Origin of the sequence: Actinomycetospora sp. NBC_00405 (genome assembly GCF_036044095.1) — a bacterium.
Classification (GTDB): Bacteria; Actinomycetota; Actinomycetes; order Mycobacteriales; family Pseudonocardiaceae; genus Actinomycetospora; species Actinomycetospora callitridis.
This window is the reverse complement of sequence record NZ_CP107938.1, coordinates 1249777-1307447: the sequence shown is the minus strand read 5'-3', so window position 1 is coordinate 1307447 and position 57671 is coordinate 1249777. Positions and strand designations below refer to the sequence as shown.

The following is a 57671-nucleotide window of genomic DNA, read 5'->3' as shown; positions in this document are numbered from 1 at the left end:
CGTCCCCGGTGGCCAGCTGCGTACCGGCCAGGTCGCCGACCGGCATGGACACCGAGGTGGTGACGACGACGACCACGTAGAACAGCGTCGCCATGACCACCGACGTCACGACGAGGACGCCGATCCGACGGGGCGGGACGTCCACCTCCTCGCTCGACTGCGGGATCACGTCGAAGCCGACGAACAGGAAGGGCACGACGACGAGGACGGCGAGGAAGCCCGACGGGCCGCCCGTGACGAGCGGCGCCGCGAACGCCCCCTCTCCGCCGACGAGCGCCCCGACCACCATGAGCGCGGCCACCAGCAGCAGGAAGACGACCACGTAGGTCTGCACCAGGCTCGCCATCCGGATGCCGCGGATGTTGATCCAGGTCAGCACGACCGCCGCGACGACGCCGACCAGCGCCCACGTGAGGTGGACGTCGAAGCCCGCGACGGTCCACAGCCGGATCCGGTTCAGGTCCGGGAACAGGTAGAGCGCCGTGTTGGGGACCGCGACGGCCTCGAAGAGGACGACGGTGATGTACCCGCCGATGATCGCCCACGATCCGACGACCGACAGGCGGGGACCGAGCGCGCGCAGGAGGTAGTGGTGCTCACCGCCCGCCTTCGGCATCGCCGCGACGAGCTCGGCGTAGACCAGGCCGACGAAGCACATGATCACCCCGCCGGCCACGAACGCCAGGACCGCTCCGAGGCTGCCCGCGTCGCTGATCCAGCCGCCGGTCAGCACCACCCAGCCGAAGCCGATCATGGCGCCGAAGGCGAGGAACAGGGCGTCGACATTGCCCAGGATGCGGATGAACCCGGTCGTCGGGTGTTCCTCCGGTGGCGTCATGGCGGCTCCTCGGTGGGTGTCAGCGCTGCTCCTGGGGCCGTCCGTCCTCGGCCCAGAGGGTGTGGAACGTGCCCTCGCGGTCGGTGCGCCGGTAGGTGTGGGCTCCGAAGAAGTCCCGCTGACCCTGGACGAGGGCCGCGGGCAGCCGCTCGGCCCGCAGCGCGTCGTAGTAGGACAGCGCGGTCGAGACCCCGGGCGCCGGGATGCCGAGCTGCGCCGCGACGGCCACCACGCGCCGCCAGGAGTCCTGCGCGCCGGCCAGCGCCTCGCGGAACGAGGTGTCGGTGAGCAGGGTGGGCAACGCCGGATCGCGCCGGTAGGCGGCGGTGATCTCGTCGAGGAAGCGGGCCCGGATGATGCAGCCGCCGCGCCAGATCGACGCGACCGCGCCCAGGTCGATCGACCAGTCGTACTCGGCGGCGCCGGCCTGGATCTGGTTGAAGCCCTGGGCGTAGGCGACGATCTTCGAGGCGTAGAGCGCCTGCTCGATGTCGTCGGCGAAGCCCTCGGCCGCCGCGCCCTCGAGCACCGCCCCGGACGTACCGGGCAGGTCGCGGGCGGCGTCGCGCAGGGTGCGGGCCCCCGAGAGCGAGCGCGCGAACACGGCCTCGGCGATGCCCGTGACGGGAACCCCGAGCTCCAGGGCGCCCTGGACGGTCCAGCGCCCGGTGCCCTTCTGCTCGGCCTCGTCGGCGACGACGTCGACGAACGGCTTGCCGGTGTCGGCGTCGACGTGCGAGAGCACCTCGGAGGTGATCTCCATGAGGTAGGAGTCGAGGCGCCCGGAGTTCCACGACCGGAACGTCTCGGCGATCGCCGCGGGGTCGAGCCCGAGCCCCTTGCGCAGGAGGTCGTAGGCCTCCGCGATGAGCTGCATGTCGGCGTACTCGATGCCGTTGTGGACCATCTTCACGAAGTGGCCCGCGCCGTCGGCCCCGATGTGGGTGCAGCAGGGCTCGCCGTCGACCTTCGCCGCGATGTCCTCGAGCAGCGGGCCCAGCGCGTCGTAGGCCTCCTTGGGGCCGCCCGGCATGATCGACGGGCCGTTGAGGGCGCCCTCCTCGCCGCCCGAGACACCCATGCCGACGAAGTTCAGGCCCTTCTCCGACAGCGCCTTCTCGCGACGGCGGGTGTCGAGGAAGTGGGCGTTGCCGGCGTCGATGATGACGTCGCCCTGCTCGAGCAGCGGGGTGAACTCGTCGATGACGGCGTCGGTGGCGGCACCCGCGGGCACCATCAGCACGATCCGGCGCGGGCGCTCGAGGGAGTCGACGAACTCCTGCGCCGACTCGGCGGCGACGAAGGTGCCCTCGTCGGCGAAGTGTTCGACCAGGTCCTTCGTCTTCTGGTAGGTCCGGTTGTGCAGAGCCACGGCGTGCCCGTGACGGGCGAGGTTGCGGGCGAGGTTGCGCCCCATGGTGGCCAGTCCGCTGACGCCGATCTCGGCTTTCGCACTCACGCCGCACAGTGTGGCCCGTCGCCCCGGCCGCAACACACCCGTTCGGATCACATCCTTTCGGGGCGCCCGCAGTTGGGCGGCCCGGGCCGGCGGCGTGAGGTCGAGCTGGTCCCTCACCGGCGTCCAGGCCGGCTTCGGCCCTGGACCGGGGGCACCGGCCTGCGGACCTCGTCGTTCTCGGTGACGCGCAACGGCGCCTGATCTTCATCTGACGGTCACGACCCCGTCCGCCGGTCCTCCGCGGAGGGGACCGGCCGCCCGGTGGGATGGCCGGGTGACGGAGGCGGACGCCCGGACGCGCTTCCGCAGCGCCTGCGCGGCCGTCGTCGCCGTCCTGCCGCGGCGCCTGCGGGCGGTCGTCGTGCCGAGCATGATCGGGTTCGCCGTCGTCAACGGGGTCACCTTCGCCGTCGACCTGCTGCTGCTCTCCCTGCTGGTCGACGGCCTCGGCCTCCCGCTGGGGGCGGGGGTCACCCTCGCCTACGGCACGGCCTTCGCCCTGGGCTTCGTGCTCAACCGGTGGCTGAACTTCGAGCCGGAGCGTCCCGTCGGCACCCAGATCGGGCGCTACGTCGCGGTCGTCGCCGTGAACTACGCGGTGGTCGTGCTCGGCGTGACCCACGGGCTGGCGGCCGCCGGCGTGCCGTACCAGCTCGCCCGGCTCGCGGCCGGGGCGTGCGAGGCGGTGTACGTGTACGCCGCGATGCGCTGGTTCGTGTTCGCGAGGTGCGCTGCGCGCCGGTGAGCACCCTCGCGTGCCATCACCCGCGACGGTGCTCACCTGCCGCGGGCACCTACCCTGGAGCCGTGCTGTCCCGGATCGACCTGCGTGCCGCCGTCCCCGCTCCCACCGAGCTGCGGGCGCTGCTCCCGCGGGCGGCGGTCGACGTCGACGCCGTCGTCGAGCGGGTCCGCCCGGTGATCGACGCGGTGCGCGACCGCGGCGCCGAGGCGGCCCTCGAGTACGCCGAGCAGTTCGACCGGGTGCGCCCGGAGTCGGTCCGCGTGCCCCACGCCGCCCTGCGCGAGGCGCTCGACGCCACCGACCCCGAGGTCCGCGCCGCCCTCGAGACCTCGATCGAGCGGGCGCGCGCGGTCCACGCCGACCAGCGCCGCGTCGACACCACGACGCAGGTGGTGCCCGACGGCACGGTCACCGAGCGGTGGGTGCCGGTGTCCCGCGTCGGCCTCTACGCGCCCGGCGGGCTCGCGGTCTACCCGTCGAGCGTCGTGATGAACGTGGTGCCGGCCCAGACCGCGGGCGTCGAGGGCCTCGTCGTCTGCTCGCCCCCGCAGGCCGAGTTCGGCGGGCGCCCGCACCCGCTGATCCTCGCCGCGGCCGCACTGCTCGGCGTGGACGAGGTGTGGGCCGTCGGCGGGGCGCAGGCCGTCGCGCTGCTCGCCTACGGCGGCGTCGACACCGACGGGTCGCCGCTCGAGCCGGTCGACATGGTCACCGGCCCGGGCAACATCTACGTCACCGCGGCGAAGCGGGTGCTGCGCGGGCGCATCGGCATCGACTCCGAGGCCGGCACCACCGAGATCGCGATCCTCGCCGACGCCACCGCCGACCCCGTGCACGTCGCCGCCGACCTCGTCAGCCAGGCCGAGCACGACCCCGCCGCCGCGTCGGTACTGGTGACGACGTCGCCCGCGCTCGCCGACGCCGTCGACGCCGAGCTCGACGCCCAGGTGGCCACCACCAAGCACACCGAGCGGATCACCACGGCCCTCGGTGGTCCCCAGTCGGGCACGATCCTGGTCGGCGACGTCGAGGACGGGCTCCGGGTGGTGGACGCCTATGCCGCCGAGCACCTGGAGATCCAGACCGCGGACGCGCGCGACGTGGCCGCCCGGGTGCGCAACGCGGGCGCGGTGTTCGTCGGGCCGCACAGCCCGGTCTCGCTCGGCGACTACTGCGCGGGCTCCAACCACGTGCTCCCCACCGGTGGCTGTGCCCGGCACTCCAGCGGCCTGTCGGTGCAGACGTTCCTGCGCGGCATCCACGTCGTCGACTACTCGGCCGACGCGCTGGCCGAGGTGGCCGACCGCGTCGTGGCCCTCGCCGACGCCGAGGACCTGCCCGCGCACGGCCAAGCCGTCACGGCGCGCTTCGGGCGTCGGAAGGACCGCTGAGATGTCCGACGTGATCGGCGCCGGGGTGACCCTCGACGCCCTGCCGCTGCGCGACGACCTGCGGGGACGCAGCCCCTACGGCGCGCCGCAGCTCGAGGTCCCGGTCGCCCTCAACACCAACGAGAACCCGTTCCCGCCGCCCCCGGCCCTGGTGGAGAGCGTGGCCGTCGCCACCCGCGAGGCCGCCGCGGCCCTGAACCGCTACCCCGACCGCGACCACACGGCCCTGCGCGCGGCGCTGGCCGCCTACCTCACGCGCGCCACGGGCGTCCGGCTCACCACCGAGAACCTCTGGGCGGCCAACGGCTCCAACGAGGTGCTCCAGCAGCTCCTGCAGGCCTTCGGGGGGCCGGGGCGCACGGCCCTGGGCTTCGAGCCGTCGTACTCGATGCACCCGATCCTCGCCGCCGGCACGCGCACCGAGTGGGTGCCCGCGCCCCGGCGTGACGACTTCTCGCTCGACGCGGACCAGGCGGTCGGCGTGATTGCCGAGAAGCAGCCCGACGTGCTCTTCGTGACCACGCCGAACAACCCGACGGGACAGTCGGTCGAGCTCGACGAGCTGCGGGCGATCGCCGAGGCCGCCCCCGGGCTCGTCGTGGTCGACGAGGCGTACGTCGAGTTCTCGTCCGGTCCCTCGGCCGTCGAGCTGCTCGAGCCCCTGGGCCACAAGCTGGTGGTCAGCCGCACGATGTCCAAGGCCTTCGCCTTCGCCGGCGGCCGGCTGGGCTACCTCGCGGCCGCCCCGGCGGTGATCGAGGCGCTGATGCTCGTCCGGCTGCCCTACCACCTCTCGGCCCTGACCCAGGCCGCGGCGCTGGCGGCGCTGGAGCACGCCGACGACACCCTCGCGCTCGTCGCCACCCTGTCCCGCGAGCGCGACCGGATCGCGACGTCGCTCACCGACCTCGGCGCGAGGGTCGTGCCGAGCACCGCGAACTTCCTGCTCTACGGCGGGTTCCCGTCCCGGCACGGCGACGCCCACGCCGCCTGGCAGGCCTACCTCGACGCCGGCGTCCTCGTCCGCGATGTCGGCATCCCGGGGATGCTGCGGGTCACGGTGGGCACGCCGGAGGAGAACGACCGGTTCCTCGAGGTCAGCGCGGACGTGCTGCGCGCCTGAGTCGGGGCTCTCCAGAACGATCTCTCGGGAGTGCACCCAGCGTTCGTGCACTGGCGGCACTGTCGAGAGATCGAATTGGAGAGGTCTCGCCGAGGGGCACGTTCGGCAGGCGCTCGGGCCCGTCGATCATGCGCAACGTGCCTCTCGTGCCCGGCGATCAGCCCGCCGCGCGCTCCCGGGCAGCGTCGCGGGCGGCGCGCAGGCGGGCGAGCACCGGCTCGCGGGGGTGGGGCGGGTCCGGCGCGCCCAGGTGGGTCACGCGCAGCTCGGCCATGAAGTCCTCCCACATCGCCGGGCCGCCGTCCTCGAGCAGCTCGGCGCGCACGGCGAGCTCCTCGGTGGTCTCGCGGTGGCGACGGCCCCAGGAGCCCAGGGCGGCGAACACCGGCACGAGCGCGATCGAGGACTCGGTGAGGCTGTAGGTCGCGCGCCGGCCGCGGCCGGGGTCGTCGCGGGTGAGCATGCCGTCGGCGACCAGGCGCTGGAGCCGGTCGGCCAGGATGTTCGAGGCGATGCCCTCCTCGGAGTTCGAGAGCAGCTCCCGGAAGTGGCGCCGCCCGCCGAAGACGATGTCGCGCAGCACGAGCAGCGTCCACGAGTCGCCGAGCGCCTCGACCGCCCTGTTGATCGGGCAGCCCGATCGGCCGTCCTGTCGCATCCGACCTCCCGGAAGACTGGTTGCAACTTACCACCGGAAGTGATGACCTTCTCTTCACCGATTGTGAACTGCAACCACCATCGAATTCGGGGGGACGCCACGGCCCGCCTGCGTGTCCACGCGTTCACGCTCACGCTCGACGGCTTCGCCGCGGGGACGGACCAGCGGGCGGACGCCCCGTTCGGCGACGGTGTCGACGGGCTCCACGCTTGGATGCCCGCGTCGTTCCGCGGCGACGGTGCGGAGCACCGGGTCGAGGCGCTGGTCCCGGGCGAGAGCGGGAAGGTCCACGCCCGGGTCATGCGCCGGTAACGCTCTACGGGCCCTGGTAGACCCCGGCGCCGTCGTCGAGGGGGCCGCCGAGGATCCGGCGCATGGGCCGCACGTGCCACCCCGAGCCGTTGCAGCGCCGGCACCGCCGATAGACGAACCGGCCCAACGGGAACGGTGCGAAGTCCCGGCCGCTGGCGAGGTAGCAGCGCCGGCACCGCTTGCGGGGCCAGCGGAAGACCGACCAGACGTAGACCACGACGACGACGGCCGCGAGCACGATCAGCCAGGTCGTCGGCGTCACGTGATCTCCCCCTGTCACACCCTGCAACTGCGCGCGTCCGCGTTCCTCGCCCGTGTGATCCGATCCCCCTGCTCACACGACCATGTCAACGCTAGGTGACAGACGGGGCCACCACGATCGGCCGTTCGGGGTGGCAGCGTGCTCCCGACCCGGGTGCGTAGCCTGGACACGTGGGGCGAACGGGACGCGTGGAGCGGGTGACCAAGGAGTCGAGCGTGCTCGTCGAGATCGATCTCGACGGCACGGGTCGGACGGAGGTCGCCACCGGCGTGCCCTTCTTCGACCACATGCTCGACGCGCTGGGCAAGCACGGGGCGCTCGACCTGGTGGTCCGGGCGAGCGGGGACGTCGACATCGACGCCCACCACACCGTCGAGGACGTCTCGATCGTGCTCGGGCAGGCGCTCAAGCAGGCCCTCGGCGACAAGTCCGGCATCCGGCGCTTCGGCGACGCCTGGATCCCGATGGACGAGGCGCTCGCGCAGGCCGTCGTCGACGTCTCCGGCCGGCCCTACTGCGTGCACACCGGCGAGCCCGAGTCCATGGCCGGGTTCGTCGTGGGCGGCAACTACCCGACGGTGCTCAACCGCCACGTCTTCGAGTCGATCGCCTTCCACGCCGGCATCGCCCTGCACGTGCGGGTCACCGGCGGGCGCGACCCCCACCACATCACCGAGGCCGAGTACAAGGCGCTCGCCCGCGCCCTGCGCGCCGCGACCGAGCCCGACCCGCGTCTCGAGGGCCCCGCGTCGACCAAGGGCGTCCTGGAGTCGTGAACTCCAGTGATCTCCTAATCGTCGGGCTGCTGGCGCTCGCCGGGTTCCTCGTCGGCGGCGTGGTCAGCTTCTGGTCGCGCAACAAGTTCGGCGCGGTCGTGTGCGCCGTGCTCGCGGTGCTGGCGCTCGGTGCCGCGGTGCTGCGTCTCGTGCCCGGCGCCTGAGGTGGCCACCGACGTCGAGGATCGGCTCGCGGCCCTCCTCGCGGCGGGCGAGGTCGAGGAGGTCCGGCGCCTCTACGACGAGTGGGCGCCGACCTACGACGGCGAGGAGGTCGCGGCTCTCCTCGGACACGCCGGGCCCGAGCGCGTCGCCGCCCGGGTCGCCGAGCTCGTCGACCCGCGCGCCGACGTCCTCGACGCCGGGTGCGGGACGGGGCTGGTCGGCGTCGCGCTCGCCGCCCGCGGGTTCGGCTCGGTCGACGGCCTCGACCTGTCCCGGGGCATGATCCGCCAGGCCCGGCGCCGGCGGGTCTACCACGACCTCGGCCCCGCCGACCTGCGTCGCGGCGTGCCGGGCGCCCGCGCCAAGTTCGGGGTCGTCACGTGCGTCGGCGCCCTCGTCCCGGGCCACCTCGGACCGGGCGCCCTCACCGGTTTCGCGCGGGCCGTCGTCGCCGGCGGGTACGTGGTGGCCGCGATCCCCGAGGACACCTGGAACGACGCCGGGTACGACGCCCAGGTCGCCGGGCTCGCCGAGCAGGGGTACGCGAGCCCCGTCGCGGGCGCCGACGGGCCCGACCCGGACGGCCCGGGACGCCTGCTCGTGCTCCAGGTGCCTCGGTAGCCTGGAGTCGTGACCACCTCGTCCCCGTCGACCACGCAGAACCCCGCCCGCACCCGGTCCCCGCGCGTCGTCGTCCTTGACTACGGCTCGGGCAACCTGCGGTCGGCCGAGCGGGCCCTGCAGCGGGTCGGCGCCGACGTCGAGGTCACCGCCGACCACCGCGCGGCCCTCGCCGCCGACGGGCTCGTCGTGCCCGGCGTGGGCGCGTTCGCGTCCTGCGCGGCGGGCCTGCGCTCGGTCTCCGGTGAGCGCCTCATCGAGCAGCGCCTCGCGGGCGGGCGCCCCGTCCTCGGCATCTGTGTGGGCATGCAGGTGCTCTTCGAGCGCGGGGTCGAGTTCGGCGAGGAGGCCCGGGGCGCGGGGCAGTGGCCCGGGACCGTCGAGAAGCTGCAGGCCGACGTGCTGCCCCACATGGGGTGGAACACGGTGTCGGCGCCGGAGGACAGCGTGCTCTTCGCCGGCATGGACCCGGCGACCCGCTTCTACTTCGTCCACTCCTTCGGGGTGCGCCGCTGGGAGCAGGAGGCACCGGAGCACTTCCGGCCTGCGCGGGTCACCTGGGCGCACCACGGGGAGGACTTCGTCGCCGCCGTCGAGAACGGGCCCCTGTCGGCCACCCAGTTCCACCCCGAGAAGTCGGGCGACGCGGGCGCGGAGCTGCTGACCAACTGGCTCGGCGCACTTCGCCGGTAATTCCCCGAGGATCGTGTCGAAGACCTGCGAGGCCGTTCGACGCGTGGGTGAGCGGCGGGGCAGAGTGCCCTGTCGACGAGCCGCGAGGAGCGACGGATGCGCTACATGCTGATCATGGAGGCCCCCGAGTCGATGGCGCTGGGCGGCCCGGACGCCCCGCCGCCCGAGGAGGTCTTCGAGGCGATGGGCCGGTTCAACCACGACCTCGTCGAGGCCGGCGTCCTGCTGGCCGCCGAGGGGCTGGCGCCGAGCTCCGACGGGTTCCTCGTGACCCATGACGGCGAGGGCCCGAGCGTCACCGACGGCCCCTTCACCGAGGCCAAGGAGCTCGTCGCGGGGTTCTGGATGCTCGAGGTCGCGTCCCGCGAGGAGGCCGTGCAGTGGGCGGGGCGCTGTCCGATCGGTCCCGGCGTGACGCTCCAGGTCCGTCGGATCGCCGAGATGAGCGACCTCGAGGACGTCGCCCCGGCCGAGGTGCTGGACGCCGAGGCCACCCTGCGCCGGCGCCTCGCGGACCACGAGGCCGAGCGCGAGCAGGTCTGACCCCCCGCCCGAGAACGACACCAGGAGATCCCGATGCGCTTCATGCTGCTGCTCAAGTACGACGAGAACGCCCAGAAGGACACGCCGCCGGACCCCGCGTTGTTCGAGGAGATGGGCCGGTTCAACACCGCGATGGTCGACGCCGGCGTGCTGCTCGCCGGCGAGGGCCTCGCCCCCAGCTCGCAGGGTGCTGCGGTCACGTTCGACGGCGAGGAGCCGACCGTCAGCGACGGCCCGTTCACCGAGGCCAAGGAGCTGGTCGGCGGGTTCTGGATCCTCAAGGTCGACTCGCTCCAGGAGGCCCTGTCCTGGGCCAAGCGCGCGCCGTTCCGGGACGGGGAGCGCCTCGAGGTGCGCCGCGTGACCGAGGCCGAGGACTTCGAGGGCCTCGCGCCGCAGGAGGTGCTCGACGCCGAGGAGGAGCTGCGGGCGCGGCAGGCCCAGCAGCACGGGAGCTGATGACGACGACGACCGCCACGGACCCCTATGCCGTCCTCGAGACCGTGTGGCGCATGGAGTCCGCCCGGATCGTGGCCGGCGTCGCGCGGGTCGTGCGCGACGTCGGCCTCGCCGAGGAGCTCGCCCACGACGCGCTCGTCGCGGCCATGGAGCAGTGGCCGCGCGACGGGGTCCCCGACAACCCCGGCGCGTGGCTCGCGGCGACCGCGCGGCGCCGGGCGATCGACGTGATCCGCCGGGAGCAGAACCTCGCGCGCAAGACCGAGCTCCTGGACGAGCCGGGCGTCGCCCCGGCGGCGGACGCAGCGGTCGGGGACGGGGCGGCGGCGGTGGGCGACGACGTCCTCGCGCTGCTCTTCGCCACCTGCCACCCGGCGGTCGCCCGCGAGTCCCGGGTCGCGCTCACCCTGCGGCTGTTCGGCGGCCTGACCACCGACGAGATCGCCCACGCGTTCCTCGTCCCGTCGCCGACGATCGGGCAGCGGATCTCGCGGGCGAAGAAGCGGCTCGCCGGCGTGGGGCCCGACGCCCTCGCCGTGCCCGTCGGCGAGGAGCTCGCCGCCCGGCTGGGGGCGGTGCTCGAGGTGATCTACCTCGTGTTCAACGAGGGCTACGCCGCGACCACCGGCGTGGACTGGACGCGCCCGTCCCTGTGCGTCGAGGCGATGCGCCTCGGCCGCGTCCTCGCCGCCCTGGCTCCCGAGGAGTCCGAGGTGCACGGGCTCGTGGCGCTCATGGAGCTGCAGGCCTCGCGCCTGCGGGCGCGCGTCGGGCCGTCGGGGGAGCCGGTGCTGCTGGGCGACCAGGACCGCGCGCGCTGGGACCGCGTGCTGCTCGGACGCGGTCTGGCCGCGCTGGCCCGCGCCGAGGCGGACGGGCGGCGCGGGCGCTACGTGCTGCAGGCGGCGATCGCGGCGTGCCACGCCCGCGCCCGGTCCACCGACGACACCGACTGGGCGGCGATCGCGGCCCTCTACGCCGAGCTCGCGGCGCTCACCCCGTCCCCGGTGATCGAGCTCAACCGGGCCGTGGCCGTCGCCCGAGCCGAGGGCCCGGAGGCCGGGCTCGCCGTGCTCGAGCCCCTGAGCAGGGAGCCGACGCTCGCGCGCTACCACCTGCTGCCGGCCGTGCGCGCCGACATGCTCACGACACTCGGCCGCGTCGACGAGGCCGTCGCGGAGCTCGAGCGCGCCCTCGATCTCGTCCGCACCGTTGCCGAACGCGAGCTGCTGGAGCGCCGGAAGGCGGCTCTGCTCGGGTCGGAGAACCCCGCTGGCTACGATCGCGCGCCGTGACCATCGACCTGCTGCCCGCCGTGGACGTCGTCGACGGACAGGCCGTCCGCCTCGTCCAGGGCGTCGCCGGCACCGAGACCGGCTACGGCGACCCTCTCGACGCGGCCCGGGCCTGGGCCGCCGACGGCGCGGAGTGGCTGCACCTCGTCGACCTCGACGCCGCCTTCGGGCGCGGGTCCAACGCGGAGCTGCTCGCCTCGGTGGTCGAGAAGATCGACATCAAGGTCGAGCTGTCCGGCGGCATCCGGGACGACGCCTCGCTGCGCCGGGCGCTCGACACCGGCTGCCGCCGGGTCAACATCGGGACCGCGGCGCTCGAGGACCCCGCCTGGTGCGCCTCGGCGATCGCGGAGTTCGGCGACCGGGTGGCCGTGGGGCTCGACGTCAAGATCGCCGAGGGGCGCCACCGGCTGGCGGCGCGCGGCTGGGTGTCCGACGGCGGCGACCTCTGGAGCGTGCTCGCCCGCCTCGACGCCGAGGGCTGCGCGCGCTACGTCGTCACCGACGTGGGCCGCGACGGGACGCTCACGGGGCCGAACACCGAGCTGCTCGAGGCGGTGTGCGCGCGCACCGACCGCCCGGTCGTGGCGTCGGGCGGGGTGTCGTCCCTCGACGACCTGCGGACCCTCAACGCCCTCGCGGACCAGGGTGTCGAGGGCGCGATCGTGGGCAAGGCCCTCTACGCCGGCAACTTCACCCTCGCCGAGGCGCTGGCGACGACCCGTACGTGAGCGAAGTTCCCGGTCATAGCCGGGAAGATCACTCACGGGGGACGCGGTTAGGCTGGACGGTATGGGTGTCGCCGTCCGCGTGATCCCCTGCCTGGACGTCGACGCGGGCAGGGTGGTCAAGGGCGTCAACTTCGTCGACCTGCGCGACGCGGGGGACCCCGTCGAGATGGCCCGGCTCTACGACGCCGAGGGTGCCGACGAGCTCACCTTCCTCGACGTCAGCGCCTCCTCGGGGGAGCGCGAGACCACCTACGACGTCGTGCGGCGCACCGCCGAGCAGGTCTTCATCCCGCTCACGGTCGGCGGCGGCGTGCGGACGAACGAGGACATCGACAAGCTCCTGCGCGCCGGCGCCGACAAGGTCGGCATCAACACCGCCGCCATCTCCCGCCCGGAGTTCCTGGGCGAGGCCAGCCGTCGCTACGGCTCGCAGTGCATCGTCCTGTCGGTCGACGCCCGGCGCGTGCCCGCGGACGGGCAGCCGACGCCGTCGGGCTTCGAGGTCACCACGCACGGCGGGCGCCGCGGCACCGGCATCGACGCCCTGGAGTGGGCGCAGCGCGGCCAGGAGCTGGGTGTCGGCGAGATCCTCCTGAACTCCATGGACGCCGACGGCACGAAGGCCGGCTTCGACCTCGAGATGATCAGCAGGGTGCGCGCCCTGGTCGACGTGCCGGTGATCGCCAGCGGGGGAGCGGGCGCCGTCGAGCACTTCGGGCCGGCCGTGGCGGCGGGGGCCGACGCGGTGCTCGCGGCGAGCGTGTTCCACTTCGGGATCATGCGGATCGGTGAGGTCAAGGACTCCCTGCGCGAGGAGGGGGTGGAGGTCCGATGAGCGAGACGTGGACGCTCGACCCCGCCGTCGCCGCCCGTCTCAAGCGCACCCCCGAGGGCCTCGTCTGCGCGGTGGCCCAGCAGCACGACACCCGCGAGATCCTCATGGTCGCGTGGATGAGCGACGAGGCCCTGGCGCGCACGCTCGCGACCCGCGAGGGCACCTACTGGTCACGCTCGCGCAACGAGCTCTGGATCAAGGGTGCGACGTCGGGCCACGTGCAGAAGGTCGTCGAGGTGCGCCTCGACTGCGACGGCGACACCGTCCTGGTGATGGTCGACCAGTCCGGCGCCGCCTGCCACACCGGCGATCACACCTGCTTCGACGCCGACCAGCTGCTCGGCCCCGAGGGGTGACGTCGCACGGAGCCCGGGCCCTCACACCGTGAGTGCCCGCCTCACGCCGTGATCTCCGAGAGGCCGGACCGGCCTGGAGAGTCTCGACGGAGGCAGCACCATGAACGGCACACTCACGGCCGTGCCCCGCGCACCGATCGCGGTATCCCGTGCCCGTACGGCCGGCGACTGGCGGGCGGCGGCGACGTTGCTCGACGAGTACCGGCGGTGGCTGGCCGACGCCGCGGCCATCGACCTCACGGTCGCGCAGCCGGACGCGGACATCGAGTTCTCCGACCTCGAGCGGTTCTACCGGCCACCCGACGGCGTCCTGGTCGTGGCGTGGGCCGGTCGGGCCCCGGCGGGAATGGCCGGGGTGCACCGGCTCGCCGGCGCGGTCGGTGAGCTCAAGCGGATGTACGTCCGCCCGCACGCGCGAGGCCTGGGCGTCGGTCGGGCCCTGCTCGTCGAGGCGATCGAGGCGGCCCTCGACCTCGGCTTCCTCGAGCTCCGGCTGCAGACCAAGCCGGCCACCATGGCCGACGCGGACCGGCTCTACCGCGAGCACGGCTTCGTCGACATCGCGCCGTACGCGGACCTCGGTGTCGAGGGCGTGGCCGACCTCGGGCTCGTCCTGCGCCCCGGCCGCGAGGGCCGGTGATCGGGCTCCCGCCGGACGGGAGGCCGAGCCGGGCACCTCGTGGGTGCTGGCCGGCGTGGCGTCCGTCGCGACCGCGGCGGCCGTCCTGGGTGTCGGTGGCGGTGCCGGCTGCGTGCTCGTGCCGATGCCGACCACCGTCGGGGTGGGCCCGGCCCGCGGGCGGGCGGCGGCGATCGCCCTCGTGTCCGCGTGCGGCGCGGCGGGAAGCGCGGTGCTCGTCCCGACGGCGACGGGGCTGGCCGGACCGCCGCGATGGTCTCGGTGACGAGTGTGGCGAACCTGGCGGGCTGCTGGTGTTCGCCGCGGCCGCGCTCCGGGCCGGCACCACCGCGGCCCTGCTGGCCAGCGCCCTCGGAGTGGGCTCAGGCCCCGCGCCAGGCGACGTCGCCCTCGGCGGCGTAGCAGCACCAGGTCCCGGTGCGGATCGCGACCCGCAGGTGCCGGCCGAGCGGCGGGTGCACCTCCTCGATGCGGCGCAGCGCGGCACGGACCCGCCAGGTCACCGCCGAGCGGGCCCGCTCGCTGGTGCCACGCGGACGCCGGGCGCGTCCGCTCAGCCCGGTGGCGGCGGCCAGGTGGTCGACGAGCAGGTCGAGCTCCAGCCGGGACGCCTCGGCGCGGCCGCGGTCGCCGGTGTGCTCGGCCTCGTCGAGGTCGTCCTGAAGCGCTCGGATGCGGGTCTCGTAGCTGCGGCGGGCCCGGGCGTCGAGCATCTCGCCGCCGGCGGGCTGCTCGACGGCCGCCCCGACCAGCTCCGTGCAGTGCACCTCGCGGCCAGGTCGAGCGAGGAGCGTCGCCAGGTCGTGCATCCCCTTCGCATCCGGCAGCCGGACGGTCTGCCCGGCGAACGACACCGTCCAGACCGCACCGTCGAGCTGGAACCGGTTCGGTTCCGGCGGGACTGCCGTGTCGTGGACCGCCGGTCGGGCGTCGGCGCCTTCCGGGGCCGCCGGCCGACGGAGCGCGCCGAGCTCCCGCCGAGCGAGGACGACGGCCTCGCGCGGCGGCGGCGCCACGGCGTCCGCGTCCGTCGGTTCGTCGGCGAGGTCGGACCACGGCCACTCGTAGAGGGTGAGGGTGTGCGCCGTGCCGGCCGCGGCGCGCAGGACCGCGGCCGCCTCGATGCGTCCGGCCGCGCGGAGCAGGACGGCCACCCACCGCAACGTCACCCGGAGTGGGACCGCGTGCCCGATGCGCACGAACAGCTCCAGCGCTCGGGCGAGCCACTCCGCGGCCTGCGCCGGGCCGTCGTCCCGGAGCGCGATCCGGGCCAGTGACCAGTAGCAGGGTCCCTCGACCAGCGGGTGGGCGCCGGCGCGCGACCGTTCGGCCACCCCGGTCAGCACGTGCCGGGCGAACGCGGGCTCGGCACCCACGAGGAGGTTGGCGCGGATCACCGCTGCCAGGACCTCCGGGAACCCGCCGCCCGCCGCCACGGCCTGGGCATGGGCGTCGTCGGCCTGCCGTGTCGCGTCCCGGAACCGGCCCAGGGCGACGAGAGCGCTCGACCGGTACGTCCGCATCTCGCTCGCCCACGCCGGTGCGCCGCGGGCGTCGGCGACGTCGATGGCCCGGTCGGTCCACGCGAGGGCCCGCTCGGGGCGACCGGCGACCACCTCGTGGAAGTAGAGGGTGCGCAGCGCGAGGACCTCGGCGAACGGGCTCGGCTCGGCGGCCATCGTCTCTCGGGCGATCGCCGCGGCGCGCCCGGTGTTCCGGACGGCCATGTGCGCGAACGCGGTGACCGCGGCGAACTCCGCCCATGCCGGGACCCGCCGGTCGGGCCAGCGCTCGAGCAGGGCCTCGCCGAGCTCGGCGACCGGCTCCGGCCGCGCCCGGTACACGACCCGCACGAGCAGCGGGACCAGGACGACGGCGCGGTCCGGCTCGTCGTCACGATCGAGGCACCAGCGCACCGCGTTGAGCACCTCGGTCTGTGTGCCGAGTCCGGGCGGCTGCGCGTCCGATCCCCCGGAGAGCGCCGCGTCCCACCGGGTCCGTGTGGCCAGCTCGACCAACCGATCGACACGGCGGTCCTGCGCGGCGGCGAGCTCTCCGCGCTCGGCCAGGCGAGCGCGGGCGAAGGCGCGCAGCGTGTCGAGCAGGCCGTACCAGCTGCGGTCGACCTGCTGGCGGACGGTCAGCATCGACCGGGAGACGAGGTGGTCCAGCTGCTCGACGACCCCGAGGGCGTCCGCATCCACGGCGCCGGCCACGGCATGCGCCTCCTCCGCGGTGAAGCGGCCGTCGAACACCCCGAGCCGGTCGAAGAACCGCGCGGTCGGCTCGGGCAGCCGGGTGTAGGACCATTCGATCGCGGTCTCCAGGCTGCGGTGCCGCCACGGGCCCCGGTCGCGGGACCGGCTCAGCAGGTCCAGCCGCTGGTCGAGGTGGGCGAGGATCTCCGCCGGGGTGAGGCTGCGGGTCCGGGCCGCCGCCAGCTCCAACGCGAGCGGCAGGCCGTCGAGGCGTCGGCACAGCGCCGCGATCGACGGCGCGGTGTCGACGTCGAGGGCGAGCTCGCTCCCGGCGTCGCGCGCCCTCGACAGCAGCAGCGCCGCCGCGGGCGAGTCCCGCAGGCGCTCGGGGTCGTCGTCGGCGGGCAGGGCCAGTGGCGACAACGGGACCACTCGCTCGTCGGGCAGGTCCAGCGGCTCGCGGCTGGTGGCGAGCACCGAGACCCCCGGGTACGTCGCCAGCAGCCGAGCGGCGGCGTTCGCGGCCGCGTCGAGCACGTGTTCGCAGTTGTCCAGCACGACGAGCATCCGAACGCCGCTCAGCCCGACGAGCGCGGCGTCCAGCGACGGGAAGCCGAGGCCCTCGCCGACGGCGACGGAGACGTCCTCGGCGCGGGTGACGGCGGCGAGCTCGCACACAGCCGCCCGCCCCGCCCCCTCGGTCGCGACCGCCAGTGCGAGCGTCGTCTTGCCGACCCCACCGACGCCGGTCAGCGTCACCAGGCGGGACTCCGCCAGGTGCGCGCCCAGCGCCGCCAGGTCGCGGTCTCGCCCCAGCAGCACCCCTGCATGGTGGCGCGGTCGGAGGGCGGACCGGTAGGTCCGCCGCGGACGCACCCAGGTCAGCCGCCCGGTGCGGACCCTGCCATCGCCATCACATCGAGCCGGCGCACTGCCCGCGCTCACGACCCGTGAGGAACGCCCTCCCCCCGTGGGGCCGCACCTCGCGCCCCGCTCGGCAGCGGGTCCCGCTGCGCGGCGACGTCGGTGAACGTCGCGACCGCGGCCCGCACCGCCGCCGTCCCGCGGTCGGTGCGCCACACGGCGTCGATGCTGCGGCGCAGCGGCGGTGTGGTCGTCGCCGCGACCACGCCCGGCGGCAGCGGGGGACGGGCCAGGCGCGGGACCAGCCCCGCGACCCCGATGCCCGCGACCAGCTCGACGTGCATCCCGAAGCCGCAGACCTGGCACGTCACCCGCGGCTGGAGTCCCGCCCGGCGCAGCGTCTGGAGCAGCCAGGCTCCGGCCCGGGTGTGGACGCCGTCGGCGACCCAGTCGAGGTCGTCGACCTCGGCGAGGTCGACCGGTCCCGGCCCGGCCAGCCGGTGGTCGGCCGGCAGGAGGAGGTCGATGACGTCGTCGCAGAGCCGGGCACGCGAGGTGCCGGCCGGGACGGGGGCGGGCGAGCCGTCCCAGTTCTCCACGATCGCCAGGTCGAGGTCGCCGGCCAGCACGGCCGGCACGGTCTCCTCGGCCTCCCCGTCGGCGAGCGCGACCCGCAGGTCCGGGTAGGTGGCCCGGAGGCGGGCGAGCGCGGCCGGGGCGAGGGCGTGCACCGACGTCGGGATCGCGCCGATCCGCAGCTCGCCGACGACCTCGTCGCGCAGCCGGTCGAGGTCGAGCCGGGCGGCGGCGACGCGGGCGAGGATGTCCGCGGCGTGCTCGGCGAGCATCCGGCCCGCGGGCGTGAGGCGCAGGCCCCGCCCCGCCGGCTCGGTGAGCACCGCGCCCGCCTCGCGGTCGAGCTTCGCCAGCTGCTGCGACACCGCCGACGGCGTGAGGTGCAGGGCCGCCGCCGCGCCGGCCACCGACCGGTGCGTCGCGAGGGCGTCGAGGGCCCGGAGCCGGTCGAGGGCGAACACGGTAGCGACTCTAACGAGTTCGAGGCAGGAAACCTCGCTGGTCCTCAACGGTCATCGGACCGACCATCGAGGGCGTGACGCGCTCCCTCGTCGGCCCCGCCCCGGCCGCCTCGGTCGTCCCCCGCGTCGACCCGCGTCTGGTCGCCGTCGCCGGCAGCCTCTGCATCGCGTTCTCGCCGATCTTCATCGCGCTCGCCGACGTCAGCCCGGGCACGGCGACGTTCTTCCGCTGCGCTCTCGCGCTCCCGCTGCTCGTGCCGCTGGCCCTGCTCGAGCGGCGGCGCCGTCTGCGGTCGTCGCCGACGACGGGCAACCGTCCGCTCGTGCTGTTCGTCGGCGGCGCGCTGCTCGGCCTCGACATGACGCTGTGGGCGGAGTCCGTGCACGCCGTCGGGGCCGGGGTGTCGACGGTGCTGGTCAACGTGCAGGTGGTCATCCTCCCGCTGCTCGCGTTCCTCGTCCTCGGCGAGCGGGTGCGCCGCACGTTCGTGCTCGCCGTGCCGGTGATGCTCGTCGGTGTCGCCCTGGCGGGCGGTCTCATCGGCGACCCGGAGGCGGTGACCGGCGTCGCCCCGGTCCGCGGCACCGTGACCGCGCTGGTCGCCGCGGCCGCCTACGCGGGCTACCTGCTGTTCGTGCGCCTCGGCGCCGGCCCGGGCCAGCGGTTCACCCCGGTCGCGATCGCCACCGTCGGGGCCGCGGTGACGTCGTTCGCCGTCGGCTCGTTCTGGCAGGGCATCGACCTCGCGCCGGACGCGCGCTCCCTGATGTGGCTCGTCGTGCTGGCGATCGTCGGCCAGGTCGTCGGCTGGGTGCTCATCGCGTCGGCGCTGCCGCGCCTCGCGTCCTCCACCGGTGCCTCGATCCTCCTGCTGCAGCCCGTGGGCGCGGTCCTGCTCGGCGCGCTGATCCTCGCCGAGGTGCCCGGGGTGCTCCAGCTCGTCGGCTGCGCCGTCGTCCTCGGCGCCGTGGCGGTGGCGGCGCGGACCCGGGCCACGCCGACGGCGCCGGCGGGGGAGCCCGCGCCGGACGCCGACGTGGCCGGACCGGAGGCCCCCGCGCCCCCTCGTCGGTGATCGGGACGGTCGCTCCACCGGGGACGGGCGGCCCCGCCTCCGGTGGAGAGCTGCCCGTCCGACCCGCCGCGACGGGCACGTTGCGCATGGTCATCGGGCAGGCGCGCCTGCCGAACGTGCCCCTCGTCCGACAGAGCCGCGGCGCCCGCGATCAACGGGGAGTTCCGGCGCATAGAAGCAGCGAACCGCCCGTTCGCTCCTACCGGTTGCCCCTCACGCGACCGCGGACCCGGTTGCCGAGGGCTGTCGGGGCCGGGGGCCAGAATGGGGTCGTGGCCGTTTCCGACCCCTCCGCCGCCCCGCTCGGCGCGGTCGTGCCCGACCGCGCGGGGTTCCACGCCCTGGCGGCGCACCACCGCGTCATCCCGGTGACGCGGCGGCTGCTGGCCGACGGGGAGACGCCCGTCGGGCTCTACCGCAAGCTCGCGGGCCGGCGGCCCGGCACGTTCCTGTTCGAGTCCGCGGCGCACGGCGAGTCGTGGTCGCGCTGGAGCTTCGTCGGGGCACGCAGCGCCGCGACGCTCACCGAGGCCGACGGCCGCGCGGTGTGGACCGGGCAGGTGCCGGTCGGTCTGCCCGGCGGCCCGGACGACGAGGCGCACTCGGACGACCCGCTGGTCGTCCTGCGCGAGACGCTGCAGCGCCTGCGCACCGATCCGCTGCCCGGCCTGCCGCCGCTCACCGGGGGGCTCGTCGGCTACGTCGGCTACGACGCGGTCCGCCGGCTCGAGCGCGTCCCGGAGCACGCCACCGACGACCTGCAGCTGCCCGAGATGGTCATGCTGCTCGCCACCGACGTCGCGGCGCTGGACCACCACGAGGGCACCGTCACCCTCATCGCCAACGCGGTGAACTGGGACGACAGCCCCGAGCGGGCGGACGCCGCCTACGACGACGCGCTCGCCCGGCTCGAGCGCATGACCGCCGAGCTCGGGGCGCCCGCGCCGTCGACGGTCGCCACGGTCGACGCGCCCGCCGGTCCTCCCGCGGTGCGGCGGCGCCGCTCACCCGAGGAGCACCACGCGGCGATCGAGGTCGCCAAGGAGCGGATCCGCGCCGGCGACGCGTTCCAGGTGGTGCTGTCCCAGCGCTTCGAGACCGAGACGTCGGCCGACGCGATGGAGATCTACCGGATGCTGCGGATGACCAATCCCAGCCCGTACATGTACCTGCTGCGGCTCGCCGACGCCGACGGCCGGCCCTTCGACATCGTCGGGTCGAGCCCCGAGGCGCTGGTCACCGTGCGGGACGGCGTCGCCACCACGCACCCGATCGCGGGCACGCGCTGGCGCGGGGCGGACGCCGAGGAGGACACGCTGCTGGCGAAGGACCTCCTGGCCGACGAGAAGGAGCGCGCCGAGCACCTCATGCTCGTCGACCTCGGCCGCAACGACCTGGGACGCGTCTGCGTGCCGGGCACGGTGACGGTGCGCCGCTTCTTCGAGATCGAGCGCTACAGCCACGTGATGCACCTCGTCAGCACGGTGACGGGGCGCCTCGCCGCCGGGCGCACCGCGTTCGACGCCGTGGCCGCGTGCTTCCCGGCCGGCACGCTCTCGGGGGCGCCGAAGCCGAAGGCGCTGGAGATCATCGAGGAGCTCGAGCCCACCCGGCGCGGGCTCTACGGCGGCATCGTCGGCTACCTCGACTTCGCCGGCGACGCCGACACCGCGATCGCCATCCGCACGGGCCTGCTGCGCGACGGCGTCGCCCACGTGCAGTCCGGCGGCGGCATCGTGGCGGACTCCGACCCGGTCGCCGAGGACACCGAGTGCGTCAACAAGGCGCGCGCGGTCCTCGCCGCCGTCGCGGCCGCGGGCACGCTCGCCGCGCCGTCGGGCACGGCGGGCACGGGCTCGAACGGCACGGCCCCGGTCCCGCTCGACGATCCCCTCCCGGCGGCGCCGTGAGCGCGGCGGCACCGCAGCCCGCCGGCGGGCACGCCCCGGCGCGCCTGCTCGGGCTCGTCGTGGTGCTGCTCGTGGTCGCGGCCGCCGTGCTGTGGGGGTCGTCGCGCGCCACGTGGGTGAGCCAGGTGATCGACGGCCTCCCGGGCCCCCGCACGAACACCGCCGAGGGCGCGCGTGCCGAACCGATCCTCGTGCCGTGGGCGCTCCTGTGCCTCGCCGCGGTCGGTGGGCTGCTCGCCACGTCGGGGTGGGGCCGGCGGGTCGTCGGCACCCTCGTCGCCGTCGCCGGCCTCTGGGCGGTGCTGCGCGGCGCAGCCGGGCTCGTCGCGCCGGCCGCCACGGCCCTGCCGGTCGGCCTGCGTCCCGGCGACCGGCCCCTGCCCGCCGAGGCGGTGCCGGCGGGCCCGATCGTCGGCGTGGTCGGCGGGCTGCTCATGCTGGCGGCGGGCCTGCTCGCCGCCCGGTGGGCCGCGGTCCTGCCGCGCATGGGGGCGCGCTACGACGCCCCGGGCGGCCCGGCCGCACCACGTGTGCCACCCGCGGACCCGGACCGGGCGCTGTGGGAGGCGCTCGACGACGGCCGGGACCCGACCCGGGAACCGACCCACGATCGCTCGGGCGAACCAGCGCCGGACACCGCCCGCAGGCAGGGCTCCGGCCCTCCCGACGGGGTGGGCAGCACGGAAGGGGCAGCGGGTTAACATGGAGCGAACTCGGACGGGGAAAGGGGCAGACCCGGCGTGAGCGTCCTGGAGGAGATCCTCGACGGGGTTCGGGCCGACCTCGCCGCCCGCGAAGCCGCCGTTCCCTTCGCGGCCGTCAAGGACCTCGCAGCGGCCGCACCGCCGGCTCTCGACGCCCTCGCCGCGCTGCAGGGCCCCGGTATCGGTGTGATCGCGGAGATCAAGCGCGCGAGTCCGTCCCGGGGTCCGATGGCCGAGATCCCCGATCCCGCCTGGCTCGCCGGCCGCTACGTCGACGGCGGTGCGCGGGTCATCAGCGTGCTCACCGAGCAGCGGCGCTTCGGCGGCTCGCTGGACGACCTCGACGCCGTCCGGGCCGCGGTCGACATCCCGATCCTGCGCAAGGACTTCGTGATCGGCACCTACCAGGTGCACGAGGCGCGGGCCCACGGCGCCGACCTGGTCCTGCTCATGTGCTCGGTGCTCGAGCAGAACGCCCTCGACGCCCTCGTCGACCGCGTGCACTCCCTCGGGATGACGGCGCTGGTCGAGGTGCACAACGAGGAGGAGGCCGACATGGCGCTGCGTGCCGGCGCCAAGCTCGTCGGCATCAACGCCCGCGACCTGCACACCCTCGAGGTGGACCGCTCGGTGTTCAGCCGGATCGCCCCCGGCCTGCCCGGCGAGGTGCTGCGCGTGGCCGAGTCGGGCGTGCGCGGCCCCGGCGACCTCATGACCTACGCCGGCCACGGTGCCGACGCCGTGCTCGTCGGCGAGTCCATGGCCACGGCGGAGGACCCGCGGGCGGCGGTGCGCCAGCTGGTCACCGCGGGCTCGCACCCCGCGTGCCCGAAGCCGGCGCGCTGAGTCGCCGTCGCCCTGAATACGCGGCCCTCGGCCTCGTAGCATCGCCGACGACCCCCGCACATCCCGCAGGAAGAGCTCCACGATGACGTCGGCCAGCACGGCGAGCACGGCCAGCCAGGGCCTCGCCGGGACCACGCACGAACCCGACGACACCGGGCACTTCGGACGCTGGGGCGGGCGCTACATGCCCGAGGCGCTCATCGCCGCGGTCGACGAGGTGGCCGCCGAGTACGAGAAGGCGCGGCACGACCCGGCGTTCCTCGCCGAGCTCGACCGCCTGCAGCGCGACTACGCCGGCCGTCCCTCGCCGGTCACCGACGCGCGCCGTCTCTCCGAGCACGCGGGCGGGGCGCGCATCCTGCTCAAGCGCGAGGACCTCAACCACACCGGCTCGCACAAGATCAACAATGTGCTGGGCCAGGCGCTGCTCACGAAGCGGATGGGCAAGACCCGGGTCATCGCCGAGACCGGCGCGGGCCAGCACGGCGTGGCCACCGCGACCGCGGCGGCGCTCATGGGCCTCGAGTGCATGGTCTACATGGGCGAGGTCGACACCGAGCGCCAGGCGCTCAACGTGGCGCGGATGCGTCTGCTCGGCGCCGAGGTCGTGCCCGTCACCACGGGCTCGCGCACGCTGAAGGACGCGCTCAACGAGGCCTACCGCGACTGGGTCGCGAGCGTGGGGCACACCCACTACATCCTCGGCACCGCAGCCGGCCCGCACCCGTTCCCGCGGATGGTGCGCGACTTCCACCGCGTCATCGGGCTGGAGGCCCGCGAGCAGGTGCTCGCCGCGTACGGGCGCCTGCCCGACGCCGTCGTCGCGTGCGTGGGCGGCGGATCGAACGCCATCGGGATCTTCCACCCGTTCCTCGACGACGCCGACGTCCGCCTCATCGGCTACGAGGCCGCGGGCGACGGGGTCGCGACGGGACGGCACGCCGCCTCGATCACCGGTGGCACGCCGGGCGCCCTGCACGGCGCGATGTCCTACCTGTTGCAGGACGAGGACGGCCAGACGCTCGAGACGCACTCGATCTCGGCGGGCCTCGACTACCCGGGCGTCGGCCCCGAGCACGCGTTCCTCGCCGACTCCGGGCGCGCGAGCTACGAGCCCGTCACCGATGCCGAGGCCATGGACGCCTTCCGGCTCCTGTGCCGCACCGAGGGGATCATCCCGGCCATCGAGTCGGCCCACGCGATCGCCGGGGCCGTGCGGCTCGGGAAGACCTTGGGTCCGGAGGCCACGATCCTGGTCAACCTCTCCGGGCGGGGTGACAAGGACGTCGACACCGCCGCGCGCTGGTTCGGGGTGGTCGACCCCGAGTCGCTGCCCACCGAGGAACCGCCGCCGGCCGAGGACGCCGACGGGGCCGTCGCGAGCGGGGAGCGGGAGCTGTGACGACGACCGGCACCGGCATCACCCGCCTCGCCGAGGTCTTCACCACCGCGAAGGCCGAGGACCGCGCCGCCCTGATCGCCTACCTGCCCTCGGGCTACCCGACGATCAAGGGCTCGCTCGGGCTGCTCACCCAGGCCCTCGACGCGGGCGCCGACCTCGTCGAGGTCGGCCTGCCGTACTCCGACCCTGTGCTCGACGGTCCGGTGATCCAGCACGCCGTCGATGCCGCGCTCAAGGGCGGGGTCCGGGTCCGCGACACGCTCGCGATCGTCGAGCAGCTCGCGCAGCGGGGCGGGCGGGCCGTGGTGATGACGTACTGGAACCCGGTGCTGCGCTACGGGGTCGACGCCTTCGCCCGCGACCTCGCCGCCGCCGGCGGGCTCGGCGTGATCACGCCGGACCTCGTGCCCGACGAGGCCGGGGGCTGGCTCGCCGCCGCCGACCGCGAGGGCCTCGCCCCGATCTTCCTCGTCGCGCCGTCGTCGTCGGACGAGCGGATCGCGTCCACCACGGCGGCCACCCGCGGGTTCCTCTACGCCGCCTCGACGATGGGCGTCACGGGCGCCCGGGACGCGGTCTCGGACACCGCCACCAGCCTCGTCACGCGGGCCCGGACGCACACCGACCTCCCGATCGGCGTCGGGCTGGGCGTGCGCAACGGCGCGCAGGCCGGCGAGGTCGCACAGTTCGCCGACGGGGTGATCGTGGGCTCCGCGCTGGTGAGCGCCGCCGAGCACGGGCGCGCGGCCGTCGCCCGCCTCACCACCGAGCTCGCCGCCGGGGTCCGGGGCCAGCACACGGGTCGTTGACCCAGGGCAGATAGCGTGGCGGCCGTGCTTGCCGCGGCCCTGCCCACCTATCTGCCCAGCCCGCCCCAGGGCGTGTGGGAGCTCGGGCCGGTCCCGTTGCGGGCCTACGCGCTCTGCATCATCGCCGGCATCGTCGTGGCGATCCTGTGGACCGAGCGGCGCTTCGTGGCGCGGGGCGGCGAGCCCGGCACGGTCACCGACATCGCGGTGTACGCCGTGCCGTTCGGGCTGATCGGCGGGCGGCTCTACCACGTGGCCACCGACTGGTCGACGTACTTCGGCCCCGGCGGGAACCCCGTGGCCGCGCTGTTCATCTGGCAGGGCGGGCTCGGGATCTGGGGCGCGATCGCGCTGGGCGGGGTCGGCGCCTGGATCGGCTGCCGGCGCCGCGGCATCCCGCTGACGGCGTTCGCCGACGCCGCCGCGCCGGGCATCGTCACCGCGCAGGCCATCGGCCGCCTGGGCAACTGGTTCAACCAGGAGCTCTACGGGGCGCCCACGACGCTGCCGTGGGGCCTGGAGATCTACCGCCGGATCGACCCCGTCACGGGCGCGCCGGACAACCTCACCGGCATCGCGGTCGACACCACGCCGATCGCGATCGTGCAGCCGACGTTCCTCTACGAGCTGCTCTGGAACCTCGCCGTCGCGGCCCTCGTCGTGTGGGCGGACCGCCGCTTCCGCCTGGCCCACGGCCGGGCGTTCGCCCTCTACGTGGCCGGCTACACCGCCGGGCGCTTCGTCATCGAGCTCCTGCGCACCGACCCGGCCACCCGCGTGTTCGGCGATGTGCGGATCAACGTCGTGGTCTCCGCCGTCGTGTTCCTCGGCGCCGTGTTCTACCTGTGGTGGGTCCGCGGGCCGCGTGAGGTGTTCGGCCGCAACGCCGCCGGTTCGGGCGACGACGACCCGGGTACGCCGGAGTCCGTGGCCAGCACCAACAGCACCGGCGATCCCGACGAGGACCAGCGCGCCCGCAACGAGGCGACGGCGCGCCGCCAGGAGAGGTCGCCCGCGGCCGAGTCCGGGGGCAAGGGCGGGTCGGCGAGCAGCAGCAGCGTCGACGCCGCCCCGGCCGACCCGGAGCAGGAGCGCGAGGAGGACGCGCCGGCGGAGCCCCCGTCGGCCGCGAAGAGCTGACGCACACCTCACCGGCGGGCCTGCCACGGGCCCGCTGACGGACTAGGATCGGGTCGCACCGCGCAGGACGTCGGGGTCCGGCGCCGCCGTCTCCGTGCCCGTCACCCTCTCCACCGGGTTCGATCCACGGACCCGCCGCACGCACGACGCGCGGCGGTGGCAACGCCGTCACTCATCCTGGGCCACCGTCGTCCCCGGGTCTCCACCACCCGCGCGACGACGAGGAGGCACGAGATGCCTGTGTCCAAGGCCGGCTCGGCCCCGGGCCCACAGGGGCTCTACGACCCCGCGTACGAGCACGACGCCTGCGGGGTCGGCGCCGTCGCCCACACCCGCGGCGTGGCCAGCCACGCGATCGTGCGCGACGCCCTGGTGGTGCTGCACAACCTCGACCACCGCGGCGCCGCCGGCAGCGAGCCGACCAGCGGGGACGGCGCCGGGATCATGCTCCAGGTGCCCGACGCGCTGCTGCGGGCCACGGTCGACGTCGCGCTGCCCGAGCCCAGGACGTCGCCCGACGGCGGCGCGCCGGTCCTGGCGTACGCCACCGGCCTCGCGTTCCTGCCCGCCGACCCCGACGACCGCGCGAAGGCGATCTCGCTGCTCGAGCGCATCGTCGCCGAGGAGGGTCTCGACGTCCTCGGCTGGCGCGAGGTCCCGGTGGACCCCGAGGGCGCCGACGTCGGGTCGGTCGCGCGCGGCGCGATGCCGCACTTCGCGCAGATCGTCGTCGCCACTCCCGACCGGCAGGTCGCCGGGATCGCGCTCGACCGCCTCGCCTGGATCGTGCGCAAGCGCGCGGAGCGTCAGTCCGCCGAGGAGGGGTGCGGGCTCTACATCGCGTCGCTGTCCAGCCGCACGATGACCTACAAGGGCATGCTGACCACCGACCAGCTGCCGCTGTTCTTCCCCGACCTGCGCGACGAGCGCCTGGTCAGCGCCATCGCCGTGGTGCACAGCCGGTTCTCGACCAACACCTTCCCGAGCTGGCCGCTGGCCCACCCGTACCGGGTGATGGCGCACAACGGCGAGATCAACACGATCCGGGGCAACCGCAACCGCATGCGGGCCCGCGAGGCGCTGCTCGCCACCGACCTGTTCCCGGGTGACCTCCAGCGCGCGATGCCGGTGTGTCCCGAGGACGTCTCGGACTCGGCGAGCTTCGACGAGGTGCTCGAGCTGCTCGAGCTCGGCGGCCGGCCGCTACCGCACGCGGTGATGATGATGATGCCCGAGGCGTGGGAGAACCACGCCGAGATGCCGCCCGACCAGCGCGACTTCTACCGCTTCCACGCGAGCCTCATGGAGCCGTGGGACGGCCCGGCGTGCGTGACGTTCACCGACGGCACGCTCATGGGCGCCACCCTCGACCGCAACGGCCTGCGCCCGGCCCGCTGGTGGCACCTCGACGACGACCGGGTGGTGCTGGCCAGCGAGTCGGGGGTGCTCGACGTCGACCCGTCGCGGGTGCTGGCCAAGGGCCGCCTGCGGCCGGGACGGATGTTCCTGGTCGACACCCGCTCCGGGGCGAGCGCAGCGACGGGGGAGGGCTCCGGGGCGAGCGCAGCGACGGGGGAGGGCTCCGGGGCGAGCGCAGCGACGGGGGAGGGCTCCGGGGCGAGCGCAGCGACGGGGGAGGGCTCCGGGGCGAGCGCAGCGACGGGGGGAGGCTCCCCGGGCATCGTCGACGACGACGCCTTCAAGAGCGAGCTCGCCGCCGCGGCGCCCTACGGCGAGTGGCTGCACGCCGGGCTGGTGCACCTCGACGACCTGCCGCCGCGCGAGCACATCGTGCACACCCACGCGTCGGTGGTCCGCCGGCAGCTGACCTTCGGCTACACCGAGGAGGACCTGCGGGTCCTCCTCGCGCCGATGGCCACCACCGGCGCGGAGCCGCTCGGGTCGATGGGCACCGACACCCCCACCGCGGCCCTGTCGGCGCGCTCCCGGCTGCTCTACGACTACTTCGTCCAGCTGTTCGCGCAGGTGACGAACCCGCCGCTCGACGCGATCCGCGAGGAGCTCGTCACCTCGATGACGCGGGCGATCGGGCCGGAGCAGAACCTGTTCCACCCCGGCCCCGCCTCGTGTCGGCAGGTCGTGCTGCCCGACCCGGTGATCGACAACGACGACCTCGCCAAGCTCATCCACATCGACGACGACGGCGACATGCACGGGTTCGCCGCGACGGTGATCTCCGGGCTCTACGAGGTCGACGGCGGCGAGCGGGCCCTGACCGACGCGCTGGACCGCGTGCGCCGCCAGGCGTCCGAGGCGATCGGTGCCGGCAAGAGCATCCTCGTGCTCTCCGACCGCGACTCCGACGCGCAGTGGGCGCCCATCCCGGCGTTGCTGCTGGTGTCGGCGGTTCACCATCACCTCGTCGCCACCCGCGAGCGCACCCAGGCCGCCCTCGTCGTCGAGTGCGGCGACGCCCGCGAGGTGCACCACATCGCGCTGCTGCTCGGCTACGGCGCCGCGGCGGTCAACCCGTACCTGGCCTTCGAGTCGATCGAAGACATGATCACCAGCGGGTGGCTGCAGGACATCGAGTGCCCGGAGGCCATCGACCACTACGTGAAGGCGCTGGTCAAGGGCGTCCGCAAGGTGATGTCGAAGATGGGCATCTCCACGGTGTCGGGCTACACCGCGGCCCAGGTCTTCGAGGCCGTCGGGCTCTCGCAGGAGTTCGTCGACGAGTTCTTCACCGGCACGTCGTCCAAGCTCGGCGGGGGCGGGCTCGACGTCGTCGCCCGCGAGACCGCGGAGCGCCACCGGCAGGCGCACCCGGAGAACCCGGGGGAGCGGGCCCACCGCGCGCTCGACGTCGGCGGCGAGTACGCCTACCGCCGCGAGGGCGAGCTGCACCTGTTCAGCCCCGAGACGGTGTTCCTGCTGCAGCACTCCACGCGGACCAAGCAGTGGGACGTGTTCCAGCGCTACACCGCCGAGGTCAACCGGCTGATCTCCTCCGGCGGCGCTCTGCGCGGGATGTTCCGGCTGCGCACCGGGGACAGGACACCGGTCCCGATCGACGAGGTCGAGCCGGCGACGGAGATCGTCAAGCGCTTCGCCACCGGCGCCATGTCGTACGGATCGATCTCGGAGGAGGCGCACACCGACCTCGCGATCGCCATGAACAACATCGGCGGCAAGTCCAACACCGGGGAGGGCGGGGAGGACCCGGTCCGGCTCCACGACCCGTCGAAGCGCTCGGCGATCAAGCAGGTGGCGTCCGGCCGGTTCGGCGTCACCAGCGAGTACCTCGTCAACTGCACCGACATCCAGATCAAGATGGCCCAGGGCGCGAAGCCCGGCGAGGGCGGTCAGCTCGCGGGGCAGAAGGTGTACCCGTGGATCGCCGAGGTGCGGTACTCCACGCCCGGCGTCGGCCTGATCTCGCCGCCGCCACACCACGACATCTACTCCATCGAGGACCTCAAACAGCTCATCCACGACCTCAAGAACGCCAACGAGCACGCGCGGATCCACGTCAAGCTCGTGGCGTCGGTCGGCGTCGGCACGGTGGCCGCGGGCGTGGCCAAGGCGCACTCGGACGTCGTGCTGATCTCCGGGTGGGAGGGCGGCACCGGCGCGGCGCCGCTGACCTCGCTCAAGCACGCCGGGGCGCCGTGGGAGGTCGGTCTGGCCGACACCCAGCAGACGCTCATGATCAACGGGCTGCGTGACCGCATCACCGTCCAGGTCGACGGCCAGATGAAGACCGGCCGCGACGTCATCGTCGGTGCCCTGCTCGGGGCCGAGGAGTACGGGTTCTCGACGGCGCCGCTGATCGTCAACGGCTGCATCATGATGCGCGTCTGCCACCTCGACACCTGCCCCGTGGGGGTCGCGACCCAGAACCCGGAGCTGCGCAAGCGCTACACCGGCAAGCCGGAGTTCGTGGAGAACTTCTTCTGGTTCATCGCCGAGGAGGTCCGCGAGTACCTCGCCGAGCTCGGGTTCCGCACGATGGACGAGGCCATCGGGCACGCGGAGCTGATCGACGCCGCCGAGGCGGTGGACAACTGGAAGGCCCAGGGCATCGACCTGACGCCGCTGTTCACCGTCCCCGACGTGCCCGAGGGTGCGCCCACCGACCGCATCCGCACGCGCGCCCAGGACCACGGGCTGGACCGGGCCCTGGACCGCACCCTGATGCAGCTCGCCGAGGGCGCCCTGTCCGACGCGACGCCGGTGCGCCTCGAGATGCCGGTGCGCAACGTCAACCGCACCGTCGGGACGCTCACCGGCGCCGAGATCACCCGCCGCTACGGCGACGCAGGCCTGCCCGACGACACGGTCCACGTCGAGTTCACCGGGTCCGCCGGGCAGTCGTTCGGGGCGTTCCTGCCGCCCGGGATGACGCTCGACCTCGTCGGCGACAGCAACGACTACCTGGCCAAGGGCCTGTCCGGTGGCCGGGTGATCGTGCGGCCACACCCGGACGCCCCGTTCCTGGGTGACGACGAACGGCACGTCATCGCCGGCAACGTCATCGCCTACGGCGCCACCGGGGGCGAGGTGTTCCTGCGCGGCCAGGTCGGCGAGCGCTTCTGCGTCCGCAACTCGGGGGCGCTGGCCGTCGTCGAGGGCACCGGCGACCACGCCTGCGAGTACATGACCGGCGGCCGCGTCGTCGTGCTCGGTACGACGGGCCGCAACCTCGGGGCCGGGATGTCCGGGGGCATCGCCTTCGTGCTCGACCTGCCCGAGGTGCGGGTGAACCCGGAGATGGTGTCGTTGCTCGAGGTGGACGACGAGGACGCGGATTGGCTGCGCGGCATCGTCGAGCGCCACCGCGACCTCACCGGGTCGCCGCGGGCGGCGGCGCTGCTCGACGACTGGGCGGCGGCCGTGCCGCGGTTCACGAAGGTGATGCCCGACGACTTCCAGCGCGTCCTCGACGCGACCCAGCGGGCCCAGACCGAGGGGCGCGACCCCCACGAGGTGATCATGGAGGTGGCGGCCGGTGGCTGACCCGCGCGGGTTCCTCAAGTACTCCCGTGAGGACAACCCCAAGCGTCCGATCGAGGAGCGCCGCACCGACTGGCACGAGCTCTACGCGCCGCTGACCGACCCCGCGACGCGCGAGGGCACGCAGACCCAGGCGGCGCGGTGCATGGACTGCGGCATCCCGTTCTGCCACTCCGGCGGTGCGGGCTGTCCGCTGGGCAACCTCATCCCGGAGTGGAACGACTTCGTCCGCCGGGGCGAGTGGGACCGCGCGAGCGAGCGCCTGCACGCCACGAACAACTTCCCGGAGTTCACCGGGGCCCTGTGCCCCGCGCCCTGCGAGGCGGCCTGCGTCCTGTCGATCACCAGCCAGCCGGGCCCGGTGGCGATCAAGCGCGTCGAGTGGTCGATCGCGGAGAACGGGTGGACCGACGGGCACGTCGTCCCGCAGATGCCGAGCAACCGCACCGGGCGTCGCGTCGCCGTCGTCGGGTCGGGGCCCGCGGGGCTCGCCGCGGCCCAGCAGCTCACGCGCGCCGGGCACGACGTCACCGTCTTCGAGCGCGACGACCGCCTTGGCGGGCTCATGCGCTACGGCATCCCGGAGTTCAAGTTCGAGAAGTGGGAGCTCGACCGCCGGCTCGACCAGATGCGCGCCGAGGGCACCCGGTTCGTGACGAACTGCGAGGTCGGCACCGCGGCGCTGCCCGTGGAGCGGCTGCAGGGCGAGCACGACGCCGTGGTGCTCGCCGTCGGCGCGCTCGAGGGCCGCGACGACCGCACCATCGAGGGCCGCGACCTCGACGGCGTGCACCTGGCGATGGAGTACCTCGTGCCCGCCAACCGCGAGTGCGAGGGCGACGGCCCGTCGCCGATCAACGCCCGCGGCGCGAACGTCGTCATCATCGGCGGCGGCGACACCGGGGCGGACTGCTACGGCACCGCGACCCGCCAGGGCGCCCTGGCCGTCCACCAGCTCGACCAGTACCCCCCGCCGCCCAAGACCCGGCAGGACTCGTCGTCACCCTGGCCGACCTGGCCGTACGTGTTCCGGACACCGCCGGCGCTGGAGGAGGGCGGCGAGCGCCTGTTCGCCACCGCCGTGCGCCGGTTCGTGGGCGACGAGCGCGGCCACGTCCGTGCGGTCGAGCTCTCGTCGGTCGAGGTGCGCCGGGACGCCGAGGGCCGGCGGGAGGTCGTGCCGACCTCGGAGGAGGTGCACGAGATGCCGTGCGACCTCGTGCTGTTCTCCATCGGCTTCACGGGCCCCGACGACCGGGCGCTCCTGCCCGCCCTCGGGATCGAGCGCAACCCCAAGGGCGCGGTCGGCTGCGGCTCGGACTGGCAGACCGACGCGCCCGGCGTGTTCGTCTGCGGCGATGCCCACCGCGGGGCGTCGCTGATCGTGTGGGCGATCGCCGAGGGCCGCTCGGCCGCCGCGGCCGTCGACTGCTACCTCGACCCCGACGGCACCACCGACCTCCAGGCTCCCCTGCACCCCGGCGCGCTGCCCCTGTCGGCGTAGCGGAGATGTCAGCGGCGTGGCGCCGCAGACGTTGAGTGTCCGTAACCCCACGCACTCGATCGGCTCAGGACGTCGGCGATACCGGGGTGATGTGCGTCAGAGCGCAGCGCCAGCGACCGTCGGCGCGGACGAAGACGTCCGAGGTCCACTCGTCGGCGTCGATGTCCGCGCCGCCGAACTGGGCGGTGCTCAGGACGCGGACGACGAGGGTCGCGACGTCCCCCAGGACGCGCACCCGGGGCTCGCTCGCGGGCTCCATCCGCGTGTGCCCGAGCGCGCCGGAGCGCACGTACGCGAGGAAGTCGTCCCGTCCCGTGACCCCGGTCCACGAGACGATCACCCAGTCGTCGGTCATGAACTCGGCGATGCGGTCGGCGTCGTCCGAGACGATCGCGGTGTTCCATTCCCGGGCGAGCGCGACGATCTCGCGCGCGACAGCGTCCTCATCCATGGGAGGACGCTAGGGCGACGCGCGCCTCGCCGGCTTGGACGAATCGGATGTCCCGGTCGCGCGCTCCGGTCGTCTGCTCCGGTCGTCTGCTCCGGTCGTCTGCTCCGGTCGTCTGCGTGGCGTTACGGACACTCAACGTCTGCGGCGCCACGCCGCTGACATCTGCGTCAGGGCGCCGGCGGCGCGGCGACGACGGCGCGCTGGATCTGCACCGGGATGCGCGGCGCGCCGCCCCCGGCCTGGTTCGAGCCGTCGTCCCCGCCCGCGCCGACGCGGTCGAGCACCGCGAGCCCGGGGGTCGCGATCCGCCCGACCACCGAGTACTCCGGCGGCAGGGCCGAGTCGCCGTAGACGAGGAAGAACTGGCTGCCCGTCGAGCCCGGCTGCGAGCTCTTCGCCATGGCCACGAGGCCGCGGGCGTAGGTCGACGCCTGGCCCTCGGCGCCCGGGAACGGCGGCAGGCCGGCCGGGGGCTCCTCGGCGTACTGGTAGCCCGGGCCGCCCGAGCCCGAGCCGGTCGGGTCGCCGCACTGGAGCACCTGGAGGCCCTGGCTCGTCACCAGGCGCGGGCAGGGCGTGTCGTCGTAGAAGCCCTGCGAGGCGAGGCTGACCACCGCGTTGACCGCGCAGGGTGCCGACGCGCGGTCGAGCGTCATCGGGATCGCGCCCTGCGAGGTCTGCAGGGTGACGTCGACGGTGCCGGTGGTCGGGGGGTTGCCGTCGGGCGGGGTGTTGGGCTTGGCCGCCGCCTCCGACGGGTTGTACGTGCACGTCGACGGCGCGGCCACCGGCGCCGGGTCGTCGTCGGCGGTCACGACGAAGTAGATGCCCGCCGCCACGGCGACCACCGCCACGACCGAGACCACCGAGATGATGGTCAGACGTTGCCGACGTCGCCTCGCCCGCTCCGCGCGTCGCTCGAGCTGACGCTCCAGCTTCTTCTTGGCGGCCTTCCGGCGCTGTTCGTTCGTCGGCACGGCGGACATCGTAGGAACCGCGCCGACGGGCCCGGAGTGTGGGCTCGACTAGGGTGGGGAATCGAACCGATCTGTCCGAGGAGGACGAGGACGTGCTGGTCGAGGCCTTCGCGGCCGGGGTGTTCGAGACCAACTGCTACGTGGTCGCGCCCGGCCCCGGGGAACCGTGCATCGTGGTCGACCCCGGGCAGGACGCCGAGGACGGGCTGCGCGAGGTGATCGCCCGGCACAAGCTGACCCCGGTGGCCGTCCTGCTCACCCACGGCCACATGGACCACATGTGGTCGGTGACGCCGGTCTGCGACGGCGACGACATCCCGGCGTGGATCCACCCCGAGGACCGCTTCATGCTCGCCGACCCGTTCAAGGCCGTCGGACCCATGGGCGCGCAGCTGGCGCAGATGTACCCGGGCCTGGAGTTCCGCGAGCCCCGCTCGGTCGAGGTCCTCGACGACGGCGCCGACCTCGAGCTCGCCGGCCTGCGCCTGACCGTCGACCACACCCCGGGCCACACCCGCGGTTCGGTGGTCTTCCGGTCGGCCACCGAGGACGACCGCCCGTTCCTCATCGCGGGGGACACCCTGTTCCAGGGCAGCATCGGGCGTACCGACCTGCCCGGGGGATCGACCGAGGAGATGATGGCCTCGCTGCGCGACAAGATCCTGACGCTGCCCGACGACACCGCCGTGCTGCCCGGCCACGGGCCGATGACGACGGTCGGTCAGGAGCGCGACAGCAACCCCTTCGTGCGGGGCCTCACGAGCGCGCCCGGACGCCACCTGTGACCGCGGCCGTCCCGCCCGGGGGCTTCAGCGCGCCCAAGGGCGTCCCCGAGTACGTCGGGCCGGAGTTCACGAGCGTCCGCGACACCCTCGTCCGCGAGGCCGACCGCGCCGGCTACGCCCACATCGAGCTGCCGGTCTTCGAGGACACCGCGCTCTACGCGCGCGGCGTCGGCGAGTCCACCGACGTCGTCAGCAAGGAGATGTACTCCTTCGACGACCGCGGCGGCCGCTCGGTGACCCTGCGGCCCGAGGGCACCGCGGGCGTCGTCCGGTCGGTGATCGAGCACGGCCTCGACCGCGGCGGGCTGCCGGTGAAGCTGCGCTACACCGGGCCGTTCTTCCGCTACGAACGCCCGCAGGCCGGGCGCTTCCGTCAGCTCCAGCAGGTCGGGGTCGAGGCCATCGGCGTCGACGACCCGGCCCTGGACGCCGAGGTCCTCGCCGTCGCCGACGCCGGGTTCCGCGCGCTGGGCCTGCGCCGCTACCGCCTGGAGATCACGAGCCTCGGCGACGCCACCACGCGGCCCCAGTACCGCCAGGAGCTCACGCGGTTCCTGGAGAAGCTCGACCTCGACGAGGCCACCCGCGAGCGCGCCCGGATCAACCCGCTGCGCGTGCTCGACGACAAGCGCCCCGAGGTCCGCGAGCAGCTCACCGACGCCCCGCTGATGATCGACCACCTCTCCGACGAGGCGGCCGCGCACCACGCGGCGGTCAAGCGTCACCTCGACGACCTCGGCGTCGCCTACGTCGAGAACCCGTGGATGGTGCGCGGGCTCGACTACTACACGAAGACGACCTTCGAGTTCGTCCACGACGGTCTGGGCTCGCAGTCGGGCATCGGCGGCGGCGGGCGCTACGACGGCCTGATGGCCGAGCTCGGCGGGCAGGACCTCTCCGGGGTCGGGTTCGGCCTCGGCGTCGACCGCGCGCTCCTCGCCTGCCGGGTGGAGGAGGCGGGGCTCGACACGGCCTCGCGGGTCGAGGTCTTCGGTGTGCCGCTCGGCGACGCGGCCAAGGACCGCCTCGTCGGGATCATCGGGGCGCTGCGCCACGCGGGCATCCGCGCCGACCTCGCCTACGGTGGCCGCGGGCTGAAGGGCGCCATGAAGGCGGCCGACCGCTCGGGCGCCCGTTTCGCGCTCGTGCTCGGCGAGCGCGACCTCGAGGCCGGGGAGATCCAGCTCAAGGACCTCACCGACGGCTCGCAGCAGGCCATCGCCCTCGACGGCGCCGCGGCCGCGGTGGACCGCGCCCTGCAGGACGGCTGAGCACCCCACCGCTCATCCCACCGCGACGGCCTCGCGCTCCGGGGCGTCGAGACGGCGGGAGGCGGGCCGGGTCGCCCACGAGAGCCCAGCGACGACGAGCAGTGTCGTGGGCACCACCGCGTGGAACGCGGCGCTGCCCGAGGCCAGGTGCGAGACCGTCGCGCCGCTGAGGTCGAACACGACCCCGGCGTAGGCCCACTCCTTGAGCCGCGCGTAGCCGGGGACGGTGAGGGCGACGGCGCCGAGCACCTTCCACACGCCGAGGAGGGTGACGACGTAGGCGGGGTAGCCGAGCGCGGTCACGCCCGCGACGGCCCCCTCGGCACCGAGCAGGTACGCCGCGCCGCCCGAGAGCAGCACGAACACGGTGACGGCGGTGGTGGTCCGGTAGGTGAGGGTGCGGATGTCCATGGGGTGCTCCTCGGGTCGCGTCGGGGACGTCGACGAGGAGACGCACGGGCGGGCACGGATGTGACCGATCGGGTCAGAACGGCACCTCGGTCGCCAGCAGGCCCTGCCCCTGCGCCCTCCCCGAGAGGGTCCGACAGAACTCGACGGCGTCGAGGGTGATCTGCTCGCCCCGGCCGGACCGGTCGCCCTGGACGAAGGTCCCGCCCGCCGGGCCGGTGAGGTGGAGCGCGAACGGGCGACCGTGGCGACGCCCCCACTCGGCCACCACGTGGGCGACCAGCCGGCCGTCGTGCTCCGGGGTCGGTGCGAGGTCCCGCCCGGTGGCGTACGCGACGTCGACGCGGTGCATCCAGGTGTCACGGGTGAGGATCACGTCGAGGATGAAGGCCATGCGCCATGTCTCGGTCGCGCCGTTGACCTCCTCCTTCGAGGGCATCGGGCGCACGAGGCGGGCCCGCCCGCGCCACCGCGCCTGCGCAGGCCCGGCGACCTCCATCCGACGCAGGAGTTCCGGGACCTCGAGCGCGCTGTTCTTCTCGACCTGGAGCGCGGTGAGGGCGTCGACGACGGGCCCGTCCCCGGCCCGCCGGGTGGCGGTGATCATCCCGGTGGCCATCCGGCGCAGGCTCGTGAAGCCCTCGGTCATGCCCAGCACGTGCCCGGCCACGGCCCGGACGTCCCACGCCGGGCAGTCGGTCGGCCGGCGCCACTCGTCGGCGTCGAGCGCGGCGAGCAGGGCGTGCATGCGCGCGGTCTCGGTCCCGGCGAGCCGGACGGACTCGGGCGGCGCGATCTCCGGGACGTCCTCGACGTGGACGCGCCCTTGCGACGACGGCGCGCTCACGACGCGACCGCCCGGGTCACGCGCGCCTCGTAGGCGTCGGCGAGGTCGCGCAGGGCTCCGGCGGAGTCCCCGACGAACGCCGGGCCGTGCATGAGCGCGAGCGTGCGCGGCTCGAGGTCCGCGAGGTCGCGCAGCGTCGGGGCGGTCGAGGTGGTGAGCGCCGTGGCGCCGAACAGGTCCTCGGCCTCGAGGGCGGGGCCGATGAGATCGGTGTCGTGGACGAGCGCCGGGCCGTCGCCGGTGCGGGTGAACAGGTCGCCGCACAACAGCGTGTCCGTCGTCTCGTCGTGCAGCACCTGCGCCTCCCATCCGTGCGGGACGTGGGGCGTCGCGATGGTGCGGACGACGTGGCCGCCGAGATCGAGGCGGGCGCCGTCGTCCACCGGCTCGGGCGGGCGGTCGGCGAGGTCCTCGACCGAGACGAGGCAGCCGAGCCGGTTGAACATCACCCGGGCCTCGGGCGCCGCGGCGAGCCACTCGTTCATCGCGCCGCACTCGTCGGCCTCGACGTGGCCGAAGCTGATCCACCGCAGCCGGGAGACGTCGATGACGCGGCCGACGGCGTCGGCGACGAGCGGGAACATCCGTCGCGGGCCGGTGTGGAAGAGCAGGGGCTCCTCGGCGTCGATCAGGTACTGGTTGAAGGTGAAGCCGCCGGGGACGACGTCGGGGACACAGGTGGACAGGCGGTAGACGCCGTCGGCGATCTCGTGCACGGAGGTGTTCATGGCGTCGAGCGTGCGGCCCGCACCGTGGCCCGACATCGGGACCGGACCCCGCACTTAGCGCCGGGGCTCACCCATCTTGGACGCCGTGCGACCGGGCCAGCGCGCCCAGCGCCCCGCGGTCGTGCAGGCCGGTGCGCACGAAGAGGCTCCCGAGGTGGCGTTCCACCGTCCGCGGCGAGAGGAACAGCCGGGCGCCGATCTCCCGGTTGGACAGACCGAGCGCGACGAGCTCGAGCACGTCGACCTCCCGGCTCGTCACGCCCAGCGCCCGCAGCGCGGCCGGGACGACCGACGTGTCCCTCCCGCGCCGCGGCACGGGTGCGCCGGCCTCGCCGATCAGGAGCCGGCAGCGGCGCGCGGTCCGCTCGTGGCCCCGCGTGGCGAAGAACGCCTCGGTCTCGCGGAGCCAGGTCACGGGATCGCCCCAGCCGTCCCGGATCGCGGCGCGGGCGGCCAGCAACTGGACGCACTGGCGCAGGCCCACGACTCCGGCGGAGAGGTCCGTCGCGCGCGCCCGCTCCATCAGCGACGCCGCGTCGGCGCCGGCCCGCGCCCGTCCCAGCGCGACCGCCTCGATCATGTCGGCGGTGCAGCGGAAGACCGCCACGCCGAGGTGCTCGGTCGCCTCGGCGTTCTCCGCGCGCGCCGCCACCCCGAGGTCGTCGTCCTCGGCGGTGTGGACCATCGCCCAGAGCACGCGCCCGGGGAACACCGACCGGGCCGGGTCGGCGGCGCGGACGTGGCCGATCATCGTGTCCAGCTGGTCCCGCAGCGCGCCGAGGTCGTCGGCGACGAACGAGCGCGTCGCGAGCACCCGTCCGTGGAGGTCACCGAGGACCCGCGGGTCGGCGGGATCCGGGGCGAGCGCGCGATCGAGGGCGACCTGCATCGCTCCGTCGTCGCCGGCGAGGGCCTGGGCGCCCGCGAGCCACAGGTGGGCGACGGGCGCGGTGGCCAGCCCGTACCGGGTGCTGGCGTCCACGCAGGCCTGCGCGGCGCGGAGGCTCTCCGCCCGGTCGAAGTCGCCGAGCGCGAGGTCGGCGAGGCTGAGCTCCATGACCGCCACCGTCGTCAGCGCCCCGTACCGCGCGGCGAGGTCGCGGGTCGACCGCAGGGCCTCCGGTTCCCAGGTCCTCAGGGCCAGCTCGTGCCGGGCCCGCAGGTGCCAGGTGGCCAGCCCCGCGCGCTCCGCGACCCGCGCGGCGCGCTCGAGCCAGCCCGTCGAGGCACCGGGACCGAGGTCGGGCGCGATCCGCCCGAGGACCTCGAGCCCCTCGCACTCGACGGCGGGCTGCCCGGTGGCGACGGCGGCGTCCACGGCGCCTCGCGCCAGCGTCTCGGCGTCGCCGGCGCGGCCCTGCTCGAGGGCGACGTGGGCCTCGACCGCCGTGATGCGGGCGGCCAGCGCGTCGTCGACGTGCCCGTCCGCCGCCGCCCGTGCCGCCGCGAGGTCGCCCACCGCGCCGGGCACGTCCCCGGCACCGACCGCGGCGCGGGCCAGGGTGATCAGGAGCGCCACACGCCGCTCCGGCGCGACCCCGGCCTCGCCCATCCGGCCCGCCAGGCCCCGCCCGATCTCGAGCGTCTCCCGGGGCTTGCCGGCGGCGACGAGCACGTCCACGGCGACCTCGTCGACGTCGCGACGCACGGTCTCATCGTCGCCGGCGAGGCGGCGGGCGCGCCGCAAGGTGATCTCGGCGCTGGCGACCGCCCCGCCGGCCAGGGCGCGTCGGGTGCTCTCGACGAGGGAGGACGCGGCGGCCACGGGATCCCCGGCGGCCTCGGCCAGCTCGGCCACGAGCTCGCAGGAGCTGCCGGGGAGGCCGGGGTTCGCGCGCTCGACCACCGGCCGGGCCCGCCGGGCCAGCTCCCGGCGGTCGGGCGGCAGCAGGTCGTCGAGGACCGCCTCGCGGGTGAGGGCGTGCCGGAACGCGAACCCCTGGCCGTCGACCTCGACGAGCTGCCGGTCGACCAGCGTCCGCAACGCGTCGGCCGCGGCGCGCCCGTCGACGCCGGCGATCCCGGGCACCAGCTCCCAGTCGAAGCGCCGTCCCAGCACCGCGGCGGCGCCGACCACCCGGCGGGGGACGGGGTCCAGCGTCGCGAGCCGCCGGGCCACCGACTCGCGCAGGCTCGCGGGCACGCGGGCGGTGAGCTCGCCGGGGCTGCTCCACCGGCCCTGCTCGAGGCGCAGCTCGCCGGCGGCCACCAGACCCGCCAGGAGCTCCTCGACGACGAGCGAGATCCCCTCACTGCGTGCCCGGAGGAAGGCTCCCACCTCCGGTGGCGGCGACGAGGTGGCGAGGCACGACGTCACCATCCGGTCGACCCCGCCGTCCTCCAGGGGCGCGACCGGGAGCACCGAGGCCGGGTCGCGGCGCACGAGACGCTCGAGCACCTCGGTGAGCGCGCCCTCGACCCGCGTCGTGCCCAGGACCAGCGTCGGCTCGCCGGTCAGCGCGTCGGCGAGGTGGTCGAGGACGGCCACCGTCTCGGCGTCTGCCCAGTGCAGGTCCTCGAGGACGAGCAGGCACGGGCCCATCGGGCGCAGGAGCCGCACGACGGCCTCGCCCATCATCAGGGGCGAGTCGTCGACGCCCGCCTCCGCGGCGGACCACGCCGGCACGAGACGGCCGAGGTGGGCCCCGAACCCGGCGAGCTCGGGGGAGGTCGGCCGCGGCACGGAGCGGAACGCGGCGAGGAACGCCTCGGTGAGCGGGCGATAGGGCACGGAGCCCCGATCCGGGACCGAGCGCCCGGCGAGCACGCGGACACCGAGGTCGTGGGCGAGCGCCACCGCCTCGCGCAGCAACCGCGTCTTCCCGGTGCCGGGCTCGCCGCGCAGGACCAGGACGCCGCCGTGACCGTCCGACGCCGACGCCAACCGGTCGCGCAGCGCCGTGAGCTCGCGGGAGCGGTCGACGAGGTCCGGACACAACATCGACGGCGACGTCCCGTGCTCGCCGTCCATCGCCGCTCCGTCCGCGCCCCTCCGGCCCGGTCAGGATAGGGCGGTCGGCCCCGTTACCGGCCGGTCTCCCGACGGGCGGCGAGCACGGCCGCGATCACCGCGTCCCGGCGGGCGAGGAGGTCGGCGCCGTCGCTCCCGGCGAGGGCCTCGTCGATGCCGGCCACGATGCGTTCCACGAGCTCCGGGGTGTGCGAGACCGTCCCGAGGTCGGCCCAGAGCGCCTCGGTGCCGGGCCCGAGGTGCTCGAGGACGTGCGCGATGCCGCCCGGCCCGCCGGAGAGGTGCTGGTTGGTGAACGGGCCCAGTGCCGCCCACCGCAGGCCCGGCCCCTCGGTGATCGCGGTGTCGACGTCGGCGACCGTCGCCACCCCCCGCGCGACCAGCGAGTACGCCTCGCGCCACAACGCGGCCTGCAGGCGGTTCGCGAGGTGGCCCGGGAGCTCGGCGCGCAGGCGCAGCGGCGAGCGACCGACCGAGGCGTAGAAGGCCATCGCGGCGTCGACCGCGGCCGACGAGGTCATCTCCCCGGGCACCACCTCCACCAGCGGCACCAGGTGCGGCGGGTTGAAGGGGTGCCCGACCAGCACGCGCTCGGGGTGCGTCGGGGCGCCGCGGGCGAGGTCGGTGGGGCGCAGCATCGACGAGCTGCTGGCGACGACGACGTCGGGCCCGGCAGCCGCGTCGACGATCGCGAGCAGCTCGTGCTTGACCTCGAGACGCTCCGGGCCGTTCTCCTGCACGAAGTCCGCGTCGGCGACGGCCGCGGCGAGGTCGTCGGTGAACCACAGGCGCTCCGCGGGACCGAGCGACGCGCGCAGCCGGTCCTCCGCGCCGGGCGCGGGGTCGGTGGCCGTGACCTCGTGGCCGTGGGCGAGGAAGAGCCGCGCCCAGCTCTCGCCGATGACGCCGGTCCCGACGACCGCGATCGTCACGGTCGGGCCAGTGCCGCGAACGGCTCCAGCGCGCCCGGGTCGACGAGCGCGTCCCGCGACGCGACCGTGTCCGGGTCGGCGCCGAGCAGGATCCGCTTGGCCGGGACCTCGAGCTTCTTGCCGGTGCGCGTGCGGGGTACCGCCGGCACGCCGTGAATCCGGTCGGGCACGTGGCGCGGGGAGAGCGACGAGCGCAGCTCGCCGCGGATCCGGGCGACGAGCGCGTCGTCGACCTCGTGGCCCGGGGCCGGCACGACGAAGAGCAGCAGCTCGCCGGGTCCGCCGGCCGGGTCCTCGAGGTGGATCACGAGGCTGTCGGCCACCTCGGGCAGCTCCTCCACGACGGCGTAGAACTCGGCGGTGCCCAGACGCACGCCGCCGCGGTTCAGCGTGGCGTCCGAGCGGCCGGAGACCACGACCGACCCGGACGGCGAGAACCGCACCCAGTCGCCGTGGCGCCACACGCCGGGGTAGGTGTCGAAGTAGGCGGCGTGCAGCCGCGAGCCGTCGTCGTCGCCCCAGAAGAACAACGGCATCGACGGCATCGGCGCGCGGATCACCAGCTCGCCGCGCTCACCCACCACCTCGTGGCCTGCCTCGTCGAACGCGGCCGTGTCGACCCCGAGCTCGCGGCCGGAGATCTCGCCCTCGACGACCTCCTGCCACGGCCCGCCCTGGACGATCCCGGAGCACACGTCGGTGCCGCCGCTGCCGACGAGCAGCAGGACGTCGGGGCCGAACTCGTCGGCGACCCAGCGGTAGCCCTCGGGCGGCAGCGGGCTGCCCGCCACGCAGACCTGGCGCAGCGGGGACAGGTCGTGGTCGCGCGCGGGGTGCACGCCCTCGGCCCGGCAGGCCATGAGGAAGCCGGGGGAGGAGCCGAAGTGGGTCGCCCGGGCCTCGGCCGCGAGGCGCCACTGCCACGCCAGGTCGGGGTGCAGCGGGTTGCCGTCGACGAGGATCAGCGACGCGCCGTGGAGCAGCCCGGAGACCAGCGCGTTCCACATCATCCAGGCGGTCGTGGTGAACCAGAGCATCCGGTCCCCGGGCTGCACGTCCCACGCGAGGCCGTGGTTCTTGAGGTGCTCGACGGTGATCCCGCCGTGACCGTGCACGATCGCCTTGGGCGGCCCGGTCGTCCCCGACGAGAACAGCACCACCAGCGGGTGGTCGAACGGCACCGGGTCGTAGGCCGGCGCCGCCGGGGTCCCGACCAGCTCCGACCACGCCACCGCGTCCGGGACCTCGCCGGGGCCGTAGGGCACGGCGACGACGTGGCGCACGCTCGGGAGGGCCGCGCGCAGCGCCGCGACCTCGCTGCTGCGGTCGACGGGCTTGTCGCCGTAGACGTAGCCGGCGACGGCGATCAGGACCGTCGGCTCGACCTGGGCGAAGCGGTCGATCACGCTGCGCGCCCCGAACTCCGGCGCGCACGAGGCCCACACTGCGCCGAGGCTCGCGGCCGCGAGGTGCGCGACCACCGTCTCGGGGATGTTCGGGGCGTAGGCGACCACCCGGTCCCCGCGTCCCACGCCGAGGCGCACCAGGCCGGCCCGGGCACGGGCGACGGCGTCGCGCAGCTCACCGCGGGTCCACCGCTGGGGCTCGCGGGTCTGGGAGTAGGCGAGCAGGGCGACGTCGTCGTCGGGCTCGGGCCCCTCGACGGCGCGCTCCGCGTAGTTCAGCGTCGCCCCCGGGAACCACACCGCGCCCGGCATCCGGCGGCTCTCGAGCACCGTGCGGGGCGGCTCGTGGAACGGGACAGCGTAGAACTCGGCGATCGCCGACCAGAAGCCGTCGAGGTCGGTGACCGACCAGCGCTGCAGGGCGTCGTAGTCGTCGAACACCAGCCCGCGCTCGGTCGCGAGCCAGTCGACGAAGCGGGCGATGACGGTGCCCGCCGGTGGGGGAGCCGGCGTCGTCATCAGCGGACCTTCCCCGCGCGTCCGTCCAGGAAGGCGCTCATGCGGTCCTGGGCCTCGGCGCTGCTCGAGGAGATGGCGGCCATCAGCGACTCCATGAGGTAGCCCTCGTCGTCGCGCGCGGCGGCGATGCGGGGCAGGGCCTGGAGCACCGCGAAGGTGCTCATCGGCGGGTTGTCGGCCATGCGGTGGGCCAGCTCGAGGGCCTTCGCGAAGCCCTCGCCGGGCTCGGTGAGGTAGGTGGAGATGCCCAGCGCCAGGCCCTCGTGGGCGTCGAGCACGCGGCCGGTGAGCATCAGGTCGGTCATGCGGTGCACGCCGATGAGCCGCGGGATGCGCACCGAGCCGCCACCCCCGACGAAGAGGCCGTGGCGCGCCTCGGGCAGGGCGTAGAACGCGGAGCTCTCCGCGACGCGGACGTGCGTGGCCGCGGCGAGCTCGAGGCCGCCGCCCACCACGGCGCCCTTGAGGACGGAGACGACGGGGAGGCGCCCGCGCTCCATCCGGTCGAAGACGCGGTGCCAGAAGCGCGAGTGCTCGACACCGGCCACGCCGTCGGTGGCCCCGAGCTCCGCGAGGTCGAGCCCGGCGGAGAAGTGGTCGCCCTCGGCGTCGAGCACCACGGCGCGCACGTCCGCCGGCGGCGCGGTGAAGAACGCCTCCAGCCCCCGGACGGTGGCGTCGTCGAGTGCGTTGCGCTTGCCTGGCCGCGCGAGGCGCAGCACGGCGACCGGTCCGTCGTGCTCCAGCGTCAGCGACTGGGGCAGTTGCGGCGCCATCGATCCCCTTCCGGGCGATACCTGAAATGTCAAGGAGGTTGATATTATCCGGGCGGTCGCCTCGACGGAAGGCGCCGGGAAGGGTGCGGTGACGAGGACCGAGGGACCGCCCTCCCTGCTCTACGCCGTCAAGCAGGTGGAGCTCGCGGTGCGCGCCCGCCTCGACGAGCGGTTGCGGGGATCAGGCATCACGGTGCCGCAGTGGACGGCGCTGACGGTGCTCGCGCGCCGCGAGGGGCAGACCAGCGCGGAGCTCGCCCGCAACGCCTTCGTCAGCGCCCAGGCGATGGGCGACCTGGTCGCCGCCCTGGAGCGCGGGCGCTGGATCACGCGCACCCCGGACCCCGCGCACGGGCGACGCGTGCTCATCGGCCTGTCCGACGAGGGCTGGTCGCTGCTCGAGCGGCTCGCCCCGGTGACCGCCGAGGTCGAGGCCAGCATGGTCGACGGGTTCGACGACGACGAGCGCGCCGACCTGCGCGCCCTGCTCAACCGCTGCCGCACGAACCTCACCGACTGACCTGTCGTGCGTGATCTTCTGAGCTATCGCTGAGGAGATCACGCACGTCGGCGATCGCAACCCCATCGTCACCCACGGACTTCACACCTGCCTCACGCTGTGGCATCCGAGGGACGGCGGAAGGGGACACACATGGCGGATCGGGTGGAGTCGAGCCCGGGGACGGGCGCGGGGAGTGACTACCTCGCTGCGCGGCAGCTGAAGGCGGGCTCCGCGAGCTGGGTCCTGCTGGCCGGCCTGGGCGTCGCGTACGTGATCTCGGGCGACTACGCCGGGTGGCACTTCGGGCTCGCGCAGGGCGGCTGGGGCGGTCTCGCCATCGCCGCCGTGCTCATGGCCGTGATGTACGCCTGCATGGTGCTCGGGCTCGCCGAGATGTCCTCGGCGCTGCCGGCGGCCGGCGGTGGCTACACCTTCGCCCGCGTCGCGATGGGCCCGTGGGGCGGCTTCGCGACGGGCGCGGCGATCCTGCTCGAGTACGCCGTGGCGCCTGCCGCGATCGCGACGTTCATCGGCGGCTACGTCGAGTCGCTCGGCCTGTTCGGGATCACCGACGGCTGGTGGGTCTACCTCGCCTGCTACGTGCTCTTCATCGGCATCCACCTCCTCGGCGTGGGCGAGGCCCTCAAGGTCACCTTCGTGATCACCGCGATCGCGCTGGCCGGGCTCCTGCTCTTCGCGTTCGGTGCCGTCGGGTCCTTCGACACCGCGAACCTCACCGACATCCCGGCCGGCGACGCCGTCGGCGCGTCCCCGTTCCTGCCGTTCGGCCTGGTCGGCGTCTGGGCGAGCTTCCCGTTCGCGATCTGGTTCTTCCTCGCCGTCGAGGGGGTCCCGCTGGCCGCCGAGGAGGCGCGCGACCCCGTGCGCGCGGTGCCGCGCGGGATCATCGTCGCGATGGGCGTCCTGGCCCTCTCGGCGGCCGCCGTGCTCTTCCTGGCGCCCGGCGCGCAGGGCTCCCTCGGGCTCTCGGAGAGCGAGAACCCGCTGGTCAGCGCCCTCGAGGCCGGCTCCGGCGGGTCGACCTGGCTGTCGACGACCGTGAACTACATCGGTCTGCTCGGCCTGATCGCGAGCTTCTTCTCGATCATCTACGCCTACTCGCGCCAGACCTTCGCGCTCTCGCGCGCGGGCTACCTGCCGCGGGTGCTCTCGCGCACGAACGGCCGCAAGGCGCCGACGCTCGCGCTGGTCGTCCCCGGTGCCATCGGCTTCGTCCTCGCCGCGACCGGCAACGGCGACATCCTCATCAACCTGGCGGTGTTCGGGGCGACGCTGTCCTACGTGCTGATGATGGTGGCGCACCAGGTGCTGCGCGTCCGGAACCCCGACATGCCGCGGCCGTACCGGACCCCGGGCGGGCGGATCACCACCGGCGTTGCGCTGGTGCTGGCGCTGGCCGCCGTCGTGGCGACGTTCCTGGTCGACGTCGTCGCCGCGCTCTGCGCGCTCGGCGCCTTCGCCGTCTTCATGGCCTACTTCGGGTTCTATTCACGCCACCACCTCGTCGCGGCGGCCCCGGACGAGGAGTTCGCGGCCCTGGCGAAGGCCGAGGAGGAGATCGGATGAGCTGGACGACCACGCTCGGCGGGCACTCGTACGGCTTCGCCGACCTGCGCGAGCTGCTCGCCAAGGCGACGCCGGCGCGCTCGGGGGACGTGCTCGCCGGCCTCGCCGCCGAGTCCGCCGCCGAGCGGGTGGCCGCCCAGACGGTGCTCGCCGACCTGCCGCTCACGCACTTCCTCGACGAGGCCGTCGTGCCCTACGAGGACGACGACGTCACCCGGCTGATCATGGACTCCCACGACGCCGCCGCGTTCGCGCCCGTGCGGTCGCTGACCGTCGGCGGCTTCCGGGACTGGCTGCTGTCCTGGGAGGCCGACACCACCGTGCTGAGCGACCTCGCGCCGGGGCTCACGCCCGAGATGGTGGCAGCGGTCAGCAAGCTCATGCGCGTCGGTGACCTGGTCGCCGTGGGGCGCAAGACCCGCGTCGTCACGGGCCTGCGCACGACGATCGGCCTCGAGGGGCGGCTGGCGACGCGCCTGCAGCCCAACCACCCGACCGACGACCCCGTCGGTATCACCGCGTCGCTGGTGGACGGGCTGCTGCACGGCGCCGGCGACGCGGTGGTGGGCATCAACCCCGCCACCGACCGGCCCTCGACGGTGCGCGCGCTGCTCGAGCTGATCGACGACGCCCGGCAGCGGCTCGGGGCGCCGATCCAGTCGTGCGTGCTCACGCACGTGACCACCACGCTGGAGCTGCTCGAACAGGGCGCGCCCGTCGACCTCGTCTTCCAGTCCGTGGCCGGCACCCAGGCCGCCAACCGGGGCTTCGGGGTGACGCTGGACCAACTGCGCGAGGCCCACGCCGCGGCGTCCGAGCTGCACCGCGGCACCGTCGGCAACAACGTCACGTACTTCGAGACGGGACAGGGCTCGGCGCTCTCGGCCGACGCCCACCACGACGTCGACGAGCAGACCCTCGAGGCCCGCGCCTACGCCGTGTGCCGGGCGTTCGACCCGCTGCTCGTCAACACCGTCGTCGGCTTCATCGGCCCGGAGTACCTCTTCGACGGCAAGCAGATCCTGCGCGCCGGCCTGGAGGACCACCTCTGCGGCAAGCTGCTCGGCGTCCCGATGGGCGTCGACGTCTGCTACACCAACCACGCCGAGGCCGACGCCGACGACACCGACACCCTGCTGCTCACCCTGGGCGCCGCGGGTTGCTCGTTCGTGATCACGGTGCCGGGGGGCGACGACATCATGCTCAACTACCAGTCGCTGTCGTTCCAGGACGTGCTGCAGGTCCGCCAGACGCTCGGGCTGCGACCGGCGCCCGAGTTCGAGGCGTGGCTGGGGTCGGTGGGGCTGCTCGACGATGTCGGCCGCGTGCCGCAGCTGGTACCCGAGCCGATCCGGGCGCTGATGGCATGAGCGAGGTCGATCCCTGGGACGCGCTGCGGGCCGCGACGCGGGCGCGCGTGGGTCTTGGACGGGCCGGTGACGGCCTGTCCACCGCCGAGAACCTCCGTCTCGCCGCCGCCCACGCCCAGGCCCGCGACGCCGTGCACACCGCGCTGGACACCGACGCGATCGTCGCCGCGCTCGGCGACCGTGCCGGGCCCGTCATGCACTCGCAGGCCGCTGACCGCGCCGAGTACCTGCAGCGCCCGGACCTGGGACGTCGCCTCGCCCCCGAGCACGGCCTCGAGGCCGGTGAGCACGACCTCGTCGTCGTGATCTCCGACGGGCTCTCGGCCCGCGCGGTGCAGGACCACGCCGTGGCGGTGGTCGACGCCCTGCTGCCGCGGCTGGAGGGCTGGTCGGTGGCCCCGGTGGTCGTCGCCGAGCAGGCCCGGGTGGCGCTGGGCGACGAGATCGCCGTCGCGCTCGGCGGGCGCATGGTGCTCGTGCTCATCGGCGAGCGCCCGGGGATGTCGTCGCCCGACTCCCTCGGCGCCTACCTGACCTTCGAGCCGAGGCCGGGGCGCATGGACTCCGAGCGCAACTGCGTCTCGAACATCCGCCCGCCCGACGGCCTGACCTACGACGGCGCCGCGGAGATCCTCGCCGCCCTGCTGACCGAGTCCTTCCGCCTGCAGCTCTCGGGCATCGGGCTGAAGGACACCGGCGCCGCCCTCCCGTCCGGAGCGGGCTGAGGATCCCACCGTGATCGTCTGATCGCCGACCCCGGATTACGTCTTTCGGACGGCTTCTTCGTCACCCTTCCGTGTCCTCTTCGTTACTCCGGCGTGTGGTCCGACGGCGGCCACATCACCCGAGCGGCGGAAAGGCATCACACACATGGGTCTTCACAGGGCGAAACTCGGACGTCGGGGGATGGCCGCGCTCGCGGCCACCGGGGCCCTGATCGTCGGCGGCAGTGCCGTCGCGATGGTCGGGTCCGGCAACGCGGACCCGCTGGACCTGCCGGGTGTGCCGGTGGTCGGCACCACCTACGTGCTGCCGGATCTCGCGCCGTACACGGACAACGGGACGCGCGAGGGGGGTGCCCTGGAGGTCACGGACGCGTTCGTCGCCCCCACCGGCGGTGGCGACGCCGCGCTCCGGCTGACGACGCCGGGTGCGAACGACAAGGCGTCGATCGTCTCGCGGGAGGATGCGGGCTCGCCGCTCGCGGAGTGGATCCCGACGGCGGCGTACTCGGCGTACCAGGGCGCGGTCAACCCTGCTGCTCCGTTCCAGTTCCCGAGCCTGCAGCTCATCGTCGACTTCAACGGCGCGGCCGAGGGCGGCTTTGCGACGCTCTTCTACGAGCCGGTCTACAACGAGGGCGCCAGCACCACCCCGGATACCTGGCACCGCTACCAGGCGGGTGCCGGACGCTGGTGCTCCACGAAGGTCATCCCCGACGTGATCGACTCGTCCAAGACCTTCTGCTCGAACGGCGGTGCGCTTCCCCTCGCCGACTACATCGCGGGTCAGTCCGACATCATCGTCAACGGCGTGGTCGTCAACCAGGGCAGCGGCAACGCGGAGCTCGATGCCGCCGTCGACCTAGTCTCGACGCCGAGCACGACCTACGACTTCGAGCTCACCGCGCCGGAGGTCATCCCTGGCGGGGGCGAGTGCGAGGAGCCGACCCTGCCCGAGGTGCCGGAGCTCCCCGAGGTGCCCGAGGGTGAGCACGGCGGCGGTCAGCAGGACGGCGGTCACGAGGACGGCGGCCAGGACAACGGCGGCCATGAGCAGCCCGACGCCGGCCACGAGGACGGCGGCGGTCACGAGCAGCCCGACGACGGCGGCCACGAGGAGCCCCAGCCGGACCCGGAGCCCCAGCCGGAGCCCGACGACCCCTGCAAGTAGGAACTCCTGACGCCACGGCCCCCTCGCCCCCGCGGCGAGGGGGCCGTCGGCGTTGGGGGCGCCGCCGGTCGGCCACGGGCATCGGTGACCTCTCCATTTCGATCTCTCCGGAGTGCCACCAGCGCGGGAACACCGACGGCACTGTCGAGAGATCGGACTGGAGAGCACCCGCCGGCTCGACCGGGACGGGCTACCGGTCGTCCGGCCTCTTGCGCCCGGGCAGGCGGTCGACGACACGGCCGAGGCGTTCGGTCGTGCCCTGGAGCGGCGCGAGGGCGTCGGCGAGGACCTTGATCTGCTCGTCGAGGTTGTCGATCCGACCGGCGAGGGTGCGCAGGTCGGGGCTGACCTTCTGCAGCTCGCCGGCGGCGGTCGACAGCCCGGCGTCGAGGTTGGCCAGGCGCGGCGGGACGTCGGGGAACGTGGTGTCGGCGTGCCGGGCGAGGACCTCGACGTGCTCGATCGCCCCGGTCAGCTTGCGCACCTCGTCGACCGCGCCGGCCATCTGCTGCAGGGCCGGGGCGGCCTCGGCGAGGTGGTGGAGGTCGGCCACGGCGGTGCCGAGCGCGTGCAGGTCGTCCACCGCGCCGCCGAGGGTCTCGAGCGTCGGGATCGCCTCGGCCAGCCGGACGACGGTGGGGACCGCGTCGGCGAGGCGCCCGACGGTGGGCACGCCCTCGGCGATCCGCTCGACGGTGCCGGTGGCGCCCGCGATGGTGCCGATGTCGTCGACGGCGCCGGCGAGGCGCTCCAGGGCCGGGACCGCGCCCGCCAGGGTCTCGAGCTGCCCGGCCGCCTCGCCGATCTGCTGGAGGGCGGGCACCGCGCTCGCGATGACCTGCAGGTCGTCGGTGGCGTAGCCGAGGCGCTCGAGGGACGGCACGGCGCTCGCGAGGGCGGCGATGTCGCCGCGGGCCGCGGCGATCTCCTGCAGCGCGGGCACGGCCTCGCCGAGGGCGCGGATGTCCGGGGCGGCGCCGGCGATCTGCTGGAGCGCGGGCACGGCGCTCGCGAGGGTCGCGATGGACTCGCGGGCCGCGGCGATCTCCTGCAGCGCGGGCACGGCCTCGCCGAGCGCGTGGATGTCGGGGACGGCGCCGGCGATCTGCTGGAGCGCGGGCACGGCGCTCGCGAGGGTCGCGATGTCACCCCGGGCCCGGCCGATCTCCTGGAGCGCGGGCACGGCGCTCGCCAGCGCCGCGATGTCCTCGCGGGCCCGGCCGATCTCCTGCAGCGCCGGCACCGCCTCGCCCAGGACGCGGATGTCGGGCGCCGCTCCGGCGATCGCCTGCAGCGCCGGGACGGCGCGGGCCAGGGTGTGGAGGTCGTCGACGGCACCGCCGAGCCGGTCGAGGGCGTCGACGGCGTAGGAGAGGCGGGTGAGGTCGGGCGCGATCTCGTCGAGCGTGTGCTGGAGCCCGGACGCCACCGGCGCCAGCTGCTCCAGCAGCCGCACGAGCCGCGGGAGCGCGCGCAGGGCGTCGACGACGAGGGGGCTGAGGTCGGCGGCGGTCCCGGCGCCGGTGCGGGCGAGGTCGGCGAGGCCCCGCACGATCGTCGGTCCCTGCAGCGTGAGCTCCACGGCCGTCCGGGTCGACGCGACGACGAGGGCGCGGGCGGTGTCGAGCACGCCGCTCGGCGGGGCCTCGACGGACCGGGGCAGGGCGGGGCGGCTCATGCGGGACGGCTCCGGCTCGTGGTCGGGGTGGTGCTGGGGCTGACGGCGCGGACGACGACGGCGGCGACAAGGGTCGTCAGCGGGACCGAGGCGACCAGGCCGATGCTGCCCACCAGCGTCCGGACGACCTCCTGTGCCACGTCCTCCGCGGTGAGCAGGTCGCCGAGACCCCGGCCCGCCAGCGCGAACAGCAGCAGCAGGGGCAGCGCCGCCCCGGCGTAGGCGAGCACGAGCGTGTTCACCGCCGAGGCGACGTGATCACGACCGACACGCATGGCGGCACCATAGAGGTCGGCGAGCCGGGCGGCCGGGTCCGCGCGGTGCAGCTCCCACACGGCGCTGGTCTGGGTGACGGTGACGTCGTCGAGCACCCCCAGCGCGCCGATGATCACGCCCGCGAGCAGCAGGCCGCGCAGGTCGAGCCCCGGCCCCACCACCCCGGCGAGCTCCGAGGCCTCCTCGCCGAGACCGGTGAGGCGGGACAGCGCGGCGAAGACCAGGGCGAGGACGCCGATGAGCCCGAGGCTCGCGAGCGTGCCGAGCGCTGCGGTCGCCGTGCGGGCCGAGAGGCCGTGCATCAGCGGCAGCACGATGCCGACGATCAGCCCGGAGGCCGTGAGCGCGACCGGGACCGGCGGGCCCCCGGTGGCCAGGGCGGGCAGGACGAAGACCGCGAGCACCCCGAGCGTCGCGCCCAGGGCGACGAGCGCGGCGAGGCCCTGCCAGCGGCCGAGCAGGAGCACCGCGAGCGCGAAGAGGCCGCCGAGCAGGAGCAGCGGCAGGCCGCGCTGGAAGTCGACGATCGTGTAGGTGAGGGGGTCCGCCGGGTCCCCGCCGCCCCAGCCGAGCACGACGGCGTCGCCGACGGCGAAGCGCGGCGAGCCGGGCGTGGTCGGCGCCAGGGTGACGATCGTGCTCCCGGCTGCCGGCCCGTCCTGCAGGCGCAGCGTCACCGCGACACAGCCCTCGCCCTCCCCGGGGGAGGGCAGGTTGGGGTCGGTGCAGTCGGACTCCCCGGCGGCGCGCAGGACCTCGGCGTCGACCGGGGTCTGCGCCCCGAGCCCGGGTGCGCCCTGGCCGGTCGCGGCCCGTTCCGCCACCCGGGCGTACTCGGACGGGGACGGGGCGAGCACCACGAGGCCCACCAGCACCGCGAGCCCGCAGGGCACGAGCAGCAGGGCCAGGAGCCGACGCACCCGCGTGGCCGACGCCCCGTCCAGCGAGCCGCCGCCGTGCCCGTGGCCGTGCCCGTGCCCGTGGCCCGCCTCGAGGGGCGCGTCCGCACGTCGCCGTCGCGCGGGCCGGGCAGTGGGCCGTCGCGTCGCCCGGGGAGTGTCAGCCTGGGGGCCATGCTGATGTTCAGCGTCAGAGGAGCCCCCAGCTCGCCGCCGGGCCGGTCGGTCGCGGGGCGACGGCTCCTCGGGGCGCGGCACCTCGATCGGACCGGTCACCGCGTCGTCGCCGGCGTCCTCCTCGGCGGTCGCGGCCCGCACGCGGCGCCCCGTGGGTCGGGAGGAGCTCACCCGGCCATCATCTCCGGGAGCGATCCGCTCACGCGCCGGGGGAGGCGAGCTTCCCGCCGAGCCGCAGCACCGGGTCCGGTGCCTTCCTCGCGAGGTTCATGAGCGCTCCTCCGGCGCGGGCGCGGGCGAGCGAGCCGTGCCCGAACTTCCGGCTCAGGCCGCCACGGTCGCCGGGCAGGTGGTGGTGCAGCGGGGTGGCGGTGGCCTCGGGGTCGGTGAGCGTGCGCCCGATGACCATCCGCTGGATCTCGCTGGTGCCCTCGAAGATCGTGTAGAGCTTCGCGTCGCGGTACCACTTCTCGACCGGGAGGTCGTCGACGTAGCCCCAGCCGCCGCAGGTCTGGACGGCCTGCTCGGCGGCGCGCACGGCGACCTCGGAGGCCTTGAGCTTCGACATCGAGCCCTCGCCGGCCTGGAACGGCACACCGTTGGCGGCCATCCACGACGCGCGCCAGGTGAGGAGTCGCGCGGCGTCGATGTCGGCGGCCAGGTCGGCGAGCGGGAACGAGACGCCCTGGTTGTCGATGACCGGGCTGCCGAAGGCCTCGCGCTGCCGTGCGTAGGAGCAGGCGTACTCGAACGACGCCCGCGCCACCCCGAGCGCCATGGCGGCGACCATCGGCCGCGTCTGCTCGAAGGTGCCGAGCGCCGCGGGCTTGCCCTCACCGCGGCGCGCCTTCTCCAGCTTGTGCTCGAGCTTGTCCTCGCCGCCCAGGAGGTTGTCGGCGGGGATGCGGCAGCCCTCGAACCGCAGCTCCGCGGTGTGCGACGCCCGGTGCCCGAGCTTGCGCAGCCGCCGGACCTGCTCCATGCCCGGGGTGTCCTTGGGCACCACGAACATCGCCTGGCCCTTGGTGCCGAGCTCGGGGTCGACGACGGCGTTGACGATCGTGACGTCGGCGATCCCGCCGTTGCCGATCCAGATCTTCTCGCCGTCGAGCACCCACGCGTCGCCCTCCTTGCGGGCGCGGGTCTGCAGGTTGGCGACGTCGCTGCCGCCCTGGGGCTCGGACACCGCGAGCGCGGCGAGCTTGATGTCGCCGGACTCGCCGAACATCTCGGGCGCCCAGCGGGCGAGCTGCTCGGGGGTACCGGCCTGGTTGAGCGCCGAGAGCGCGAGGGCGGGGAGCACGATCGTGAGCCCGATGCCGGCGCAGCCCCAGAACATCTCCTCGAGGAAGAGCGGGAGCGAGAGACCCGTGGGGTCGGCGATGAGGTCGGCGTAGAAGAGGGCGTTGTAGAAGCCCTCCTGCGCGGCCCGGTCCACGATCTCCCAGGGGCACTCCTCGGCGACGTCGTACTTCGCCGCGGCCGGCCGGACGACGTCCTCGGCGAAGGCGTGGGTCCGCCGGACCAGCTCGTGGTGGGCGGGCGTCAGTTCCAGGGTGAAGGCACTCATCGGCTGCTCCGTTCTGGTGTTACCGACTAGTACCGCGTACCGCTGGTACCGAAACCCGCGAGATCAGGGTCGCGGGAGGCCGATCGGGTTGGGGTAGGGGACGGCGCCCGCGTCGACGACGGCCGTGACGAGCGGCCCGAGGAGCCCGGCGAGACGGTCGGTGCCCGCCCGGCCGAGTGCCCGCCACGGCCCGGACGCGGCTCGGTCGGTGGCGCGTTCGACCTCGTCGCGGGCACGACGTCCCTCGTCGGTGAGGGCACCGTGGGCGTCGAGCCACCCGCGCACGGCCAGCTCCTCGCCGGCCGCCGCCCACGTCCCGTCGTCGAGCTGCCGGGACTCCGGGAGGCTGTCCGAGGACTCGTCGGCGGCGATCTTGAGCCGGTGCGCGGCGACCGGCCCGACGTCGTGGGCGACGAGCGCCGCGACGTGACCGTCGCCCCGGTGCTCGCGCAGCGTCGTCGCGGCCTGCCACAGCGCGAGGTGCGGCGGGGCCGGGCGGGGGAGGGCCTGGTTCGCCGCCGCGAGGACGCGCCCGGCCGTGTCCGCGGCGTCGGCGGCCTCCCCGGCGAGCCCCGCGGCCTCGGCGACCGCCTCGGAGTCGACGCCGCCGGGGAGGTCGGCGAGGAGCCGTCGCAGCGTCGCGTCGACTCCTGCGAGGCGGGCCTCGAGGCAGGTCGCGGGGGAGGCGAGCGCCCAGGCGTCGGGCAGCGCGCGGTGGATGCGGTCGCGGTGGAAGCCGTGGAACGACGCCCACGCCACCTCCGGGCCGACGGGCCCGAGCGGTGCCGCGCGCTGGGCGACGTAGCCCATCCAGAACCCCTTGAGCCCGACGGCGTCGGCGGCGGCGCGGGCCTCCGGGGCGAAGTAGGTGACCGCGTGCAGGGGCTCGAGCAAGGTCCAGAGGCGCCGGGCGTCGTCCACGGGCACGATGGTGGCCGCCGGATAGGGGTTTGCCTACCGCTCGAACACGTGTTCGAATGGTGGGCGTGCGGTGGGACGAGCAGAAGGTCGCGGGAGGCCCCGAGGAGCTGCCGGGCATGCCGGCGCTCAAGGGCCTCGTCCGCAGCGTCCGCACGCCGGAGTTCGCGGGCATCACTTTCCACGAGGTGCGCGCGCGCTCGGTGCTCAACCGCGTGCCCGGGGCCTCGCCGATGCCTTTCGCGTGGACCGTGAACCCCTACCGCGGGTGCAGCCACGCGTGCACCTACTGCCTCTCGCTCGACACCCGGATCCTCATGGTCGACGGCACCAGCGTGCGGTTGGCCGACGTCCGGGTCGGCGATCTCGTGGTGGGCTCCGAGGTGCGCAGCAACGGCATCCGGTCGCTGGTGCCGACGCCGGTGCACGCCGCGTGGACCACGACGAAGGCGGCCTGGCGCGTCCGTCTGCTCGACGGCACGGCGATCGTCGCCAGCGCCGACCACCGCTTCCTCACGCGCCGCGGCTGGGTCCACGTGCGGCCGGAGGGATGCGAGGGTGGCGAGCGGCCGCACCTGCGGATCGGCGAGGCCCTGGTCGGCGCCGAGACCCTGGCCGACGAGGCGTTCCGGCGGCCCGGGTCGCCGCCGGTGGCCCCGGCGCCGCCCGGCGACGAGCCGGGCGGGCGGGTCGTGGTCGGGGTGGACGAGCTGCCCGGTGAGCGCGCCCTCGGCGACCTCACCACCGGCACCGGCGACTTCGTCGCCGACGGGGTGATCAGCCACAACTGCTTCGCCCGCAACACCCACACCTATCTCGACCTCGACGCGGGCGACGACTTCGACCGCCAGGTCGTGGTCAAGCTGAACGCGCCCGAGGTGCTGGCCCGCGAGCTGCGCGCGCCGCGCTGGGCCCGCGAGCACGTCGCGATGGGCACCAACACCGATCCCTACCAGCGCGCGGAGGGCCGGTACGCGCTGATGCCGGGGATCATCAAGGCCCTGGGGGCCAGCGGCACACCGTTCTCGATCCTCACCAAGGGCACGCTGCTCGCCCGCGACCTGCCGGAGCTCGCGGCCGCGGCGCGCGACGTGCCCGTCGGGGTCGGGGTGTCGCTGGCCCTGCTGGACCCGGAGCTGCACCGCCGGGTCGAGCCGGGCACGCCGACGCCCCGGGCCCGGCTGGACCTCGTGCGCCGCGTCCGCGACGCGGGTCTGCCGTGCGGGGTGTTCGTCGCCCCGGTCCTGCCCGGGCTCACCGACTCCGACGAGGCGCTCGACGCCCTGCTCGGCGAGATCGCCACGGCGGGGGCGAGCGGCGCGTCGGTGCTCGCCCTGCACCTGCGGCCGGGCACGCGGGAGTGGTTCCACGCCTGGCTCGCCCGCGAGCACCCGGCGCTGATCGAGCGCTACGCCGCCCTCTACCGCCGCGGGGCCTACGTCGACGCGGCCTACCGCAAGGACCTCGCCGCGCGCGTCGGGCCGCTGCTCGCGCGCCACGGCCTCACCGGCGGCGGCCACGCCATGGGCGGCCGGCAGGGGGACGAGGGGCGGGAGACCGAGCGGTCGTGGCCGGAGGGTGCGGTGCCCGAGATCCCGGAGAAGGTGGTCGAGGCGCCGCCGGAGCAGCTCTCCCTGCTGTGAACGGGACGCTTCGGTTATCGAAGCATTCCCGTCGACCGGCGTGGTGGTGTCTGCTCCTCGCAGCACCCCGACCCCCGACGGAGGACTCCGTGGACCTCGACGACGCCCGGCAGGTGCTGCGCGAGCAGCACCGCGCCGTCCTCGCGGCCCGCCGCACCGACGGCGCGCCCCAGCTCTCGCCCGTGGTCGTCGGCATCGACGACGACGGCGCGGCGACGATCAGCACGCGCGAGACCGCCCTCAAGACGAAGAACCTGCGCCGGGAGGGGCGGGCGTGGCTCTGCGTCCTGCCCGACGCCTTCTTCGGTCGGTGGGTCCAGGTGGAGGGCGACGTCGAGATCGTCGAGCTGCCCGCGGCGCTCGACGGCCTGCGCGCCCTCTACCGGCAGGTGCAGGGCGGCGAGCAGCCCGACTGGGCGGACTTCGACGAGGCCATGCACCGCGAGCGCCGGGTCCTCCTGCGGGTGCACCTCGACCGCGCGGGCCCCGACGAGAGCGGCTGAGGTCCCGCGTCGACCCGCTCGATAGCCTGCAGGGTGACTCGCCCGCCCGATCCAGGAGCACCACCGCCGATGATGCGCACGCACCCCGCCGGCACGCTGCGCGCCGAGCACGTCGGCGCCACCGTCACCCTCGCCGGATGGGTGGCCCGGCGTCGCGATCACGGCGGCGTCGTGTTCATCGACCTGCGCGACGCCTCGGGCGTGGTGCAGGTGGT

54 protein-coding genes (2 of these 54 only partly in view) are annotated in these 57671 nt (G+C 74.6%); 35 read left to right on the top strand and 19 right to left on the bottom strand.

Features of this window, described 5'->3' with window-relative positions; translation table 11 throughout:
* Together OG774_RS06400 and gndA are read right to left on the bottom strand one after the other, a co-directional pair.
* Positions 1-838, bottom strand: the 5' portion of a protein-coding gene (locus OG774_RS06400) for an APC family permease (RefSeq protein ID WP_328307738.1). The gene continues 608 nt to the left of window position 1, outside the view; only the first 838 of its 1446 coding nucleotides appear in the window; its start codon is at positions 836-838; the stop codon falls past the left edge of the window.
* A gap of 19 nt (positions 839-857) precedes the next feature.
* The gene (gene gndA / locus OG774_RS06395) at positions 858-2297 is read right to left on the bottom strand and encodes an NADP-dependent phosphogluconate dehydrogenase (RefSeq protein WP_328307736.1); all 1440 of its coding nucleotides are present in this window, start codon (positions 2295-2297) and stop codon (positions 858-860) included.
* A 274-nt stretch (positions 2298-2571) separates the two neighbouring features.
* Here gndA and OG774_RS06390 point away from each other — a divergent pair, with 274 nt between their 5' ends.
* From OG774_RS06390 to OG774_RS06380, 3 genes are all read left to right on the top strand, one after another.
* Positions 2572-3042, top strand: a complete 471-nt coding sequence (locus OG774_RS06390) for a GtrA family protein (RefSeq protein ID WP_328307734.1) — start codon at positions 2572-2574, stop codon at positions 3040-3042.
* Between the two features lie 62 nt (positions 3043-3104).
* Positions 3105-4433 (top strand): histidinol dehydrogenase, encoded by a 1329-nt coding sequence (gene hisD / locus OG774_RS06385; protein WP_328307732.1) that lies wholly within the window; start codon positions 3105-3107, stop codon positions 4431-4433.
* Between the two features lies 1 nt (position 4434).
* Positions 4435-5556, top strand: a complete 1122-nt coding sequence (locus OG774_RS06380; protein ID WP_328307731.1) for a histidinol-phosphate transaminase — start codon at positions 4435-4437, stop codon at positions 5554-5556.
* 157 nt (positions 5557-5713) lie between these two features.
* On the opposite strand, the gene OG774_RS06375 is transcribed toward OG774_RS06380, so the two are convergent.
* Positions 5714-6214 carry a winged helix-turn-helix transcriptional regulator gene (locus OG774_RS06375; protein WP_328307729.1) on the bottom strand — a complete coding sequence of 167 codons (501 nt, stop codon included), beginning with the start codon at positions 6212-6214 and terminating at the stop codon, positions 5714-5716.
* A gap of 42 nt (positions 6215-6256) precedes the next feature.
* Between OG774_RS06375 and OG774_RS06370 the strand changes: the two genes are divergently transcribed.
* Positions 6257-6526, top strand: a complete 270-nt coding sequence (locus OG774_RS06370) for a hypothetical protein (RefSeq protein ID WP_328307727.1) — start codon at positions 6257-6259, stop codon at positions 6524-6526.
* Between the two features lie 4 nt (positions 6527-6530).
* Here the strand turns inward: OG774_RS06370 and OG774_RS06365 are convergent, their stop codons facing one another.
* A complete protein-coding gene (locus OG774_RS06365; protein ID WP_328307725.1) occupies positions 6531-6788 on the bottom strand; it encodes a hypothetical protein in 258 nt (85 codons plus the stop codon).
* 170 nt (positions 6789-6958) lie between these two features.
* Here OG774_RS06365 and hisB point away from each other — a divergent pair, with 170 nt between their 5' ends.
* The 12 genes from hisB to OG774_RS06305 all read left to right on the top strand — a co-directional run bounded on the left by hisB (position 6959) and on the right by OG774_RS06305 (position 14167).
* Positions 6959-7564 (top strand): imidazoleglycerol-phosphate dehydratase HisB, encoded by a 606-nt coding sequence (gene hisB, locus OG774_RS06360; protein ID WP_328307723.1) that lies wholly within the window; start codon positions 6959-6961, stop codon positions 7562-7564.
* Positions 7561-7728 (top strand): hypothetical protein, encoded by a 168-nt coding sequence (locus tag OG774_RS06355; RefSeq protein WP_328307720.1) that lies wholly within the window; start codon positions 7561-7563, stop codon positions 7726-7728. The genes hisB and OG774_RS06355 overlap by 4 nt, the downstream gene beginning before the upstream one ends.
* Position 7729: 1 nt before the next feature.
* Positions 7730-8350, top strand: a complete 621-nt coding sequence (locus OG774_RS06350; RefSeq protein ID WP_274195039.1) for a class I SAM-dependent DNA methyltransferase — start codon at positions 7730-7732, stop codon at positions 8348-8350.
* 9 nt (positions 8351-8359) lie between these two features.
* A complete protein-coding gene (hisH, locus tag OG774_RS06345) occupies positions 8360-9043 on the top strand; it encodes an imidazole glycerol phosphate synthase subunit HisH (RefSeq protein WP_328307717.1) in 684 nt (227 codons plus the stop codon).
* 96 nt (positions 9044-9139) lie between these two features.
* Entirely contained in the window at positions 9140-9586 is a 447-nt protein-coding gene (locus tag OG774_RS06340; RefSeq protein ID WP_328307715.1) for a YciI family protein, read from the top strand.
* Positions 9587-9619: 33 nt separating this feature from the next.
* Complete coding sequence (locus OG774_RS06335) at positions 9620-10045, top strand: YciI family protein (protein ID WP_328307714.1); 426 nt, start codon at positions 9620-9622, stop codon at positions 10043-10045.
* Positions 10045-11340, top strand: a complete 1296-nt coding sequence (locus OG774_RS06330; RefSeq protein ID WP_328307712.1) for an RNA polymerase sigma factor — start codon at positions 10045-10047, stop codon at positions 11338-11340. The genes OG774_RS06335 and OG774_RS06330 overlap by 1 nt, the downstream gene beginning before the upstream one ends.
* Positions 11337-12071 (top strand): bifunctional 1-(5-phosphoribosyl)-5-((5-phosphoribosylamino)methylideneamino)imidazole-4-carboxamide isomerase/phosphoribosylanthranilate isomerase PriA, encoded by a 735-nt coding sequence (gene priA, locus OG774_RS06325; RefSeq protein WP_328307710.1) that lies wholly within the window; start codon positions 11337-11339, stop codon positions 12069-12071. Before OG774_RS06330 ends, priA begins: the two co-directional genes overlap by 4 nt.
* A 61-nt stretch (positions 12072-12132) precedes the next feature.
* Positions 12133-12906 (top strand): imidazole glycerol phosphate synthase subunit HisF, encoded by a 774-nt coding sequence (gene hisF / locus OG774_RS06320; RefSeq protein ID WP_328307708.1) that lies wholly within the window; start codon positions 12133-12135, stop codon positions 12904-12906.
* Positions 12903-13262 (top strand): phosphoribosyl-AMP cyclohydrolase, encoded by a 360-nt coding sequence (gene hisI / locus OG774_RS06315; RefSeq protein WP_328307706.1) that lies wholly within the window; start codon positions 12903-12905, stop codon positions 13260-13262. Before hisF ends, hisI begins: the two co-directional genes overlap by 4 nt.
* Before the next feature lie 121 nt (positions 13263-13383).
* The gene (locus OG774_RS06310; protein WP_328307704.1) at positions 13384-13902 is read left to right on the top strand and encodes a GNAT family N-acetyltransferase; all 519 of its coding nucleotides are present in this window, start codon (positions 13384-13386) and stop codon (positions 13900-13902) included.
* A gap of 55 nt (positions 13903-13957) precedes the next feature.
* Positions 13958-14167, top strand: coding sequence for a hypothetical protein (locus OG774_RS06305; RefSeq protein ID WP_328307702.1), 210 nt, complete (start codon positions 13958-13960; stop codon positions 14165-14167).
* A 97-nt stretch (positions 14168-14264) separates the two neighbouring features.
* On the opposite strand, the gene OG774_RS06300 is transcribed toward OG774_RS06305, so the two are convergent.
* Positions 14265-16922, bottom strand: a complete 2658-nt coding sequence (locus tag OG774_RS06300) for an ATP-binding protein (protein ID WP_328307700.1) — start codon at positions 16920-16922, stop codon at positions 14265-14267.
* A gap of 119 nt (positions 16923-17041) precedes the next feature.
* Positions 17042-18001, bottom strand: a complete 960-nt coding sequence (locus tag OG774_RS06295; RefSeq protein WP_328307698.1) for a LysR family transcriptional regulator — start codon at positions 17999-18001, stop codon at positions 17042-17044.
* A gap of 74 nt (positions 18002-18075) precedes the next feature.
* On the opposite strand from OG774_RS06295, the gene OG774_RS06290 reads away from it, so the two are divergent.
* The 9 genes from OG774_RS06290 (at position 18076) to OG774_RS06250 (ending at position 32369) form a co-directional block, all read left to right on the top strand.
* Positions 18076-19077, top strand: a complete 1002-nt coding sequence (locus OG774_RS06290; RefSeq protein WP_328307696.1) for a DMT family transporter — start codon at positions 18076-18078, stop codon at positions 19075-19077.
* A 272-nt stretch (positions 19078-19349) separates the two neighbouring features.
* On the top strand, positions 19350-20987 hold the full coding sequence (locus OG774_RS06285; protein WP_328307694.1) for an anthranilate synthase component I: 1638 nt from the start codon (positions 19350-19352) through the stop codon (positions 20985-20987).
* The gene (locus OG774_RS06280; RefSeq protein ID WP_328307692.1) at positions 20984-21688 is read left to right on the top strand and encodes a TIGR02234 family membrane protein; all 705 of its coding nucleotides are present in this window, start codon (positions 20984-20986) and stop codon (positions 21686-21688) included. The genes OG774_RS06285 and OG774_RS06280 overlap by 4 nt, the downstream gene beginning before the upstream one ends.
* 39 nt (positions 21689-21727) lie before the next feature.
* Positions 21728-22537: an indole-3-glycerol phosphate synthase TrpC gene (trpC, locus tag OG774_RS06275; RefSeq protein WP_274195027.1), complete on the top strand. Its 810-nt coding sequence runs from the start codon at positions 21728-21730 to the stop codon at positions 22535-22537.
* 82 nt (positions 22538-22619) lie between these two features.
* Positions 22620-23939: a tryptophan synthase subunit beta gene (trpB, locus tag OG774_RS06270; RefSeq protein WP_328307690.1), complete on the top strand. Its 1320-nt coding sequence runs from the start codon at positions 22620-22622 to the stop codon at positions 23937-23939.
* Between the two features lie 17 nt (positions 23940-23956).
* A complete protein-coding gene (gene trpA / locus OG774_RS06265; RefSeq protein WP_328310822.1) occupies positions 23957-24748 on the top strand; it encodes a tryptophan synthase subunit alpha in 792 nt (263 codons plus the stop codon).
* Positions 24749-24772: 24 nt separating this feature from the next.
* Positions 24773-25888: a prolipoprotein diacylglyceryl transferase gene (gene lgt, locus OG774_RS06260; protein ID WP_442873952.1), complete on the top strand. Its 1116-nt coding sequence runs from the start codon at positions 24773-24775 to the stop codon at positions 25886-25888.
* Between the two features lie 234 nt (positions 25889-26122).
* Positions 26123-30868 carry a glutamate synthase large subunit gene (gene gltB / locus OG774_RS06255; protein WP_328307686.1) on the top strand — a complete coding sequence of 1582 codons (4746 nt, stop codon included), beginning with the start codon at positions 26123-26125 and terminating at the stop codon, positions 30866-30868.
* Complete coding sequence (locus OG774_RS06250; RefSeq protein WP_328307684.1) at positions 30861-32369, top strand: glutamate synthase subunit beta; 1509 nt, start codon at positions 30861-30863, stop codon at positions 32367-32369. Before gltB ends, OG774_RS06250 begins: the two co-directional genes overlap by 8 nt.
* Positions 32370-32433: 64 nt before the next feature.
* On the opposite strand, the gene OG774_RS06245 is transcribed toward OG774_RS06250, so the two are convergent.
* Both OG774_RS06245 and OG774_RS06240 read right to left on the bottom strand, forming a co-directional pair.
* Positions 32434-32820: a nuclear transport factor 2 family protein gene (locus OG774_RS06245; protein WP_328307682.1), complete on the bottom strand. Its 387-nt coding sequence runs from the start codon at positions 32818-32820 to the stop codon at positions 32434-32436.
* Positions 32821-32987: 167 nt separating this feature from the next.
* Positions 32988-33797, bottom strand: coding sequence for a peptidylprolyl isomerase (locus tag OG774_RS06240; protein ID WP_328307680.1), 810 nt, complete (start codon positions 33795-33797; stop codon positions 32988-32990).
* Between the two features lie 92 nt (positions 33798-33889).
* On the opposite strand from OG774_RS06240, the gene OG774_RS06235 reads away from it, so the two are divergent.
* Together OG774_RS06235 and hisS are read left to right on the top strand one after the other, a co-directional pair.
* Positions 33890-34582 carry an MBL fold metallo-hydrolase gene (locus OG774_RS06235; RefSeq protein ID WP_328310820.1) on the top strand — a complete coding sequence of 231 codons (693 nt, stop codon included), beginning with the start codon at positions 33890-33892 and terminating at the stop codon, positions 34580-34582.
* Positions 34579-35853 (top strand): histidine--tRNA ligase, encoded by a 1275-nt coding sequence (hisS, locus tag OG774_RS06230; RefSeq protein ID WP_328307677.1) that lies wholly within the window; start codon positions 34579-34581, stop codon positions 35851-35853. The genes OG774_RS06235 and hisS overlap by 4 nt, the downstream gene beginning before the upstream one ends.
* Positions 35854-35865: 12 nt before the next feature.
* Here hisS and OG774_RS06225 read toward each other — a convergent pair whose 3' ends face one another.
* The 7 genes from OG774_RS06225 to OG774_RS06195 all read right to left on the bottom strand — a co-directional run bounded on the left by OG774_RS06225 (position 35866) and on the right by OG774_RS06195 (position 44440).
* The gene (locus OG774_RS06225; protein WP_328307675.1) at positions 35866-36264 is read right to left on the bottom strand and encodes a DoxX family protein; all 399 of its coding nucleotides are present in this window, start codon (positions 36262-36264) and stop codon (positions 35866-35868) included.
* Between the two features lie 73 nt (positions 36265-36337).
* Positions 36338-37108, bottom strand: coding sequence for a maleylpyruvate isomerase family mycothiol-dependent enzyme (locus OG774_RS06220; RefSeq protein ID WP_328307673.1), 771 nt, complete (start codon positions 37106-37108; stop codon positions 36338-36340).
* On the bottom strand, positions 37105-37836 hold the full coding sequence (locus OG774_RS06215; RefSeq protein ID WP_328307671.1) for a hypothetical protein: 732 nt from the start codon (positions 37834-37836) through the stop codon (positions 37105-37107). The genes OG774_RS06220 and OG774_RS06215 overlap by 4 nt, the downstream gene beginning before the upstream one ends.
* A 67-nt stretch (positions 37837-37903) precedes the next feature.
* Positions 37904-40807, bottom strand: coding sequence for an ATP-binding protein (locus OG774_RS06210; RefSeq protein ID WP_328307669.1), 2904 nt, complete (start codon positions 40805-40807; stop codon positions 37904-37906).
* Between the two features lie 53 nt (positions 40808-40860).
* The gene (locus OG774_RS06205; protein ID WP_328307667.1) at positions 40861-41739 is read right to left on the bottom strand and encodes a 3-hydroxyacyl-CoA dehydrogenase NAD-binding domain-containing protein; all 879 of its coding nucleotides are present in this window, start codon (positions 41737-41739) and stop codon (positions 40861-40863) included.
* Positions 41736-43664: an acetoacetate--CoA ligase gene (locus OG774_RS06200; protein ID WP_328307665.1), complete on the bottom strand. Its 1929-nt coding sequence runs from the start codon at positions 43662-43664 to the stop codon at positions 41736-41738. Before OG774_RS06200 ends, OG774_RS06205 begins: the two co-directional genes overlap by 4 nt.
* The gene (locus OG774_RS06195; RefSeq protein WP_328307662.1) at positions 43664-44440 is read right to left on the bottom strand and encodes a crotonase/enoyl-CoA hydratase family protein; all 777 of its coding nucleotides are present in this window, start codon (positions 44438-44440) and stop codon (positions 43664-43666) included. The genes OG774_RS06200 and OG774_RS06195 overlap by 1 nt, the downstream gene beginning before the upstream one ends.
* A gap of 88 nt (positions 44441-44528) precedes the next feature.
* On the opposite strand from OG774_RS06195, the gene OG774_RS06190 reads away from it, so the two are divergent.
* The 5 genes from OG774_RS06190 (at position 44529) to OG774_RS06170 (ending at position 49792) form a co-directional block, all read left to right on the top strand.
* Complete coding sequence (locus tag OG774_RS06190; RefSeq protein ID WP_328307660.1) at positions 44529-44960, top strand: MarR family winged helix-turn-helix transcriptional regulator; 432 nt, start codon at positions 44529-44531, stop codon at positions 44958-44960.
* 132 nt (positions 44961-45092) lie between these two features.
* On the top strand, positions 45093-46529 hold the full coding sequence (eat, locus tag OG774_RS06185) for an ethanolamine permease (RefSeq protein ID WP_328307658.1): 1437 nt from the start codon (positions 45093-45095) through the stop codon (positions 46527-46529).
* On the top strand, positions 46526-47899 hold the full coding sequence (locus OG774_RS06180; RefSeq protein WP_328307655.1) for an ethanolamine ammonia-lyase subunit EutB: 1374 nt from the start codon (positions 46526-46528) through the stop codon (positions 47897-47899). Before eat ends, OG774_RS06180 begins: the two co-directional genes overlap by 4 nt.
* A complete protein-coding gene (gene eutC / locus OG774_RS06175) occupies positions 47896-48624 on the top strand; it encodes an ethanolamine ammonia-lyase subunit EutC (RefSeq protein ID WP_328307653.1) in 729 nt (242 codons plus the stop codon). The genes OG774_RS06180 and eutC overlap by 4 nt, the downstream gene beginning before the upstream one ends.
* Positions 48625-48805: 181 nt before the next feature.
* Complete coding sequence (locus OG774_RS06170; protein WP_328307651.1) at positions 48806-49792, top strand: hypothetical protein; 987 nt, start codon at positions 48806-48808, stop codon at positions 49790-49792.
* A gap of 190 nt (positions 49793-49982) precedes the next feature.
* Here the strand turns inward: OG774_RS06170 and OG774_RS06165 are convergent, their stop codons facing one another.
* The 4 genes from OG774_RS06165 to OG774_RS06150 all read right to left on the bottom strand — a co-directional run bounded on the left by OG774_RS06165 (position 49983) and on the right by OG774_RS06150 (position 55313).
* Positions 49983-51470, bottom strand: a complete 1488-nt coding sequence (locus OG774_RS06165; protein WP_328307649.1) for a hypothetical protein — start codon at positions 51468-51470, stop codon at positions 49983-49985.
* On the bottom strand, positions 51467-52666 hold the full coding sequence (locus OG774_RS06160) for a YibE/F family protein (protein WP_328307647.1): 1200 nt from the start codon (positions 52664-52666) through the stop codon (positions 51467-51469). Before OG774_RS06160 ends, OG774_RS06165 begins: the two co-directional genes overlap by 4 nt.
* Before the next feature lie 355 nt (positions 52667-53021).
* Entirely contained in the window at positions 53022-54392 is a 1371-nt protein-coding gene (locus OG774_RS06155) for an acyl-CoA dehydrogenase family protein (RefSeq protein ID WP_328307645.1), read from the bottom strand.
* Positions 54393-54455: 63 nt separating this feature from the next.
* Positions 54456-55313, bottom strand: a complete 858-nt coding sequence (locus OG774_RS06150) for an SCO6745 family protein (RefSeq protein ID WP_328307643.1) — start codon at positions 55311-55313, stop codon at positions 54456-54458.
* A 56-nt stretch (positions 55314-55369) separates the two neighbouring features.
* Here OG774_RS06150 and OG774_RS06145 point away from each other — a divergent pair, with 56 nt between their 5' ends.
* From OG774_RS06145 to aspS, 3 genes are all read left to right on the top strand, one after another.
* Entirely contained in the window at positions 55370-56953 is a 1584-nt protein-coding gene (locus tag OG774_RS06145) for an Rv2578c family radical SAM protein (protein ID WP_328307641.1), read from the top strand.
* An 89-nt stretch (positions 56954-57042) separates the two neighbouring features.
* Entirely contained in the window at positions 57043-57456 is a 414-nt protein-coding gene (locus OG774_RS06140; RefSeq protein ID WP_328307639.1) for a PPOX class F420-dependent oxidoreductase, read from the top strand.
* Positions 57457-57525: 69 nt separating this feature from the next.
* A protein-coding gene (aspS, locus tag OG774_RS06135) for an aspartate--tRNA ligase (protein ID WP_328307637.1) crosses the window boundary here: on the top strand, positions 57526-57671 show its 5' portion. 1669 nt of this gene lie beyond the right edge of the window; 146 of the gene's 1815 nt are visible here — the first part of the coding sequence; it begins with the start codon at positions 57526-57528; its stop codon lies off the right edge, out of view.

Coding starts and splice junctions, on each gene's coding strand:
- OG774_RS06380 (WP_328307731.1), top strand. CDS start 4,435: ATGTCCGACGTGATCGGCGCCGGGGTGACCCTCGACGCCCTGCCGCTG.
- OG774_RS06375 (WP_328307729.1), bottom strand. CDS start 6,214: ATGCGACAGGACGGCCGATCGGGCTGCCCGATCAACAGGGCGGTCGAG.
- OG774_RS06370 (WP_328307727.1), top strand. CDS start 6,257: ATGACCTTCTCTTCACCGATTGTGAACTGCAACCACCATCGAATTCGG.
- OG774_RS06340 (WP_328307715.1), top strand. CDS start 9,140: ATGCGCTACATGCTGATCATGGAGGCCCCCGAGTCGATGGCGCTGGGC.
- OG774_RS06335 (WP_328307714.1), top strand. CDS start 9,620: ATGCGCTTCATGCTGCTGCTCAAGTACGACGAGAACGCCCAGAAGGAC.
- OG774_RS06330 (WP_328307712.1), top strand. CDS start 10,045: ATGACGACGACGACCGCCACGGACCCCTATGCCGTCCTCGAGACCGTG.
- hisF (WP_328307708.1), top strand. CDS start 12,133: ATGGGTGTCGCCGTCCGCGTGATCCCCTGCCTGGACGTCGACGCGGGC.
- hisI (WP_328307706.1), top strand. CDS start 12,903: ATGAGCGAGACGTGGACGCTCGACCCCGCCGTCGCCGCCCGTCTCAAG.
- trpB (WP_328307690.1), top strand. CDS start 22,620: ATGACGTCGGCCAGCACGGCGAGCACGGCCAGCCAGGGCCTCGCCGGG.
- gltB (WP_328307686.1), top strand. CDS start 26,123: ATGCCTGTGTCCAAGGCCGGCTCGGCCCCGGGCCCACAGGGGCTCTAC.
- OG774_RS06245 (WP_328307682.1), bottom strand. CDS start 32,820: ATGGATGAGGACGCTGTCGCGCGCGAGATCGTCGCGCTCGCCCGGGAA.
- OG774_RS06225 (WP_328307675.1), bottom strand. CDS start 36,264: ATGGACATCCGCACCCTCACCTACCGGACCACCACCGCCGTCACCGTG.
- OG774_RS06215 (WP_328307671.1), bottom strand. CDS start 37,836: ATGAACACCTCCGTGCACGAGATCGCCGACGGCGTCTACCGCCTGTCC.
- OG774_RS06210 (WP_328307669.1), bottom strand. CDS start 40,807: ATGGACGGCGAGCACGGGACGTCGCCGTCGATGTTGTGTCCGGACCTC.
- OG774_RS06200 (WP_328307665.1), bottom strand. CDS start 43,664: ATGACGACGCCGGCTCCCCCACCGGCGGGCACCGTCATCGCCCGCTTC.
- OG774_RS06195 (WP_328307662.1), bottom strand. CDS start 44,440: ATGGCGCCGCAACTGCCCCAGTCGCTGACGCTGGAGCACGACGGACCG.
- eat (WP_328307658.1), top strand. CDS start 45,093: ATGGCGGATCGGGTGGAGTCGAGCCCGGGGACGGGCGCGGGGAGTGAC.
- OG774_RS06180 (WP_328307655.1), top strand. CDS start 46,526: ATGAGCTGGACGACCACGCTCGGCGGGCACTCGTACGGCTTCGCCGAC.
- eutC (WP_328307653.1), top strand. CDS start 47,896: ATGAGCGAGGTCGATCCCTGGGACGCGCTGCGGGCCGCGACGCGGGCG.
- OG774_RS06170 (WP_328307651.1), top strand. CDS start 48,806: ATGGCCGCGCTCGCGGCCACCGGGGCCCTGATCGTCGGCGGCAGTGCC.
- OG774_RS06165 (WP_328307649.1), bottom strand. CDS start 51,470: ATGAGCCGCCCCGCCCTGCCCCGGTCCGTCGAGGCCCCGCCGAGCGGC.
- OG774_RS06155 (WP_328307645.1), bottom strand. CDS start 54,392: ATGAGTGCCTTCACCCTGGAACTGACGCCCGCCCACCACGAGCTGGTC.
- OG774_RS06145 (WP_328307641.1), top strand. CDS start 55,370: ATGGTGGGCGTGCGGTGGGACGAGCAGAAGGTCGCGGGAGGCCCCGAG.